At 61.6% G+C, this 57,671-nt stretch carries 49 protein-coding genes, 4 pseudogenes and 1 riboswitch (1 of these 54 running past the window's edge); of the genes and pseudogenes, 14 read left to right on the forward strand and 39 right to left on the reverse strand.

From position 1 onward, the window contains the following. Together CO660_RS33750 and CO660_RS32710 are read right to left on the reverse strand one after the other, a co-directional pair. Nucleotides 1-129, reverse strand: a pseudogene (locus CO660_RS33750) (5-aminolevulinate synthase); the annotation flags it as partial. Further along, nucleotides 126-311 (reverse strand): hypothetical protein, encoded by a 186-nt coding sequence (locus tag CO660_RS32710; RefSeq protein WP_141504809.1) that lies wholly within the window; start codon nt 309-311, stop codon nt 126-128. The pseudogene CO660_RS33750 and the gene CO660_RS32710, both read right to left, overlap by 4 nt. Nucleotides 312-402: 91 nt before the next feature. On the opposite strand from CO660_RS32710, the gene CO660_RS06950 reads away from it, so the two are divergent. The 3 genes from CO660_RS06950 to CO660_RS06960 all read left to right on the forward strand — a co-directional run bounded on the left by CO660_RS06950 (nt 403) and on the right by CO660_RS06960 (nt 9,560). After that, nucleotides 403-660 carry a YMGG-like glycine zipper-containing protein gene (locus CO660_RS06950; protein ID WP_088677611.1) on the forward strand — a complete coding sequence of 86 codons (258 nt, stop codon included), beginning with the start codon at nt 403-405 and terminating at the stop codon, nt 658-660. Nucleotides 661-827: 167 nt separating this feature from the next. After that, nucleotides 828-2,756 carry an autotransporter assembly complex family protein gene (locus tag CO660_RS06955; protein WP_176536243.1) on the forward strand — a complete coding sequence of 643 codons (1,929 nt, stop codon included), beginning with the start codon at nt 828-830 and terminating at the stop codon, nt 2,754-2,756. A 60-nt stretch (nt 2,757-2,816) separates the two neighbouring features. Then, complete coding sequence (locus CO660_RS06960; protein WP_097598138.1) at nt 2,817-9,560, forward strand: translocation/assembly module TamB domain-containing protein; 6,744 nt, start codon at nt 2,817-2,819, stop codon at nt 9,558-9,560. Nucleotides 9,561-9,566: 6 nt separating this feature from the next. Here the strand turns inward: CO660_RS06960 and CO660_RS06965 are convergent, their stop codons facing one another. Beyond that, entirely contained in the window at nt 9,567-10,004 is a 438-nt protein-coding gene (locus tag CO660_RS06965; protein WP_176536244.1) for an Lrp/AsnC family transcriptional regulator, read from the reverse strand. Between the two features lie 122 nt (nt 10,005-10,126). Between CO660_RS06965 and rocF the strand changes: the two genes are divergently transcribed. The 3 genes from rocF to CO660_RS06980 all read left to right on the forward strand — a co-directional run bounded on the left by rocF (nt 10,127) and on the right by CO660_RS06980 (nt 12,955). Continuing rightward, complete coding sequence (gene rocF / locus CO660_RS06970; protein ID WP_064811477.1) at nt 10,127-11,062, forward strand: arginase; 936 nt, start codon at nt 10,127-10,129, stop codon at nt 11,060-11,062. 21 nt (nt 11,063-11,083) lie between these two features. Then, entirely contained in the window at nt 11,084-12,283 is a 1,200-nt protein-coding gene (rocD, locus tag CO660_RS06975) for an ornithine--oxo-acid transaminase (RefSeq protein WP_097598139.1), read from the forward strand. Nucleotides 12,284-12,478: 195 nt separating this feature from the next. Next, on the forward strand, nt 12,479-12,955 hold the full coding sequence (locus CO660_RS06980; protein ID WP_097598140.1) for a chemotaxis protein CheW: 477 nt from the start codon (nt 12,479-12,481) through the stop codon (nt 12,953-12,955). Between the two features lie 249 nt (nt 12,956-13,204). Here the strand turns inward: CO660_RS06980 and CO660_RS06985 are convergent, their stop codons facing one another. The 9 genes from CO660_RS06985 to soxR all read right to left on the reverse strand — a co-directional run bounded on the left by CO660_RS06985 (nt 13,205) and on the right by soxR (nt 22,364). Beyond that, complete coding sequence (locus CO660_RS06985; protein ID WP_085779673.1) at nt 13,205-13,450, reverse strand: formate dehydrogenase subunit delta; 246 nt, start codon at nt 13,448-13,450, stop codon at nt 13,205-13,207. Beyond that, nucleotides 13,440-14,264 carry a formate dehydrogenase accessory sulfurtransferase FdhD gene (gene fdhD / locus CO660_RS06990; protein WP_097598141.1) on the reverse strand — a complete coding sequence of 275 codons (825 nt, stop codon included), beginning with the start codon at nt 14,262-14,264 and terminating at the stop codon, nt 13,440-13,442. The genes CO660_RS06985 and fdhD overlap by 11 nt, the downstream gene beginning before the upstream one ends. A gap of 73 nt (nt 14,265-14,337) precedes the next feature. Then, nucleotides 14,338-17,217, reverse strand: coding sequence for a formate dehydrogenase subunit alpha (fdhF, locus tag CO660_RS06995; protein ID WP_097598142.1), 2,880 nt, complete (start codon nt 17,215-17,217; stop codon nt 14,338-14,340). Nucleotides 17,218-17,415: 198 nt separating this feature from the next. After that, nucleotides 17,416-18,972 (reverse strand): NADH-quinone oxidoreductase subunit NuoF, encoded by a 1,557-nt coding sequence (locus CO660_RS07005; protein WP_097598143.1) that lies wholly within the window; start codon nt 18,970-18,972, stop codon nt 17,416-17,418. Next, nucleotides 18,969-19,448, reverse strand: a complete 480-nt coding sequence (locus CO660_RS07010; protein WP_085779678.1) for a formate dehydrogenase subunit gamma — start codon at nt 19,446-19,448, stop codon at nt 18,969-18,971. The genes CO660_RS07005 and CO660_RS07010 overlap by 4 nt, the downstream gene beginning before the upstream one ends. 134 nt (nt 19,449-19,582) lie before the next feature. Next, complete coding sequence (locus tag CO660_RS07015) at nt 19,583-20,476, reverse strand: LysR family transcriptional regulator (RefSeq protein ID WP_085779679.1); 894 nt, start codon at nt 20,474-20,476, stop codon at nt 19,583-19,585. A 77-nt stretch (nt 20,477-20,553) separates the two neighbouring features. Next, nucleotides 20,554-20,895, reverse strand: coding sequence for a metalloregulator ArsR/SmtB family transcription factor (locus CO660_RS07020; protein WP_085779680.1), 342 nt, complete (start codon nt 20,893-20,895; stop codon nt 20,554-20,556). A 103-nt stretch (nt 20,896-20,998) separates the two neighbouring features. Continuing rightward, the gene (locus tag CO660_RS07025) at nt 20,999-21,769 is read right to left on the reverse strand and encodes an SDR family oxidoreductase (protein WP_097598320.1); all 771 of its coding nucleotides are present in this window, start codon (nt 21,767-21,769) and stop codon (nt 20,999-21,001) included. Between the two features lie 124 nt (nt 21,770-21,893). Next, a complete protein-coding gene (soxR, locus tag CO660_RS07030) occupies nt 21,894-22,364 on the reverse strand; it encodes a redox-sensitive transcriptional activator SoxR (RefSeq protein ID WP_097598144.1) in 471 nt (156 codons plus the stop codon). Between the two features lie 330 nt (nt 22,365-22,694). Further along, nucleotides 22,695-22,808, forward strand: a riboswitch (TPP riboswitch). Between the two features lie 148 nt (nt 22,809-22,956). Here soxR and CO660_RS07035 point away from each other — a divergent pair. The 5 genes and pseudogenes from CO660_RS07035 to CO660_RS07055 all read left to right on the forward strand — a co-directional run bounded on the left by CO660_RS07035 (nt 22,957) and on the right by CO660_RS07055 (nt 27,861). After that, nucleotides 22,957-23,763, forward strand: coding sequence for an ABC transporter permease (locus CO660_RS07035; protein ID WP_097598145.1), 807 nt, complete (start codon nt 22,957-22,959; stop codon nt 23,761-23,763). After that, on the forward strand, nt 23,760-24,572 hold the full coding sequence (locus CO660_RS07040; RefSeq protein ID WP_097598146.1) for an ABC transporter ATP-binding protein: 813 nt from the start codon (nt 23,760-23,762) through the stop codon (nt 24,570-24,572). The genes CO660_RS07035 and CO660_RS07040 overlap by 4 nt, the downstream gene beginning before the upstream one ends. 64 nt (nt 24,573-24,636) lie before the next feature. Continuing rightward, nucleotides 24,637-25,647: an ABC transporter substrate-binding protein gene (locus CO660_RS07045; protein WP_097598147.1), complete on the forward strand. Its 1,011-nt coding sequence runs from the start codon at nt 24,637-24,639 to the stop codon at nt 25,645-25,647. An 89-nt stretch (nt 25,648-25,736) separates the two neighbouring features. Next, nucleotides 25,737-26,956, forward strand: a pseudogene (locus tag CO660_RS07050) (acyltransferase). A gap of 167 nt (nt 26,957-27,123) precedes the next feature. Further along, nucleotides 27,124-27,861 carry a sugar transferase gene (locus CO660_RS07055; RefSeq protein WP_085779685.1) on the forward strand — a complete coding sequence of 246 codons (738 nt, stop codon included), beginning with the start codon at nt 27,124-27,126 and terminating at the stop codon, nt 27,859-27,861. Between the two features lie 403 nt (nt 27,862-28,264). Here CO660_RS07055 and CO660_RS07060 read toward each other — a convergent pair whose 3' ends face one another. The 8 genes from CO660_RS07060 to CO660_RS07095 all read right to left on the reverse strand — a co-directional run bounded on the left by CO660_RS07060 (nt 28,265) and on the right by CO660_RS07095 (nt 36,307). After that, nucleotides 28,265-28,672 carry a F0F1 ATP synthase subunit epsilon gene (locus CO660_RS07060; RefSeq protein WP_085779686.1) on the reverse strand — a complete coding sequence of 136 codons (408 nt, stop codon included), beginning with the start codon at nt 28,670-28,672 and terminating at the stop codon, nt 28,265-28,267. Further along, nucleotides 28,672-28,911 carry a hypothetical protein gene (locus CO660_RS07065; protein WP_097598149.1) on the reverse strand — a complete coding sequence of 80 codons (240 nt, stop codon included), beginning with the start codon at nt 28,909-28,911 and terminating at the stop codon, nt 28,672-28,674. The genes CO660_RS07060 and CO660_RS07065 overlap by 1 nt, the downstream gene beginning before the upstream one ends. Then, the gene (gene atpD / locus CO660_RS07070; protein WP_097598150.1) at nt 28,911-30,338 is read right to left on the reverse strand and encodes a F0F1 ATP synthase subunit beta; all 1,428 of its coding nucleotides are present in this window, start codon (nt 30,336-30,338) and stop codon (nt 28,911-28,913) included. Before atpD ends, CO660_RS07065 begins: the two co-directional genes overlap by 1 nt. Nucleotides 30,339-30,360: 22 nt before the next feature. Next, nucleotides 30,361-31,245, reverse strand: coding sequence for a F0F1 ATP synthase subunit gamma (locus CO660_RS07075; RefSeq protein ID WP_097598151.1), 885 nt, complete (start codon nt 31,243-31,245; stop codon nt 30,361-30,363). 26 nt (nt 31,246-31,271) lie between these two features. Beyond that, entirely contained in the window at nt 31,272-32,801 is a 1,530-nt protein-coding gene (gene atpA, locus CO660_RS07080) for a F0F1 ATP synthase subunit alpha (protein ID WP_008527976.1), read from the reverse strand. Beyond that, nucleotides 32,801-33,367 (reverse strand): F0F1 ATP synthase subunit delta, encoded by a 567-nt coding sequence (locus CO660_RS07085; RefSeq protein WP_097598152.1) that lies wholly within the window; start codon nt 33,365-33,367, stop codon nt 32,801-32,803. Before CO660_RS07085 ends, atpA begins: the two co-directional genes overlap by 1 nt. A gap of 255 nt (nt 33,368-33,622) precedes the next feature. Beyond that, entirely contained in the window at nt 33,623-34,012 is a 390-nt protein-coding gene (locus CO660_RS07090) for a DUF4345 domain-containing protein (RefSeq protein WP_097598153.1), read from the reverse strand. Nucleotides 34,013-34,090: 78 nt separating this feature from the next. Next, nucleotides 34,091-36,307: a primosomal protein N' gene (locus CO660_RS07095; RefSeq protein ID WP_097598154.1), complete on the reverse strand. Its 2,217-nt coding sequence runs from the start codon at nt 36,305-36,307 to the stop codon at nt 34,091-34,093. 186 nt (nt 36,308-36,493) lie between these two features. On the opposite strand from CO660_RS07095, the pseudogene CO660_RS07100 reads away from it, so the two are divergent. Further along, nucleotides 36,494-37,425, forward strand: a pseudogene (locus CO660_RS07100) (dihydrodipicolinate synthase family protein). A gap of 17 nt (nt 37,426-37,442) precedes the next feature. Here the strand turns inward: CO660_RS07100 and CO660_RS07105 are convergent. Next, nucleotides 37,443-37,883 carry a GNAT family N-acetyltransferase gene (locus CO660_RS07105; RefSeq protein WP_097598155.1) on the reverse strand — a complete coding sequence of 147 codons (441 nt, stop codon included), beginning with the start codon at nt 37,881-37,883 and terminating at the stop codon, nt 37,443-37,445. Between the two features lie 4 nt (nt 37,884-37,887). Beyond that, a complete protein-coding gene (locus tag CO660_RS07110; RefSeq protein WP_097598156.1) occupies nt 37,888-38,838 on the reverse strand; it encodes a GNAT family N-acetyltransferase in 951 nt (316 codons plus the stop codon). A 139-nt stretch (nt 38,839-38,977) separates the two neighbouring features. On the opposite strand from CO660_RS07110, the gene CO660_RS07115 reads away from it, so the two are divergent. Next, complete coding sequence (locus tag CO660_RS07115; RefSeq protein WP_097598157.1) at nt 38,978-39,913, forward strand: tyrosine recombinase XerC; 936 nt, start codon at nt 38,978-38,980, stop codon at nt 39,911-39,913. 176 nt (nt 39,914-40,089) lie between these two features. Continuing rightward, complete coding sequence (locus CO660_RS07120) at nt 40,090-41,166, forward strand: TraB/GumN family protein (protein WP_097598321.1); 1,077 nt, start codon at nt 40,090-40,092, stop codon at nt 41,164-41,166. Nucleotides 41,167-41,178: 12 nt separating this feature from the next. Here CO660_RS07120 and CO660_RS07125 read toward each other — a convergent pair whose 3' ends face one another. The 17 genes and pseudogenes from CO660_RS07125 to sdhA all read right to left on the reverse strand — a co-directional run. Further along, nucleotides 41,179-41,679, reverse strand: a complete 501-nt coding sequence (locus CO660_RS07125) for a cytochrome b/b6 domain-containing protein (RefSeq protein WP_097598158.1) — start codon at nt 41,677-41,679, stop codon at nt 41,179-41,181. Nucleotides 41,680-41,780: 101 nt separating this feature from the next. Continuing rightward, nucleotides 41,781-43,187, reverse strand: coding sequence for a dihydrolipoyl dehydrogenase (gene lpdA, locus CO660_RS07130; RefSeq protein WP_097598159.1), 1,407 nt, complete (start codon nt 43,185-43,187; stop codon nt 41,781-41,783). A 24-nt stretch (nt 43,188-43,211) separates the two neighbouring features. Next, nucleotides 43,212-43,442 (reverse strand): annotated as a pseudogene (locus tag CO660_RS07135) (LysE family translocator); the annotation flags it as partial. Nucleotides 43,443-43,459: 17 nt separating this feature from the next. Beyond that, nucleotides 43,460-44,212 carry an SDR family oxidoreductase gene (locus CO660_RS07140; protein ID WP_097598160.1) on the reverse strand — a complete coding sequence of 251 codons (753 nt, stop codon included), beginning with the start codon at nt 44,210-44,212 and terminating at the stop codon, nt 43,460-43,462. After that, entirely contained in the window at nt 44,209-44,739 is a 531-nt protein-coding gene (locus CO660_RS07145; RefSeq protein ID WP_097598161.1) for a hypothetical protein, read from the reverse strand. Before CO660_RS07145 ends, CO660_RS07140 begins: the two co-directional genes overlap by 4 nt. Continuing rightward, a complete protein-coding gene (locus CO660_RS07150; RefSeq protein ID WP_097598162.1) occupies nt 44,736-45,485 on the reverse strand; it encodes a DUF4241 domain-containing protein in 750 nt (249 codons plus the stop codon). Before CO660_RS07150 ends, CO660_RS07145 begins: the two co-directional genes overlap by 4 nt. A gap of 11 nt (nt 45,486-45,496) precedes the next feature. After that, nucleotides 45,497-46,756: a 2-oxoglutarate dehydrogenase complex dihydrolipoyllysine-residue succinyltransferase gene (gene odhB, locus CO660_RS07155; protein WP_097598163.1), complete on the reverse strand. Its 1,260-nt coding sequence runs from the start codon at nt 46,754-46,756 to the stop codon at nt 45,497-45,499. Nucleotides 46,757-46,795: 39 nt separating this feature from the next. Further along, nucleotides 46,796-47,104, reverse strand: a complete 309-nt coding sequence (locus CO660_RS07160; RefSeq protein ID WP_085779703.1) for a YciI family protein — start codon at nt 47,102-47,104, stop codon at nt 46,796-46,798. A gap of 15 nt (nt 47,105-47,119) precedes the next feature. Then, nucleotides 47,120-50,104: a 2-oxoglutarate dehydrogenase E1 component gene (locus tag CO660_RS07165; RefSeq protein ID WP_085780223.1), complete on the reverse strand. Its 2,985-nt coding sequence runs from the start codon at nt 50,102-50,104 to the stop codon at nt 47,120-47,122. A 167-nt stretch (nt 50,105-50,271) separates the two neighbouring features. Next, the gene (sucD, locus tag CO660_RS07170; RefSeq protein WP_008528022.1) at nt 50,272-51,174 is read right to left on the reverse strand and encodes a succinate--CoA ligase subunit alpha; all 903 of its coding nucleotides are present in this window, start codon (nt 51,172-51,174) and stop codon (nt 50,272-50,274) included. 19 nt (nt 51,175-51,193) lie between these two features. Next, nucleotides 51,194-52,387, reverse strand: a complete 1,194-nt coding sequence (gene sucC, locus CO660_RS07175) for an ADP-forming succinate--CoA ligase subunit beta (protein WP_097598164.1) — start codon at nt 52,385-52,387, stop codon at nt 51,194-51,196. Nucleotides 52,388-52,421: 34 nt separating this feature from the next. Further along, a complete protein-coding gene (gene mdh / locus CO660_RS07180; protein WP_004679265.1) occupies nt 52,422-53,384 on the reverse strand; it encodes a malate dehydrogenase in 963 nt (320 codons plus the stop codon). Nucleotides 53,385-53,558: 174 nt separating this feature from the next. Continuing rightward, a complete protein-coding gene (zapE, locus tag CO660_RS07185; protein WP_085779705.1) occupies nt 53,559-54,722 on the reverse strand; it encodes a cell division protein ZapE in 1,164 nt (387 codons plus the stop codon). Between the two features lie 63 nt (nt 54,723-54,785). Continuing rightward, on the reverse strand, nt 54,786-55,301 hold the full coding sequence (locus CO660_RS07190) for a protease inhibitor Inh/omp19 family protein (RefSeq protein WP_088391343.1): 516 nt from the start codon (nt 55,299-55,301) through the stop codon (nt 54,786-54,788). Between the two features lie 135 nt (nt 55,302-55,436). Next, nucleotides 55,437-56,255, reverse strand: a complete 819-nt coding sequence (locus CO660_RS07195) for a nucleotidyltransferase domain-containing protein (protein WP_097598165.1) — start codon at nt 56,253-56,255, stop codon at nt 55,437-55,439. Between the two features lie 5 nt (nt 56,256-56,260). Further along, nucleotides 56,261-57,040: a succinate dehydrogenase iron-sulfur subunit gene (locus tag CO660_RS07200; RefSeq protein WP_011427088.1), complete on the reverse strand. Its 780-nt coding sequence runs from the start codon at nt 57,038-57,040 to the stop codon at nt 56,261-56,263. An 18-nt stretch (nt 57,041-57,058) separates the two neighbouring features. Then, nucleotides 57,059-57,671, reverse strand: the final stretch of a protein-coding gene (gene sdhA / locus CO660_RS07205) for a succinate dehydrogenase flavoprotein subunit (RefSeq protein WP_097598166.1). Its footprint extends 1,229 nt past the window's final position; 613 of the gene's 1,842 nt are visible here — the last part of the coding sequence; the start codon falls outside the window, past its right edge — the gene reads right to left on this strand; its stop codon occupies nt 57,059-57,061.

The raw sequence follows: 57,671 nt of genomic DNA on the forward strand, positions 1-57,671 counted from the left end.
ATCGGCAAAAACGCGGTAGCGGCCCTCGGCATGAAGCCCGTCCAGCTCGTTTTTGAAAAATGCTTCGAAATCCATCATATGCTCCAGTATCGCGCGGCCGTTCTTGCCGACCGGACGTCCGCGCGTCAATGCTTACCCTTTGCTTTAACATCAACTGCGGCAAAAGGCCCAGATTTTTGAATGATTCCAGACAAAAAAATGCGTGCGCCACAATCAGTGGGATCGGTGCGCAAAAGCGCCTGACATAGGCGCAAAATCCGCACGGCCGCAACAACACTCTTCGCGAAAAAAATCAGGCCAAGAGTGGACAACCCTTTCTTCCGACATAGTTTTCCAGCTAGCCTGCCAAAAAAACAAAAGGGACGGCCTTTGCCCACTGGACAACAACCTCGGAGAGAAGAGATGAAAAAAGCTGTCATACTCGCATTGATCGGCCTGTCGATCGCAAGCTGCACGCCGACCCAGCAGGGCGCCGGTATCGGCGCTGCATCGGGCGCCGTCATCGGTGGCGCGGTCACCGGCGATGTCCGTGGCGCGGCGGTCGGCGCCGCCATCGGCGGCGTGTCGGGCGCCCTGATTGGCAGCGTCGCGGAACAGCCCGGCCAGTGCTACTATCGCGACCGCTATGGCCGCCGTTACATCGATGCATGCCCGCGCTGAGAGGCTGACGAAACCGCAAAAAAAGGAAATCCCGGACACACATCCGGGATTTTTTGTGCTGAATTAGTGCGTGGGCAATTTAAAATGGTACACCCTGCGCGATTTTGCCGCTAAGCTGTTCACGGCTGGGCAACGAAGCTTCATGTAGGCGTAACCAAAAGCAGCGGATGCGGATTAGAGGGACAAGTCCGAAAATAGGTTTTGCGTATCGGCGAACAGGCACCATGATGGTGGTCGCAGCGGCAGCTGCTTTCTCACCGGTCCTGATCGGCGATGCTTACGCCTTCAAGCTTTTCGGCATCACCATCTTCGGCAAGGAGGAGGACGAGAGCGAACAGGTGCCCGATCCGGTGCGCTATCAAGTCGACCTCAAGGCCGACACCGCCGATCCCGATCTCAAGGAAGCGCTCGAAAACAGCTCCCGCCTCGTCAGCGACCAGAAACAGCCGGTCTCCGGCGATCTCGGCATCGTCGTCAAGGCGCGTGACGACCGCGAGCGGCTGATCGCCGCCTTGTACGAAAAGGCGCGCTATGGCGGCGTGGTGACGATCACCATCGATGGCAGAAACATCGACGACCTGCCGCCCAATCCGACCTTCGACCGCTCCGGGCCGATCCCCGTCACCGTCAATATAACACCCGGTCCCGTGTTCAGGGTCAGAGAGGTGCAGTTCGGCGGCGACGCCGCAGATCGCAATCCCGCCGATTACGACCTTGCCCCCGGCGCCGAGGCCGGCTCGCTCACCATCATCAAGGCCGGCGACAAGATTGTCGAACAGTTGAAAAGCGAAGGCCGGCCCTTCGCCAAATTGACCGAACGCAAGGTCGTCGCCGATCACAGGAGCGATACGGTCGACATCGTGCTTGCTGCCGAAGGCGGACCTGTCGCCCCGATCGGCGACGTCGGGGTCACCGGCGAAAAGACCGTGCGCCCGGGTTTCATCCAGCGTTATTCCAGGCTGAACAAGGGAGACGCCTATTCGCCGGAAGCGCTGAAGAAGGCCGGCGAGCGGCTGCGCGCCCTCGGCGTCTTCTCCAGCGTCACCATTCATGAGAGCGATGCCTTGGCGCCGGACGGCACCCTGCCGATGACGATCGAGGTTTCCGAAGGCAAGAGGCGTTATTTCGGCGTCGGCGCGCAATATTCCACCACCGACGGCCTCGGCATCCAGGGTTATTGGGGCCACCGCAACCTATTCGGCGAGGCCGAGACGCTGAGGATCGAAGGCTCGGTCTCGCGGCTCGGCGAAACAACCGATGTCGGCAGCCTCGACTACTCCGCCGGCATCCTCTTCACCAAACCCGGGGCCTTCTTCCCGGCCGCCACGCTGAAGGCCGGCATCGTCGCCAAGACCCAGAACCCGGACGCTTATAATGCGACGCTCGTCACCGCCTCGCTTGGCCTTTCCTATGAACTGACCGACAAGGACACGGTGTCGGCGAGCGGCGAAGTCAGCTGGGAGCGTGATGACGACGCCTTCGGCACCAATGACTATCTGACCATCGCCCTGCCGCTTCAATATGATCGTGACGCACGCGACGACAAGTTCAATCCGACCGAAGGCTATCGGGCGACAGCATCGGCAAAGCCCGGCTACGAGATCTTCAACGCCACACCCTACGCGGCATTCGAGGGCTCGATCTCCGGCTATCTGCCCTTCGGCGCCGAGGACCGCCTCGTGCTTGCCGGCAAGATCGCCGCCGGCGTGCTGATCGGCGGCGGCGGGATCGAGGACATTCCTGCCACGCAGCGTTTTTTCGCCGGCGGCGGCGGTTCAGTGCGCGGATATAGCTATCAGGAGATTTCGCCTTACAATGACAATGGCGATGCCACCGGCGGCCGCTCCTATGTGACCGGGTCGTTGGAGGCCCGCTTCAAGATCACCGATACAATCGGCCTCGTGCCCTTCATCGATGTCGGCACCGTATCGGATAGCACCTTCCCGGGTTTTTCCGATATCCGCGCCGGCGCCGGCGCGGGAATACGATATGCCACACCTTTCGGGCCGTTGCGGCTTGATTTTGCCGTGCCGCTGAACAAGTACGAAGATGGCACAGATTATGGAATTTATGCCGGCATCGGCCAATCCTTCTAGGGTTGCGATTCCGGCTTCTTCCGATCGATGGGCCGCATGAAAACGGGGTAGTCCGCGCCGATGCAAACGCTGGCAAAAATCGTCAACTGGATCGTGCGGGTCACCGGCTATGCCGTAGGCGCCATTTTGATTCTCGCTGTCGCGGCACTTGCGATCTTCGGCTTCACCTCCTTTGGCGCCCGCATCGTCACCGAAAGGATCGCCTCCACCCTTTCCAACCGCGACATGACGATCGAGGTGCGCGAACCGGAAGGGCTTTTGACCGGCGGGCTTCGCGCCGCCGAAATCTCCCTAACCGACACCAGGGGCGTTTTTGCGGAAATTCACGGCGTGGCAATCGATTGGAACCCGCTGGCGCTGCTGACGGGAACATTCCACGCCAAGCGTTTCCAGATCGACACGATCAACGTGCTGCGCAAGCCGGTGCGCACCCTGCCCTCGCGGCCCGGCGCCGAAAACTCCGGCGGCTTCGCACTTCCGGTCAAGATCGATGTCGACCATGTGGCCCTGCCCGATATCAAACTGGCCGAAGCTTTTGCCGGGCGCGCCTTCGCGCTCGCCGCCAACGGCAGCCTTTCGGCGGATGGCGACGGCGGCGAAGCGATGGTCAATGTCAGCCGCCACGCGGTTCCGGATGCGCGCCTTACTGCCGATATCGCCTACGCGCCGGCCGAAAACCGGCTGCAGCTGAAGGCTGAGCTTGCCGAGCCGAAGGGTGGGCTGTTGGCAGGCTTCCTCGGCCTGCCTGGCAATCCTGCCGTCAACATCGACCTCGACGGTCAGGGACCGATCTCCGACTGGACGGGCAAAGTGCAGGCTGCGCTCGACGGACAGCAGCGCGCTGCAATCGAGGGCCGGCATACGACTGGCCCAGACGGACTGCACCATCTCGATCTCAAGGGTGGCGGTGACCTGAGTTCGCTTCTTCCCGCGGCATTCCGGCCGCTTTTCGCCGGCCAGACCAATATCGACCTTGCCGCCACCTTCGACGATCATGGCAAGCTCGATATCCAGACCGGCAACATCGCCACCGGCAGCGTCGTCATCGCCGCATCGGGCGCGCTTGATCCGGCCGGCAACAACAGCCTGAACGCCAATCTGCTCGGCACATCCGGCCCCGTCGATTTCCGCTGGCCGCTCGCCGAAGGCGAAGCGCGCTTTCTGATATCAGGCCTCAACCTGGCTCTAACAGGCGAGGCGCAGACCGCCCGACTGAGCCTCAGCGGCTCGCTCGACAGCGCAACCCTGCCGCAGGCCGATATCGGCAACGTCAAGCTGACAGCAAAGAGCGACGCCTTCAATCTTGCCGCCCGTTCCGGCAGCGTTCAGCTACGCCTCGTGGCCGGCGACGCAACCTTTACCGAGCCGAACCTCAACCGCGCCGTTCAAGGCCCTATCACGATCGCCGCGCCGCTCCAGATTTCGCCGGGCGACATCGGCTTCAACGGCACCACCGTCGAAAGCGCCAATATCAACGGCAGCCTCAACGGCTCCTATCGGCTGGCGGACCGCGCGCTGACCGGCAATGTCAAGCTGAGCGTCGAACCGGCGGCCCTGCCGGCTGCGGCGACGAGCAGGTTCGATCAGCCGATCTTGGTCGAAAGCCAGGTGACCGGCACGATCCCGTCGAAACTCGCGCTGTCCAACCTCGTCCTGAAATCCGGCACGCTTGAAGCTGCCGGCAACGTCGCGCTCGACGGCTCGATGTTGAACGCCGATCTTTCAGGCCGGCTGCCCGATATCGGCAAGCTGACGACAGGCGCGAGCGGCGGAGCAGGTTACGCGCTGAGGATCGGAGGCGAACTGCCGGCGATCTCCGTGACAGCCAATATCAAGGCTCCCAGCCTTGAGATAGCTGATCGCGCGCTCGCCGACCTCAATATCGATCTGTCGGGTGTCGCCGATCCCAAGGCGCCGCAGGGGAAGTTTGCGGCCACCGGCACGATCGACGGACAGCCGCTCGGCATCAACGGCGACATCCGTTCTGAAAACGGCAAGACGAACATTCCCGCACTGACCGCCGATGTCGGCGGCAACCGGCTGACCGGCAATCTGGAACTCTCGCCCTCCTTGACACCCTCGGGCGCGTTGACCTTCGATTTTCCCAAGCTCGGCTTGCTGGCCGCGCTCGGCGGACAGAAAGCCGAAGGAGACCTCAAGGGTTCGCTCGGCATCGATAGCCACGACGGCAAGATCGCGCTCAAGCTCGTTGCGTCAGGCGCCTCGATCCGCCGCGATACGCTCGCGATCGCTAAGCCGGATGTCGACCTCACGGTCAGCGATCTCAGCACCCTTGCGGCAAACGGCACGCTCAGGGCCGAGGAGGTAGCTGCCGGAGCGAACAAACTTGGCGGACTTTCTCTCAGTTTTACCAAGCAGCAAGACCGCACCAACTTCGACCTCGATGCTGCCTATGACGGCAATCCCGTGATGGCGGACGGCACCATCGAGATGGCCGCCGGCAATATCGGCCTCAACCTCGATCGGCTCTCGGCAAGCCCCCGCAACATTCCGATCGAACTCGCCGCGCCGACGCGGGTCACGGTCACCGGCGGCGTCGCCAATCTGGACGGACTGACGTTGAAGACCGGCGCCGGCTCGGTATCGGTTACCGGTTCGGCCGGCGAGACGCTGAAGCTCGATGCCATCATCAAAGAGCTGCCAGCATCACTCGTCGACGGTTTCGTGCCGAATCTTTCGGCTGGCGGCACGATCTCGGGAACGATTGCCGTGACGGGAACGCCGGCAGCACCCATCGCCGATTTCAAACTCGACTGGAAGGATGCGACCACAGGACAGCTTAAGGGCGCGGGCCTGGCACCGCTCGGCATCATCGCCAGCGGTAAATTCGTCGACAAGAAGCTCGATTTCGACACGACAATCGCCGGTGCCGACAGCCTGTTGCTCAAGGCAAGCGGCGACGTCGGGCTCGCCGATCCGAGGGCGCCGGTGTTCGATATCGACGCCGATATCCTGAACCTGCCGGCGCAGGTCGCCAATGGTTTTGTTTCCGATCTCGCCGCCGAGGGCGCCATCACGGGAAAGGTGACCGCTTCCGGTTCCCTAAAGGCACCAACCGCCAATTTCGACCTTGCCTGGAAAAGCGCTGCCACGCGCCACACGAAGCGCGCCGGCCTCGCGGCTCTTGATGTGGCCGCGTCCGGCAAATTCGCGGACAACAAGCTCGATTTCGACGCCGCAGCCATCGGCGCTGACAGACTCTCGCTCAAGGCAAACGGCAACGTTGATATCGCCGAGGCGACGATCGGCGACATCAAGGTCGATGCAACACTGAACAATATCCCCGCAGCTATTGCCAACGGCTTCGTTCCCGATCTCGCAGCGGAAGGCGCTTTCTCCGGAACGGTCGCGGCCAGCGGGTCGCTTGCAGCTCCGATCGCCGATTTTGATCTCCATTGGCAAAACGCCGCAACGAGTCACACGAAACGAGCCGGCCTTACCGGTCTTGAAGCTAGGGCGTCCGGAAAGTTCGCCGACAACAAGCTCGATTTCGACGCTGCGGCCAGCGGCGCCAACAACCTCTCGCTCAAGGCAAACGGCAACGTGGACATCACCGGAACGACGGTCGGCAGCGTCAAGGTCAACGCAACACTGGACAATATCCCGGTGGCTATTGCCAACGGCTTCGTTCCCGATCTCGCAGCGGAAGGTGCTCTCTCCGGAACGGTCGCCGCCAGCGGGTCGCTTGCGGCTCCGATCGCTGATTTTGATCTCCATTGGCAAAACGCCGCGACGAGCCACACGAAACGAGCCGGCCTAACCGGTCTTGATGCCACGGCGTCCGGCAAATTTGCCGACAACAAGCTTGATTTCGACGCCGTGGTCGCCGGCGCAGACAGCCTCTCGCTCAAGACGAACGGCAATGTCGCCGTGACCGGCACGACGATCGGCACCGTCGCGGCCGATGCGACGCTGTCAAATATCCCGGCAAGCCTGGCAAACAGCTTCGTCGCCGATCTCGCCGCCGAAGGCACAGTCTCGGGGAGGATCTCGGCTGCGGGCTCGCTTTCCGCCCCGACCGCCAATTTCGACCTCAATTGGAAAGACGCTGCGACGAGCCACACGAAGCGTGCCGGCCTTGCCGCTCTCGCCATGACCGCATCGGGGAAATTCGCCGATAACAAGCTGGATTTCAACGCGGCCGCCGGTGGCGATCAAGGTCTCTCATTGAAGGCCATGGGCAATGTCGCTCTCGCTGGTACGGCGATCGACAGCGTGAAGGTCGATGCCGAAATCGCCAAACTCCCGGCTGCGCTCGCCAATGCCTTCGTCCCCGATTTGGCGGCCGGCGGCACAATATCAGGCACGCTCTCGGCAGCCGGAACACCCGCTGCACCCAAGGCCGATTTCAAGCTCGACTGGACGGACGCCGCGACCAGCCACACCAGAAGCGCGCATCTTTCCGGCCTCGCGCTTGCCGCATCGGGACACCTCGCCGACAACAAGCTCGACTTCAACACCAATCTTGGCGGCCAGGACGGCCTGTCGCTGAATGCCGCTGGCAATGTGGCGATATCGGGCACTTCGATCCGCAACATCGACGTCAAAGCCGATCTTGCCAATCTGCCCGCGGGCCTTGCCAACGGCTTCGTTCCCGGTCTTGCCGCCGAGGGCACCGTGTCGGGAACGGCATCCGCCTCAGGAGCGCTGCCGAAACCCGCCGTCGATTTCAAGCTCGATTGGAAGAACGCCGCCACCGCCCAGACCAGAAGCAGCGGCTTGTCGGGCCTGAGTGCCGCGGTCACCGGCAAGTTCGCCAATGACAGGGTCGATTTCGATGCTAGCCTTGCCGGCAAGGACGCCATGTTGGCCAAGGCGGCGGGTGGCGCGACGATCGCGGGAACCGCGATACGCGACCTTTCGATCAATGCCGATATTCCGGCGCTGCCCGCAAATATCGCCAATGCCTTTGTTCCCGGCCTCGGAGCCGAAGGCACGCTGTCGGCGAGCGCCCAGACATCGGGAACGCCGGCAGACCCGATCGTCGATTTCAAGCTGAATTGGAAAGATGCCGCGACCAGCCACACCAAGGCCGCCGGCCTCTCCCGCCTTGCCTTGGCGGCGACGGGAAAATATGCCGGCGACCGGCTGGATTTTGATGCCGACCTCAGCGGCGGTGGCGGTATTTCGCTGAAAGCCGCTGGTAATCTTTCCATTGCAGGCACAACGATCCGATCGATCGACGTCACCGCAAACGCCGCCAATGTTCCGGCCGCCATCGCCAACGGTTTTGTTCCTGGCATAGGAGCCGAAGGCACGATCTCGGCGACGGCCAAAGTGACTGGCACGCTGAGCTCGCCCGTCGTGGACTTCAAGGTCGACTGGAAGAATGCGGCAACGAGCCAGACGAAGGGCGCCGGTCTTTCGCCATTCACCATCGGCGCATCCGGCAAGCTTGCCGATAACAGGCTGACGGTCGACACCAACCTTGCCGGCGACGCCGGCATGTCGCTGAAAGGCGGCGGCAGCGTCGTGATATCGGGCAACCGCGCCCTCGACATGCGCTTCAACGGCAATGTTCCCTTCGCCGTGCTTGGCGCCCCGCTCGCACAGCAGGGCTTTGTCGCCGACGGCGTCGCCAAGGTCGATCTTAAGATTGGCGGAACGGCCGCAGCCCCCGTCATCAACGGCACGGTCTCGACATCAGGCGCCAAGCTTGTCGACGTCAGGCGCAATCTTGCCGTCAACAATCTCGCAGCCACCGTCACCTTCAATGGCAACCAGGCCGTCATCTCGCGCCTCAGCGGCAATCTGGGCGGCGGCGGCACGATTTCGGCAAGCGGTACCATCGGCATCCAGCCCGCCGGCGGATTTCCCGCCGACATTTCGATCAAGCTCGACAAGGCCGTCTATGTCGACGGAACGCTTGTCGTCTCGACCGTCAACGGAACGGTCGGCCTGCGCGGGCCGATCCTGAGTGCGACGCTGAGCGGCAAGCTTCGGCTGGACAAGACCTCGATAACCGTCCCGGAAAGATTGCCGACCTCACTCCGTGAAATCGACATCCGGCATAAAAACGCACCGCGAGCGGTGCTGGCGCAGCTGCGCGATGACGGTGAACGGAAGCCGGGGGAGAAGTCCTCGATTATCACACTCGACCTCGAAATCGATGCGCCCTCGCAGATCTTCGTGCGCGGCCGCGGCATCGATGCCGAGCTTGGAGGTCTCGTGACGATCCGCGGAACGGCGGCAGCACCGATCGTCACCGGTGGCTTTACAATGCGCCGCGGCCGGCTCACCATTCTCAATCGTCGCCTCAATTTCTCCGACAAGAGCAAAATCACCTTTGCCGGCGACCTGACGCCGGCGCTTGACATGGAAGCGACCTCCACCTCCGGCACGACGACCCTGACGGTCGATGTCTCAGGCCTTGCCACCGATCCGTCAATCACCTTTTCCTCCTCGCCTCAGCTGCCGCAGGACGAGGTGTTGGCGCAGCTGATCTTCGGCCAGTCGATGTCGAAGCTCTCGCCGGTGCAGATCGCCCAGCTCGCCGACGCCGTCAGCCAGCTGGCCGGCAACCGCTCCACCTCGCTTTTCGAGGGTCTGCGCAACCAGCTCGGCGTCGACGATTTCGACATCAGCACCGACGCGAAGGGCCAGACGAGCGTCAGCGTCGGCCGCTATCTTAACGACCGTACCTATTTCGAATTGCAGCAGGGCGGCTCGGCCGGCGCCAAGGCAATCATCAATCTCGATGTCGGCCGTGGCGTCAAATTGCGGGGAGCCGCCGGCGGGAATGGCGCCGGCGAAGCGGGCATCGTCTATGAACGGGAATATTAAAGCAGCTTAGAAACCCGTCTTGCTCGTTTTAAGAAGGATGTTGGTCTCGGTCGAATTGATGCCGTTGATCAGTCTGATTCGGCGCAGCGTCTCGTCAAAGGCGGCAAGATCGCGGTCCTCCAGCTCGGCGACGAAATCCCATTTGCCGTTGGTGCTGTGAAGCGCCCGCACCTGCGGCAAGCCCCTGAGCTGATCGGCCACCCTGTCGGCGAGCTTGCCGAGCACCTCGATCATGACGATCGCGCGCACGCCAGCGGATCGCGTCTCGTGACTGGTGCGGATGGTGAAGCCGACGATGGTGCCGCTGGCGACCAGCCGGTCGATACGGGCGGCGACCGTTGCCCGCGATGCACCGGTCATTGCCGCGAGCGAGGAGACGGACATGCGAGCATTATGGCGAAGCGCACTCAGAAGTTCGGTATCGAGATCGTCCACGTCGAACACTTTGTCAAAATAGCTTTATCAATCTGCGCAATTATAATCCATTTCCGGCACTTTTCCATCTTTTTGCCGCCAGCCCTTTATCCCACTATCGGCCGAAAACAGGCCTCAAACGGAGCCCTCGAATGAATGCGCAATCGCGATCAGTCACCCTCATCGGCGCACCCTTGGAAGAAGGTTCGGGTCGCAGAGGCGCCGCCATGGGCCCCGCGGCGCTGCGGATCGCCGGCGTCGACCAGACCCTGATTGATCTCGGCCACGACGTCGCCGATATCGGCGATCTCTCTATCGTGCCGGCGATGGATCTGCCGAATCATCCGAAAGCCCATAATCTGAGGATCGTCGGTGCCTTCACCCGCGCATTGGAAAGCAGCGTCTATGACGTCGCCGCCGCCGGCCGCTTTCCGCTGATTCTCGGCGGCGATCATAGTCTGTCGATGGGCAGCGTCTCCGGCATGGCGCGTTATGCCGCCAGCAAGGAGCGCCCGCTCTTCGTGCTCTGGCTCGATGCCCATGCCGATTTCAACTCTCCGGCAACGTCACCCTCCGGCAATATTCACGGCATGCCCGTCGCCTTCTTCTGCGGCGAGGCGGAGTTCGCCGAAATCCTCCCGAAGGACCGGCCCTTCGTCGACCCGAAGAATGTCTTCCAGGTCGGTATCCGTTCGGTCGATGCGCGCGAGCGCGAGGAAATCCATGAACACGGCGTCAACGTCTTCGACATGCGGGCAATCGACGAGCAGGGCATCGGCGCCATCATGCGCGAGATTCTCGCTGTTGTCGCAAAGGCCAACGGCCTGCTGCATGTCAGCCTTGATCTCGACTTCCTCGATCCCGACATCGCGCCCGGAGTCGGCACGACGGTGCCTGGCGGTGCGACCTTCCGCGAAGCGCATCTTGTCATGGAAATGCTTTCCGACAGCGGCCTCGTCTCGTCGCTCGATCTCGTCGAGCTCAATCCGTTCCTCGATGATCGCGGCAAGAGCGCCCGTATACTGGTGGAACTGACGGCAAGCCTCTTCGGCCGCCGCATCTTCGATCGTCCGACACGCGCCGCATAGACAAGCTGAGGGAGAAGCGCCATGAACACTTCGGAAAAACTGATCGCAACGGAACAGCGGCTCGGCGCCCACAACTATAAGCCGCTCGACGTGGTGCTGACGCGTGGCGAAGGCGTGTATGTCTGGGATACCGACGGCAATCGTTATCTCGATTGCCTCTCGGCCTATTCTGCCGTCAATCAGGGCCATTGCCACCCGAAGATCCTCGCCGCCATGGTCGAACAGGCGGGGAGGCTGACGCTCACATCCCGCGCCTTCCGCAACGATCAGCTCGCCCATCTCTACGAGGAGCTTGCGGCGCTGACGGGCTCGCACAAGATCCTGCCGATGAATTCCGGCGCTGAAGCGGTGGAGACCGCCATCAAGGCGGTGCGCAAATGGGGTTACGAGGTCAAGGGTGTTCCTGAAGGCAAGGCGGAAATCATTGTCTGCGCCGACAATTTCCATGGCCGCACACTGAGCATCATCAGTTTCTCCACAGATCCCGACGCCCGCACCAGCTTCGGCCCCTATACGCCGGGCTTCCGCATCATTCCCTTCGGCGACGCCGAGGCATTCGAGGCCGCGATCAACGGCAATACCGTGGCAGCCCTGATCGAGCCGATCCAGGGCGAAGCCGGCGTCATCATCCCGCCGGCCGGTTATTTCACCCGCATCCGCGAGCTCTGCACTGATAACAACGTCACTCTGATCCTCGATGAGATCCAGACCGGCCTCGGCCGTACCGGCAAGCTGCTGGCGGAGGAGCACGAAGGCATAGAGGCCGATGTGACGCTGATCGGCAAGGCGCTTTCCGGCGGCTTCTATCCCGTATCCGCCGTCCTTTCCAATTCCGAGGTGCTGGGCGTGCTGAAGCCTGGCCAGCACGGCTCGACCTTCGGCGGCAATCCGCTCGCCTGCGCGGTGGCGCGCACGGCCCTCAAGGTTCTCGTGGAGGAAGACATGATCGAGAACGCCGCCGCGATGGGCGATTATTTCCTCGAAGGCTTGAGGTCGATCCGCTCCAACATTGTCAGAGATGTACGTGGCCGTGGCCTGATGATGGCGATCGAACTGGAGCCCGAAGCCGGCGGCGCGCGGCAATATTGCCATGCGCTGAAGGAGCGCGGCCTTCTCGCCAAGGACACCCATGACCACACGATTCGCCTCGCTCCGCCACTTGTTATAACGAGGGAGCAGGTCGATTGGGCCGTCTCGCAGATCGAAATGACGATCGGCTGAAGTAGAGCGAGGCGGAAAAGCTTTATGCTCCCGTTCCCGATTTAGATTTGGGCAACACTCTTCCGTTAATGTCGTCGCTAACCGTAACGATGCTTTGAGTGCAGAGTCATCGCGTGGTGTGAAGGCAAAGCTCGTCCGCGCCAATGGTGGCGCACCCGCTTCTGCTTTGGCTTACGACAGTTGGGAAGAATTCTAATGGCCACGATCAATTCCACTAGCTTCAGCGGCGATACGCTCGAGATCATTGCCTTCCGCCTCCATGATCAGGAGTTTTGCGTCAAGACCACGACCATCCGCGAAATCCGCGGTTGGGCGCCCTCGACCCCGATCCCGCATTCGCCGGCCGATGTTATCGGTGTCATGAACCTGCGCGGTTCGGTCATCCCGATCATCGATCTCGCCTATAAGCTCGGCATGAAGAGTACGGTTGCCAACGAACGCAGCGCCATCGTGGTCGCCGAAGTTCATAGCATGGTCATCGGCATGCTCGTGGACCGCGTCTCGGATATTCTCACCATCTCATCCAGCCAGGTTCAGCCGGTGCCAGAAGTGACGGCCTCCTTCGACCGCGCTTTCTGTGAAGGCATCATCGCCTCCGAAAACGGCATGATCTGCTTCCTGAACCTCTCCAAGATGTTCAAGGAAAATGAGACGGATGAACTGGCTGCCTGATCTGCCGGAACAATTGGATATCGGAAAACCGCCGCTTTCGGCGGTTTTTTATTGCCGCCGACTTTCTTGCAGCGCCGCGACCTCGGCATCCCTCAGAACCACTTGTCCGGAAGCGGCCTGACCAACGCGTTGGCGATGAGACCGGGCGCCGGCATGACGGCAAGGATATACATGGCGCCGGTATAGAGGGCAGTGGCGCGTGCGCAGGCAGTTTGCTGCTGTCTCCCCTCCGGCAGACACCACTTTGAATTACCGGACCCGGTTTGCCTCCGCCTCCGGCTTGCGGATCAGTGGAGCGGCCTGAAGCACGAGAGCATCCAGGCCATTCTCCTCTTTCTCGAGAATTTCAAACAACTGCCGCCGCATGCGCCGCTCCCAGAATTTGTTGATGTGCGTGGCGACGCCTTGCGCGGCCTCGTCTTGCGGCTGGCTTTTGAAAAAAGTGGCGATCTGGTTTGCCATATAGACAAGCTTGGTTTTGGTATCATGCGACATCGGCGATGCTTCCGGGCGAGATGCGGTGCGGGTGTGTGAAAATCTCGAAATCTTCGCCGCGCACCAGCGCGACGAGCGTCATGCCGGCCGCTTCGGCCGTGCGGATGGCAAGGGCCGTCGGCGCTGAAATGGCAATGAGCGCTGGGCTGCCGAGGATCGCCGCCTTCTGCACCATTTCCACCGACAGCCGGCTGGTGACGACGACTGCGCCGTTTCCGCCGCTTTCGCCGGCGCGGATGACGGCGCCGCAGAGTTTGTCCAGCGCGTTATGGCGGCCGACATCTTCGCGAACCGCGATCAGCCCGCGGCCGGGAAGGTAGAATCCAGCGCCATGGACGGCCCGCGTCTCCCGATGCAGCGGCTGCGCATCGTTCAGAAGCGAAACGGCCTGAACGATATCCGCATGAGACAGCGTCAACGGCGATGCCGAGACATCGGGCACCGGCCGCACCGCCTGTTCGATCGATTCGATGCCGCAGAGCCCACAGCCGACTGGTCCGGCCATGCTGCGGCGGCGCGCCCGCAGCCGATCGGCGACGTCGTCGGTAAGGCTGACCTGCACGTCGATGCCCTGCCCCCCCTCGACGATCTCGACGGCGGATATCTCCGCCGGCTTGGCGATAATCCCTTCCGTCAGGCTGAAGCCGACGGCGAAATCCTCAAGATCCGCCGGTGTCGCCATCATCACCGCATGCGAACTGCCGCCATAGGAAAAGGCGATCGGCACTTCCTCGGGCACGATGCGCGAACCGCTGTGCATGACGCCGTTGCGGCGGGCGGTTTCGGGAGCACGGGCGGTGGTGGCGAAAGTCATCACAGACGCCGCCTCTTCTCCCCGAGGAAACATGGGAGGATCTCGCCGACAACGCCAAATCGCCCCGGCATCGTCACTCCGCCGCTTCAAGCTTGCCGGCGATGCGGCGCGATTGCCGTGCCTGCTCGTCATATTCGAGCTGCCACTCGCTCGGCCCGTTCGACGGCGAGACCTGCACCGCCGTCACCTTATATTCCGGGCAGTTGGTCGCCCAATCGGAAAAGTCGGTGGTGATGACGTTGGCCTGCGTATTGGGATGATGGAAGGTCGTATAGACGACACCGGGCGCGACACGATCGGTGATCAACGCCCGGAGCGTAGTGTCGCCGGAGCGGCTGGCGAGCTTCACCCAGTCGCCATCGCGGACGCCGCGCTGTTCGGCATCGTGCGGATGGATCTCCAGCCGGTCCTCCGCGTGCCAGACGACATTCTCCGTCCGTCGCGTCTGTGCCCCGACATTATACTGGCTGAGGATTCGCCCGGTGGTGAGCAGAAGCGGGAAACGCGGGCCGGTGCGCTCGTCGGTCGCCACATATTCGGTGCGGATGAACTTGCCCTTGCCGCGCACGAAGCCGTTGACATGCATGATCGGCGAGCCGAGCGGGTTCTTCTCGTTGCAGGGCCACTGCACCGAGCCCATCTTGTCGAGATAATCGTAGGAAACCAGCGCGAAACTCGGCGTCGTCGCGGCGATCTCGTCCATAATCTCGGAAGGATGGGCATAGTTCCAGTCGAGCCCCATCGCCTGGGCAAGCTTCTGGGTCACTTCCCAGTCGCCATAACCGTTGCGCGGCGTCATCACCTTGCGCACGCGGTTGATGCGCCGCTCGGCATTGGTGAATGTGCCGTCCTTCTCGAGGAAGGTCGAACCCGGCAGGAAGACATGGGCGTAGTTCGCGGTTTCGTTGAGGAACAGGTCCTGCACGACGACGCATTCCATTGCCGCAAGGCCTGCCGCGACATGTTTCGTATCGGGATCGGATTGGAGAATGTCCTCGCCCTGGACGTAAAGGCCTTTGAAGGAGCCGTCGACCGCCGCATCGAGCATGTTCGGAATGCGCAGGCCCGGTTCGTCGCTGAGCTTCACACCCCAGAGCTTTTCAAAGATATCGCGCGTGGCATCGTCGGAAATATGCCGGTAGCCGGGCAGTTCGTGCGGGAATGAGCCCATGTCGCAGGAGCCCTGCACATTGTTCTGGCCGCGCAGCGGATTCACGCCGACACCGGGACGGCCGATATTGCCGGTCGCCATCGCCAGATTGGCGATCGCAATGACCGTCGTCGAACCCTGGCTGTGTTCGGTGACACCGAGGCCGTAATAGATCGCACCATTGCCGCCCTTGGCATAGAGCCTTGCCGCACCGCGCAGATCCGCCGCCGGCACCCCGGTGAAAACCTCCGTCGCTTCGGGACTATGTTGCGGTTCGGCGACGAAGGCCGCCCAGTCCTCGAATTCCGACCAGTCGCAGCGCTCGCGGATGAATGCCTCGTCGTAGAGCCCTTCGGTGACGATCACATGCGCCAACGCCGTCATGACCGCGACATTGGTGCCCGGCTTCAGCGGCAGGTGGTAGGAAGCCTCGACATGCGGCGACCGGACGATATCGGTACGGCGCGGATCGATGACGATGAGCTTCGCCCCCTGGCGCAGCCGCTTCTTCAGCCGCGAGCCGAACACCGGATGGCCATCCGTCGGGTTGGCGCCGATGATGACGACGACATCCGAATGTTCGATGCTGTCGAAATTCTGTGTGCCGGCCGAGGTTCCGAATGTCTGGCCGAGACCGTAGCCGGTCGGGGAATGGCAGACGCGGGCGCAGGTATCGACATTGTTGTTGCCGAAACCGGCGCGGACCAGCTTCTGCACCAGATAGGTTTCCTCATTGGTGCAGCGCGAGGAGGTAATGCCGCCGATCGCGTCGCGCCCATATTGATACTGAATGCGGCGGAACTCCGACGCCACATGCGCGAAGGCCTCGTCCCAGCTCACCTCCCGCCAGGGATCGCTGACCTTTTCGCGGATCATCGGGTTGAGAATGCGGTCCTTATGTGTGGAATAACCGTAGGCGAAGCGGCCTTTGACGCAGGAATGGCCGCGATTGGCTTGTCCGTCCTTCCACGGCACCATACGCACCAGCTCCTCGCCGCGCATCTCCGCCTTGAAGGAGCAACCGACGCCGCAATAGGCACAGGTTGTGACGGCCGAATGCTCCGGCTGGCCGATCTCGATCACCGATTTCTCCGTCAGCGTCGCCGTCGGACAGGCCTGGACGCAGGCGCCGCAGGAAACACATTCGGAATCCATGAAATTCTCATGCATGCCGGGTGACACGCGGGAGCCAAAACCACGCCTTTCGATAGTCAGCGCGAAGGTGCCCTGAACTTCCTCGCAGGCGCGCACGCAAAGCGAACAGACAATGCATTTGGAGGGATCATAGGTGAAATATGGATTGGACTCGTCCTTCGGCATCCATTTCAGATTGATGTCGCCGTTGCTGCGCGCCTTGACGTGATTGTCGCCCTCATAGCCGTAGCGTACGTCACGGAGGCCGACAGCACCGGCCATATCCTGCAATTGGCAATCGCCATTGGCAGCGCAGGTGAGACAGTCGAGCGGATGATCGGAAATATAAAGCTCCATCACACCGCGGCGGATATCCTTCAATCGTCCCGTCTGCGTGTGCACCACCATGTTTGCCGCCACCGGCGTCGTACAGGAGGCCGGCGTGCCGGCGCGGCCCTCGATCTCGACAAGACAGAGCCGGCAGGAGCCGAAGGCATCGACCATGTCGGTGGCGCAGAGCTTCGGCACCTCGATGCCGGCTTCCATTGAGGCGCGCATGATGGAGGTGCCCTCCGGCACGCTGATCTGCTGCCCGTCGATGGTGAGCGTCACCATGGTTTCGGATTTCGAAGCGGGAGTGCCGTAGTCGATTTCATGGATGAGAGACATGGATTGCACCTCCGCTAGATTTCAGTATCGGGCGCCTTGAGGCATGCCGCTCATCCGCCTGCCGGCACCTTCTCCCCGCAAGCGGGGCGAACGGGTATGCCGCACCACCTTCACTCGATACGCGACCTCGTGGCACGTCTCCTCTCCCCGCAGGCGGGGAGAGGGTTAGGGTGAGGGGCAACTTCGAATAAAAAACCATCACTCAGCCGCCTCCACGACCGGTGCCGGCGAAAAATCTTCCGGGAAATGCGTCATGGCGCTCATCACGGGATAGGGCGTGAAACCGCCAAGCGCACAGAGCGACCCGAATTTCATGGTATTGCAGAGATCGCCAAGCAGTACCCGGTTCTTCTCCGGCTCGATGCCGCCTGCGATCTTGTCGACCGTCTCGACGCCGCGCGTCGAACCGATGCGGCAGGGCGTGCACTTGCCGCAGCTTTCGACGGCACAGAATTCCATGGCGAAACGCGCCTGCTTCAGCATGTCGGCCGTGTCGTCGAAGACGACGATGCCGGCGTGGCCGATCAGCCCGTCCTTGGCGGCGAAGGCTTCGTAATCGAAAGGCGTATCGAACAGCGCCCGCGGGAAATAGGCGCCGAGCGGCCCGCCGACCTGAACCGCCTTGACCGGCCGGCCGGTCCTCGTGCCCCCGCCGATCCTGTCGACGATATCGCCGAGCGAAAGACCGAAGGCGGTCTCGTACAGGCCGCCATATCTGACATTGCCGGCGATCTGCAGCGGAATGGTGCCGCGCGAGCGGCCCATGCCGAAATCGCGGTAGAAGGCGGCGCCCTTCTCCATGATCACAGGCACTGAGGCCAGTGAAATCACATTGTTGATGACGGTCGGACAGTCGAACAGGCCCTTATGCGCCGGCAGCGGCGGCTTGGCGCGCACGATGCCGCGCTTGCCTTCGAGACTGTTCAAGAGAGCCGTTTCTTCACCGCAGACATAGGCGCCGGCGCCGGTGCGCACCTCGATATCGAAGGCGCGGCCCGAGCCAAGCACCGATGGGCCGAGAATGCCGCCCTGTCTGGCAATGCCGATGGCCTCGCTCATCACAGCGATCGCATGCGGATATTCCGAACGGGTGTAGACGAACCCCTTCGTGGCGCCGGTCGCGAGCCCCGCAATCGCCATGCCCTCGATCAAGACGAAGGGATCGCCTTCCATGATCATCCTGTCGGCAAAGGTGCCGCTATCGCCCTCATCGGCGTTGCAGACGGTATATTTGCGTTCGCCGCTGGCATCGAGAACGGTCTTCCACTTGATGCCGGTGGGAAAACCGGCGCCGCCGCGTCCGCGCAGGCCGGAATCCGTGACTTCCTTGACGATTTCGGCAGGCGTCATCGAAACGGCGCGGCGAAGGCCGGCAAGGCCGCCATGCGCCTCATAATCGCCGAGCGAAAGCGGGTCGGTGATGCCACAGCGGGCGAAGGTCAGGCGGGTCTGTTCCTTCAGGAACGGGAGGTCTTCAACCTCCCCGAGACAGAGCGGATGGCCGCTTCCGTTCAGCATTCCGGCGTCGAACAGAGCAGGCACATCCTTTGCCTTCACCGGCCCGTAGCCGATGCGCTTGCCGGCGGCCTCGACCTCGACCAGCGGTTCCAGCCAGAACATTCCGCGCGAGCCGTTGCGCACGATCTCTGCATCGAAGCCGCGGGCGGCGATCTCCTGGGCAATCGCCTTTGCCACCTTTTCGGCCCCGAGCGCCAGCGCAGCGGCATCGCGCGGAACATAAATCTTGACTGTCATCGACGTGCCTCCGCAACGAGTTCCGCCGCCATCTGATCGTCCACGCGGCCATAAACCTCGCCGTCGAGCATCGCTGACGGGGCGCAGGCACAAAGGCCGAGACAGTAGACCGGCTCCAGCGTCACGGCGCCGTCGAGCGTCGTCTGATGAAAATCGATCCCGAGCAGCGCCTTGACGCGATCAGCCAACGCGTCGCCGCCCGTCGACTGGCAGGCCTCGGCGCGACAGAGCTTCAGCACATGGCGGCCGGCGGGATGGTCGCGATAATCGTGGTAGAATGTCATCACCCCGTGCACTTCGGCGCGCGAGAGGTTCAGTTCCTCCGCAATCACAGGCAGGGCTTCCTGCGGCACATAACCGAATTCTCGCTGGACCTCGTGCAGAATGGGAAGCAGCGGTCCTTCAAGGAAGCGAAGGTCGGCGACGATGGTCCGCGTACGCGCTGCGATATCGCCTTGGGCGATATGAATGGTCATCAGGCAGCCCTCCCGGCGGCTCGCTCGTTTCGGGATGGCAGGCCTCCCCAGCCGAGCGCCATCGTGCAGACAACATCTCAGGGAAGCCGACGACGATCAATAAAGCTATCTCGTGGATTGATAGGTTTTTTCTATCAGAGTTCCTCGTCCCGCACGAGCACTCTCGCTTCGTGCAGCAGGGCCGAAACGAGCGGGGTGAAGGGCTCCCGATAGGGTGCGACGAGGCCAACCAGATGGTGGGCTTCCGGTTCGACAATCGGAATCATCCGGATCTCCACCGGAAAACCAAAGGATTTCGCCACGTTGCGCGGCATGATGCTCGCCCAGCGTCCGGTCCTGACATGCGAGAACAGCACGATCATCGAATTGGATTCGAGCGTCGGATGCACAGTGGCGCCGGCTTCCGTCAGATGCCGGTTGATGATGCGGCGGTTCTGCATGTCGGCGGTCAATAGACAAAGCCGAAGATCGCCGACCTCCTTCCAGGTCACATTGTCGCGATCGGATAGCGGGCTGCCTGCAGCCGTGATCAGATGATAGCGCTCGGCATAGAGCGGAACACTGGTGACCCGGCCGAGCGGCTCGTTTTCGAGATAGGTGATGCCGGCGTCGATTTCGAGATTTTCGAGCATGCTCAGCACCTGCAGCGAGTTCCGCGAGACGATCGAGAAGGTCACTCCCGGATGGCGTTCCTGAAAGGGCGTGGTGATGCGCGAAAGCATGGCGAGCGCCGTCGGAATGGCGGCAAGGCGAATGTGGCCGGAAAGTCCGCGGCGGGCCGCGCGCATCTCCTCGCGCATGGTGCGGGCATCGCCCACGATGCGCCGGGCCCATTCCAGCACGCGCTGGCCCTCCGGCGTCAGCCCCTGAAAGCGCGAGCCGCGCTGCACCAGCATGACACCAAGCTGATCCTCGAGCTGCCGGATCGCGGCTGAAAGCGTCGGCTGGGACACCCCGCACTCCTCCGCGGCGCGGCCGAAATGCTTTTCGTTGGCAAGGGCGATGAAAAATTCCAGCTTGTCGATCATCCGGTCTCCCGATCCGGCGCGAAATCATCCGGATCAGCTATCTTCGACGCAGCAACCGTGCTCCGCAAGGGCGGGTACTAATTGTTTTCAGCAGCCGGAAAAAGATCGAACAGCGATTCAAGGAAGGCAAGCACGTTTGTATTGCCGATACGGTAATAGACCAGCCTGCCCTGACGGCGCGTATTGACGAGACCTTCGAGCCTCAAACGCGCGAGCTGCTGCGAGACCATTGCCTGCTGAATGCCGAGGATGTTTTCGATTTCACTCACCGTCCGCTCCTCGGTCGCGAGTATGCAAAGAATCAGAAGTCGGGTCTGGTGCGCCAGCGCCTTCAGCAGATCGCTCGCCTCACGAGCGTTTCCAGCGAGTTTGTGCAGTTCCTGACCGGACATTCCCGGCTCGGGCTTGGGCAATGGCATTCGACATCTCGGAAGGGAAGCAAAAAGGCAGATCAGCACAATAGCATATTCGCACACACGAATTTGCCAAAAGTGATGAAATGTCAAAAAAGGTCTAACTAAATCAGCAGATAAGCTGGCCGCCATTGATCTCGAGGACCTGGCCGGTAATGTATCCGGAGAGCGAGGGCGCCGCCAGAAACAGATAGGCGGGAGCGCAATCCTCCGCTGTGCCCAGCCGCTGCAAGGGAATAGACTTTCTCGTCTGCTCCAGCTTTTCGCGGGAGGAATAGCGCTCGTGGAAATCCGTCTCGATCGTTCCGGGCGAGACACAATTGACGCGGATGCCATCCGGCGCGAGCTCGCGGGCAAGCGCCTTGGAATAGGTTGAAACGAAGGCTTTCGAGGCAGAATAAATCGAAGAACCGGGACTGCCGCCGGTCAGCGCGGAAATTGAAACGGTGTTGACGATGGCAGCGCCTTCCGCCGCCTTCAATGCCGGCAGCAACGCACGCGTCAGCGCCACCACCGACGTCTGGTTCAAACGCACGATCGCCTCATAATCTGCGTCAGTCAGTGTGGCAGCTGGAAAACGGCCGAGCATGGTGCCGGCGTTGTTGACGAGCACATGCACCTTGTCGAAAAAGGTAAGCGCATTTTCGGCAAATTGCGCAGCGCCGCCAGCGGCAGTGAAATCGGCGTGCAGCAACAGCGCCCGTCTTTCGGATTCAGCCGTCAGCAGAAAATCCGGCAGATCGCGCCCCGGTTTGCGTCCGGTATGGACGATCACCTTCGCGCCGCAGTCCAGGAACTGCCGGGCCACTTCGAGACCGATGCCCCGCCCGGCGCCGGTTACGATGACATTGCGATTTTCGAATAGTCTCGGGTGGAACACGAAGCCGTCCTCCTCGCGGACAATGCCGCCTGTTGCGCCATTCGCCCTTAACATATGAGCGCGCCGGCCGAAAGAAAGGCAGGCATCATCTTTCCGCCAGAGGCTGGCGCTCTTCCCTGAAAGTTCATAGTTCGATTTCTGTCTCCAGCAGCCGTGCGCCTGGCCCTTCCTCGCCGAGCTGATCGAAGGGATTGCGCAACGGACAGCTTTCGATCGACAGGCAACCGCAGCCGATGCAGCCGGTCAGACGGTCTCGCAGCAGGCTCAGCCGTCTGATTCGCGTGTCGAGTTCATCCTTCCAGCGCGCCGACAGCGTCTGCCAGTCGGCAATCGTCGGCGTGCGCCCCTGCGGCAGGGAGGCAAATGCCGTCTGGATTTCCGAAAGCGGAATGCCGACACGTTGCGCCACCTTGATGATGCCGAGCCGGCGAAGGACATCGCGTCCGTAGCGCCGCTGGTTGCCGCGCGTGCGGATACTCGAGATCAGCCCCTTGGCCTCATAGAAATGTAGCGCCGAGACGGCAAGACCACTGCGTTGCGCCACTTCGCCGACCGTCAGAAGCCTGCCGAGGGGCGTTGCAGAAATCCTATTCATGGCCTATTGACCTCAATATTAGTTGAGGTTTTATAACCGCTGCTTCCCCGGCCGTAAAGCACGAGGCGCAGGAAGGAGCGTCAGTTAGATCATCCGGTCATACAAGCTGAAATGATGGCGTCGGCGCTTGCCCGGCCCGCACCGATCGCCCCTGCCGATATTGCCGCCTGAAAGACAAGCGCTCGGGTTCCGTTCCCGGCAGGTACGGAACCTCGGAAAACACCCGGACAGGACCTCCGTCCGGGTGTTTTTTTATCTGCGCCCATCCGACCGGGCGGACGGGTTTGCAATTTTGCGGTTGCGGCAAGAAAACCCCGATGATAGTTTTCGCCGAAATAACAGGGGAGCTCCGTGTCGCCGGGGCTGAGATGTGAGGCGCAAGCCTCCGGACCCTTCTAAGCTGATCTGGGTAATGCCAGCGGAGCGAGGTCCAAATGTATTCCGGCGCGCAAGTGTCACTCTACCGGACGTCCGGCAATTCCGTCGGCATCCCTATCGATGCCCTCAAGGCAACCGCCCCAAATCGCATCGAGACCGATGCCCTCGACAGGTTTGCGCGAACGGCCCGGCGAAAGCCTGAAATCGAACGCCGATGACATCGCCACGACCATCGGATTCGCGCCTTGCGACGCTCTATCTCGCCGTGTACCGGGCAATGCCCGCCTTGCTCGCAGGCTTTGCTTTTCTGGCGGCATGGGAACTCTATGTCGATCTTTCCGGTATCAAACCGTCCATTCTGCCGGCACCTTCGCGTATCCTTGTCCAGGGCTGGCTGAACCGAGAGGCGCTGATATCAAACACCTGGCCGACGCTCGGAGCGACACTCGGTGGTTTCGCCCTGTCGCTCGCCTTCGCCTTCGCCTCTTCGATCCTGATGGATTTCATGCCATTCATGCGCCGGGCAATGCTGCCGATCTTCATCGCCAGCCAGACTTTGCCGCTGGTGGCGATCGCGCCTCTCGTCGTCCTCTGGTTCGGTTTCGGCCTTTTGCCGAAGATATTGCTGGTGGCGCTCGTCACCTTCTTTCCGCTGCTTGTTGCCCTGCTTCAGGGCTATGAGGCGACCGATCGCGACATTGCCGAGCTCTTGAATTCGATGAAAGCGAGCCGCTGGCGCATTTTCCGCCTGGCGCGGCTTCCCTCGTCGCTGCCCTATTTCTTCGCCGGCCTTCGAATCTCGATCACCTATGCCGTCGTCGGCGCGATCTTTGCCGAATATGCCGGCGCTGCAAGCGGCCTCGGCATCTATATCCTCAACGCCAAGAACAATTTCCGTCCCGATCTCGTGCTCGCCGCCGTGATCGTCAGCGCTCTGTTGACGCTCTGCCTCTTCGCGCTGACGCTGGTTATCCAGCGTTTCGTCATGCCCTGGCAGCCATCCCAGGAGCGGCGCCGATGACCGGTCAGATGCTTGAGCTGCGCAACATCTCGAAGTCCTTCGACGGCATGAAAGTTCTAGACGACATTTCGCTCGCCGTCGCAGACGGCGAGTTCGTCTCGATCGTCGGCCCATCCGGCTCCGGAAAATCGACCGTGCTGAGACTGCTGACACAGGCGCTGCGACCCGATTCCGGCGCCATGCTTTTCAACGATGCAGCGCTGGAACAGACGCCGCATTCCTTTGCCTTCATGCCACAACGCGATGCGCTGATGCCCTGGCGCCGGATCATCGATAATGCCGCGCTCGGTCTGGAAGTGAAGGGCATGGCTCGCCGGGCTGCACGCGCCGCTGTCGCGCCCCTCTTCGAGCGGTTCGGCCTTGCCGGCTTCGAGCATCACTACCCCGCCTCTCTTTCCGGCGGCATGCGCCAACGTGCTGCGCTGCTGCGCACCGTCATCCAGGAGCAGGACATGCTGCTGCTCGACGAGCCCTTCGGCGCGCTCGATGCGCTGACCCGCACGCAGATCCAGGAGTGGCTGCAAGGCATGTGGACCGAACATCGCTGGACGGCGCTGCTGATCACCCACGATGTTCGCGAGGCCGTTTTTCTCTCCGACCGGATCTACGTGCTGTCTGCCCGTCCGGCGCGTGTCATCCGCGAATTCCGCGTTCCCCTGCCCCGCCCGAGAAGCATTGCCGATCTCGGTTCGCCGGCGGCCCAGGCGATCGAGACCGAAATCCTGCAAACCCTGCTTCATCCGCTAGAACAGGGTGGTTTTAGGCCGGTCGGCCCAAAATCTGAATCCTGTTCCAATTTAAAGAGTTAGAGTCTGATGTCGTTCGAAAACCGTACTTTTCGGCGTCATGCTCTAAAGACCTGAGGAGGTCACCATGCCGCTTCTCACCCGCCGCCAGACGATGCTCGCCGCCATCGCGACAAGCCTCGCCGGCCGCGTCGCCTTCGCTCAATCGGCGCCCGCAAAGGTTCGTATCGCGCTCGACTGGACGCCCAACACCAATCACATCGGCATCTACGTCGCCAAGGCGAAGGGCTTCTACACGGCCGCCGGCCTCGATGTCGAAATTCTACCCTTTACCGACACGAGTGCCGGCACGCTGGTATCAAACGGGGTCGCCGATTTCGGCATCAGTAGCGAGATCGAGGCCCTGACGCAGCGTGCTGGCGGCGGTGACGTGAAGATGGTCTACGGCGTCGTCCAGACGGAAACCGCACGCCTGATCTTCAACGGCGGGCGGGACGACATCAAGAGCCCTAGAGATCTCGATGGCAAGACCTATGGAGGCTTCGGCGGCACTTGGGAAAGCGCGCTGGTCTCGGCGATGATCCGCAATGACGGCGGCAAGGGCGACGTCAAGACCGTCACCCTCGGCACCTCCGCCTATGAGGCGCTGGACAATGGCTCGATTGACTTCACGCTGGAGATCTACACCTGGGAGGGCATCGCCGCTGAGCTGGAAAATCGGCAGATCAGCCGCTTCCACTATTCCGATTACGGCATTCCCGACGAGCAGACGACAGTCATCGTTTCCAGTGACGCCTATCTCTCTGCCAGTCGAGAACACGCGCGCGCCTTCATCCAGGCCACGCGTCAAGGCTATGTCTACTCCATCGATCATCCCGACGAAGCCTGCGACCTGCTGATATCAGGAAGTAACGGTGCGCTGATGAACACGGATCTGGTGAGAGCATCTCAGAAGGCGTTGATCGAAGGCCATTTCCTGAGATCCGAGGCCGGCGTGATCGGCACGCTTGATCCGGCAAAGGCCGATGCCATTGGCGCTTTCCTGGTCGAGAACGGCATTCTCGTCGATGCGAATGGCGTCGTGCTCAAGGAGAAGCCGGACTTTTCCACCTATTACACCAACGAACTCCTCGGCTGAGCTCGCCCCGGGCCTTGCCGAGGCGGTCTTCCCAGGCAATGCTTTGCGCCTGGGCGGTTTGAGCCGAATCGGGCAGGGCGGGGAACGACATGCGAGCACAGGACAGACTGGCCGGAGCCGACTTTCTGCGCGCAATGGCCTGCTTGTTGGTGCTCGCGCATCATCTCGCGCTCCGGCTGGATATGCGCAGAATACCGGATGAATTGGCGGCGACGGCAAACGTCCTCCGCTTCGGCAATTTCGGCGTCGCCATCTTCTTCGTGCTCAGCGGCTTTCTGCTTGCCCGCCCCTTCTGGCACGCTCTCGACGCCGGCGGCGCCATGCCCAGCCTTGGGCACTACGCCATCCGCAGGTTGGCGCGCATCGCTCCGGGCTTCTGGGTCGCCACCAGCGTCAGCTTCGTCCTTAGCCTGACGCTGCTTGCCGTGCCGCTGACGCCAGAACTCGTCGTCCGCTACGTCTCGGGACTGTTGTTCATGAGCCAGTGGCATTGGCGCACGTTTTTTCCCGTCGAAGCCGATGGGCCGCTCTGGTCCATTCCCTTCGAGGTCACCAGCTATGTGCTCCTCCCGGTCGGCTTTCTCCTGCTGTTTCGCCTGCCGCTGCTACGGCAACGTCCGTTCTTCGCCCGCGCCGCCTGGCTCTGCGTCATTGCCGTCGTCCTTCTTGCTCATATGATGATCCTGAGGCTCTTTGCGCTCGACGATATCGGGCGCGGCTGGTCATATGGCCTTCAGGGTGGAGCGAAGGAATGGATGCCCAACTATAATCCGATCGGCTTCTTTGCTGTCTTCGCGCTCGGCGCGCTTGCCGCCGGCATCGAAGTGATGTTGCCCGCAAGACGATCTCCCTGGTTCGACGCCGCGGCACTCCTCGCCGTCGCGGTTGCCGCTTACCGCCTCCTCATATCCCCAGGCGGCTCGGCCGAAGGTTACGGTTGGCTTCACATCCCCTATGGATTTCCGGTCTTCCCACTGGCCGTTGCAACAGCGCTCGTTTCACTCAGCCATTCGCAGCGTCTGGGCAGGCTGCTTGATAACCCCCCCGTCCGCTACATCGCCAAGATCTCCTTCGGCATTTACATCTGGCAGGAGATCATCCTGACATTGATCCAGAGACTGGACCCCGGCTCGTTCGGCGCCTCCTCCGAGAATGTGGTCACCGGTTGGATGCAATCCTGCACACTGACAGCGGCGCTCGTTTTTCTGGTGGCAAGCCTCAGTTATTATCTGTTGGAACGACCAGTAATCGATTTTGGCAATCGTCTGACATCGCGCCGCCTCATCGGGCTACTCCTTTAGAAGTATAATTTCGGACGCCGCTCAACTAGAGGCATTAAGGTTAACGCGAAATACTCCCATTTTTGGCGTCTTTATGCTTACCGATTTCTTATTTATAACGATGACAAACCATACGTAAGCATGTATCTGTCTCCCCGCTGTTCAGTATCGCATCTAAACTTCTGGGCATTGAGTAATGTATGCTTTTACTTCGAAGATAAGTTCACGCTTCGATTCGTCTCAGCGTCAGAACAAAATCCGGACCCTGGTTGTAGCGAACTCCAACATTCGCCAACCGGACAGCTTTTCCGGTGTCGAAGGGAGGGCGGCTCTGCGATTGGCCGTAAAGCGGCTGATTGATATCGTCATCTCGGCCAGCGCTCTGCTCGTACTGGCGCCGCTTTTCCTGGCAATCGCTCTTTTCATCAAACTCGACGATGGAGGCCCCGTATTCTTCCGCCAGATCCGTTGGGGCCTGAACGGGCGGAAGATCACCGTCTTCAAGTTCCGCTCGATGCACATCGAAGCTTGCGATCCCAGCGGCATTCAGCAGACCGTCAAGGGCGACAGCCGGGTGACCGGCTTCGGCGCTATGCTCCGCAGGACCAACATTGACGAGCTGCCGCAGCTTCTGAACGTCCTCAGGGGCGACATGTCCCTGGTCGGGCCGCGCTGCCATGCCATCAACATGCGCGCAGCCGGCCGGCTCTACGAAGAATTGGTGCCGAACTACCACCATCGTCACGTCATGCGCCCCGGCATCACCGGCCTCGCGCAGACACGCGGCTGGCGCGGGCCGACCGCACGGCCGCTGCAAGCCCGGGCCCGGATCGCCTGCGATATCTATTATGTCAGGCATTTCAGTCTGCTGCTCGACCTGAAAATCCTGTTCAAGACGCTGGTCATCGAGCTGCGCGGCGGCACCGGCTTCTAGGGCAATTCCAGGAAAAGTATGGAACGGTTTTCCGTTCGGAATCGCGTAAAACGAAATCTTAGGGCGATTCTGCGCTTCGGTGAAAACCTGAACCGCTCTCGAACCCTCCTGGTTGGTCCATAGCGTCGCGCGCGCAAAAGTGCGACACTGCGAAAAGGACATCAGCCAAACGAAGCGCTAAAGCGCGAGAAGCAAGTCAGCAACGCGAGTATCAAGGGCCGTAGCACCTTTGCGCGCCCTGAAGACGCGCGGCGCTGCAAATGTGGCCCTCTCGGTCATGAGCCGGACAAAAGCGGTTTTGAATGCCCGCTCTTTTTCAAATCTTTGATGAGGCGCTTCAAGTTCCCTCGCAGAAACAAAAAAGCGGCCTCGCGGGCCGCCTTTCATCGAAGCCGTCGATTGGTCAATCCTGCTGGACGATGCCGCTAAGATGCGTCAGTTCCATGATGAAATGCTCGAGCTTCGACTTGTGCTCGTGCAACTCGGCATGTTCGAGTTCCTTGCGGGCTGCCTCGATGCGACGGGTCAGTTCGTCCTTATGGAGTTCCTCGACTGGAACGGCGGACTCTGCCAGCAACGTGCAGCCGGTCGGCAGAATGTCGGCAAAGCCGCCGAACACGACATAGTCCTGCTTCTTCCCAGAAGCTGAACGCACGCTCACGACACCCGGCTTGACCGTCGTCATCGTCGGCGCATGGTGCGCCATCACGGTCATCTCGCCCTCAGTCGCGGGAATGACGACCTCGGTCACCATCTCCGACAGCAGCAGACGCTCCGGCGAAACGAGCTCAAAGTTGAAATTGTCAGCCATCAGTGACTTACCTTCTCGGCTATGGCTTTTGCATCTTGCAATTTGGTCCCGCAGAACGGGCAGTGCAGTATCGCCTGGTCGAGATATCCGAGACCTTCTTCGGTCTGAACCAGTCCCACGACCATCATGATCACGCCGTTATCGGCACGGTAGATGGTCGGTGCGGCTGGCTCTGGGAGTTCCGCTACGACCCCTTTTAGCGAGTCGCAGCAGAATATCTCGTCCTTAGCGTCGCTCATCAAGCAGCAGCGAGCTTCTTGGCCTTTTCGATGGCTTCATCGATCGAACCGACCATGTAGAAGGCAGCTTCCGGCAGGTTGTCGTATTCACCGTTGACGAGGCCCTTGAAGCCCTTGATCGTGTCTTCCAGAGCAACCAGCTTGCCCGGCGAGCCGGTGAAGACTTCGGCAACGAAGAAGGGCTGCGAAAGGAAGCGCTCGATCTTGCGGGCGCGGGCGACGGCCAGCTTGTCTTCTTCAGACAGTTCGTCCATGCCGAGGATGGCGATGATGTCCTGCAGGGCCTTGTAGCGCTGCAGCGTAGACTGAACTTTACGAGCGACCTCGTAGTGCTCTTCGCCGACGACCATCGGGTCGAGCATGCGCGAGGTGGAGTCGAGCGGGTCGACGGCCGGGTAGATACCCTTTTCAGCGATCGAGCGCGACAGAACGGTCGTTGCGTCCAAGTGGGCGAACGAGGTTGCCGGTGCCGGGTCGGTCAAGTCGTCGGCCGGAACGTAAATGGCCTGAACCGAGGTGATCGAGCCGGTCGTCGTCGTGGTGATGCGTTCCTGCATCGAGCCCATGTCGGTTGCGAGAGTCGGCTGATAACCCACGGCCGAAGGAATACGGCCGAGCAGAGCCGACACTTCCGAGCCTGCCTGCGTGAAGCGGAAGATGTTGTCGACGAAGAACAGAACGTCCTGGCCCTGGTCGCGGAAGTGTTCTGCAACCGTCAAACCCGTCAGAGCGACGCGAGCGCGGGCGCCCGGCGGTTCGTTCATCTGACCGTAAACGAGCGCAGCCTTGGAGCCTTCGCCACCACCATGCTTGTTGACGCCCGATTCGATCATTTCATGGTAGAGGTCGTTGCCTTCGCGGGTACGCTCACCCACGCCTGCGAAGACCGAGTAACCACCGTGCGCCTTGGCGACGTTGTTGATCAGCTCCATGATGAGAACGGTCTTGCCGACGCCGGCGCCGCCGAACAGGCCGATCTTGCCGCCCTTTGCGTAAGGAGCGAGAAGGTCGACGACCTTGATGCCGGTGACGAGGATCTGCGCTTCCGTGGACTGCTCGACGTAAGCCGGAGCGTCCTGGTGGATAGCGCGCCTGTGAGCGGTGGTCAGCGGGCCTGCTTCATCGACCGGCTCGCCGATGACGTTCATGATACGGCCGAGCGTTTCGTCGCCGACGGGAACCGAGATCGGAGCGCCGGTATCGACGACCTGCTGGCCGCGAACGAGGCCTTCGCTCGAGTCCATCGCGATGGTGCGGACTTCGTTTTCGCCCAGATGCTGAGCGACTTCGAGAACCAGGCGGACGCCGTTGTTGTCGGTTTCAAGCGCGTTCAAAATCGCCGGCAGTTCGCCTTCGAAAGCAACGTCGACGACGGCGCCGATAACCTGGGTGACTTTGCCGACAGAGCGGGTAGCTGCCTCAGCCATATTCTTACCCTCTTTCCCTAACTCAGAGCGCTTCCGCGCCCGAAATGATTTCAATCAATTCCTTGGTGATCTGAGCCTGACGCTGACGGTTGTAGCTCAGCGTCAGCTTGTTGATCATCTCACCGGCATTGCGCGTAGCATTGTCCATCGCGCTCATCTTGGCGCCCATCTCGCCCGCGACGTTCTCAAGGAGAGCACGGAAGATCTGGACGGAGATATTGCGCGGGATCAGGTCGTCGAGGATCGACGCCGGATCCGGCTCGTATTCATAGACGGCGCCTGCATGTTCTGCATCCTGGGCGACGGCTTCCGGAGCCTTGGCCGGGATGAGTTGCTGGGCGGTCGGAACCTGTGAGATGACCGACTTGAACTCGGAGTAGAACAGCGTGCAGATGTCGAACTCGCCGGCCTCGTACATCTCGATGACGCGCTTTCCGATCTGGTCGGCATTCTCGAAACCGATTTTCTTGACTTCGCGCAGTTCCTTGCGCTCGATGATCAGCGATGCATATTCACGCCGCAGGATATCGTAGCCCTTCTTGCCGACGGTGAAGATCTTCACCGTCTTGCCCTCGGCAAGCAGCCTGCGGACATGGTCGCGCGCAAAGCGGGCAATCTGCGAGTTGAAACCGCCGCAAAGACCGCGTTCGGCCGTGCAAACCACCAGCAGATGGACCTGGTCCTTGCCGGTGCCGGTCATCAGCGCCGGCGCGCCATCCGCCTCGGTGACGGCCTTGGCAATGTTCGCCAGAACCGCACCCATGCGCTGCGAATAGGGCCGGGCGGCCTCGGCCGCCTCCTGCGCACGCCGAAGCTTCGCCGCGGCGACCATTTTCATCGCCTTGGTGATCTTCTGCGTCGCCTTGACGGAGGCGATCCGGTTTTTCAGATCCTTAAGTGAAGGCATCCGTTATCCGTCCTAACTGGGCCCGATTACTGGAAAGACTTGGCGAAGCTATCGAGAGCAGCGGTGAGCTTGCCCCGAGTATCGTCGCTGATTGCCTTTTCCGTGCGGATCGCATCGAGGATGGCCGAGCCTTCCGAGCGCAGATAGGACAGCAGGCCCTGTTCGAACTTGCCGACCTGAGCGACCGGCAGCTTGTCGAGGTAGCCATTGACACCTGCGAAAATCACGGCGACCTGCTCTTCCGTCTTCAGCGGCGAGAACTGCGGCTGCTTCAGGAGTTCGGTCAGGCGTGCACCGCGGTTCAAGAGGCGCTGCGTCGCAGCGTCGAGGTCCGAACCGAACTGGGCGAAGGCGGCCATCTCGCGATACTGGGCGAGTTCGCCCTTGATCGAACCGGCAACCTGCTTCATCGCCTTGATCTGGGCTGAGGAACCGACGCGCGAAACCGACAGGCCGACGTTAACGGCCGGGCGGATACCCTGGTAGAACAGGTCGGTTTCAAGGAAGATCTGACCGTCGGTGATCGAGATCACGTTGGTTGGAATGAAGGCCGAAACGTCGTTGCCCTGCGTTTCGATGACAGGCAGAGCGGTCAGCGAACCGGCGCCCTTGTCGTCGTTCATCTTTGCGGCGCGCTCGAGCAGGCGCGAATGCAGGTAGAAAACGTCGCCCGGATAGGCTTCGCGGCCCGGCGGACGGCGCAGCAGCAGCGACATCTGACGGTAAGCGACAGCCTGCTTGGACAGGTCGTCATAGCCGATCAGCGCGTGCTGAGCGTTGTCGCGGAAGTATTCGCCCATTGCGCAACCTGCGAACGGAGCGAGGAACTGCATCGGAGCCGGATCGGAAGCGGTCGCAGCGACGATGATCGAGTACTTCAGGGCGCCGCGCTCTTCGAGAACCTTGACGAACTGGGCAACCGTGGAGCGCTTCTGGCCGACGGCGACGTAGACGCAGTAGAGCTTGTCGTTGTCGGGGCCGTTGTCGTGGATTGGCTTCTGGTTCAGGAAGGTGTCGAGCAGGATGGCGGTCTTGCCGGTCTGGCGGTCGCCGATGACGAGCTCGCGCTGGCCGCGGCCGACGGGGATCAGAGCGTCGATGGCCTTGAGGCCGGTCGACATCGGCTCGTGAACCGACTTGCGCGGAATGATGCCTGGAGCCTTGACGTCAACGCGCGCACGGCGGGTCGCGTTTATCGGGCCCTTGCCGTCGATCGGGTTGCCGAGAGCGTCGACGACGCGGCCGAGCAGCTCCGGACCGACCGGCACGTCGACGATGGCGCCGGTGCGCTTGACGGTGTCGCCTTCCTTGATGTCGCGGTCGGAGCCGAAAATAACGACACCAACGTTGTCGGATTCAAGGTTCAGGGCCATGCCGCGGATGCCGCCGGGAAACTCGACCATTTCACCAGCCTGAACATTGTCCAGACCGTAAACGCGAGCGATACCGTCACCGACGGAGAGAACCTGGCCGACTTCCGAGACTTCTGCCTCTTTGCCGAAATTTTTGATCTGGTCTTTGAGAATTGCGGAAATTTCCGCGGCGCGGATATCCATCAGCCGACCTCTTTCAATGCAAGCTTAAGGGTAGAGAGTTTGGTACGAAGAGACGTATCAATCTGACGGGACCCGACCTTGACGATCAGACCACCAAGAATTGACGGATCAACCGTGACAGCAATTGCCACGTCTTTGCCGGTGACGCCCTTCAGCGCCGCCTTCAATTCATTTTCCTGCTCTGCTGAGAGAGCATGGGCCGAGGTGACCTCGGCAGAAATTTCGCCGCGATGATTGGCGGCGATCAGCCGGAAGGCCTTGATCATGCCGGGCAGAGCGAAGAGGCGGCGGTTGCGCGCCACGACCTTCAGGAAGTTGGCGAAGAAGCCCGAGATGCCGGCCTTTTCACTGATGGCGACGATGGCCTTCAGCTGGTCCTCGGCAGAGAAAACCGGGCTCAGTATGAAGCGCTTCAAATCATCGCTCTCACCCAGCATCGCCTGGAAACGGTCAAGGTCTGCAGTTACGGTAGCGACGGCACCCTCTTCGAGCGCCAGCTCGAAAAGCGACGAGGCATAGCGCTCTGCAACACCAGAAGTAAGCTGGGACGTGTCTGCCACTGGCACAAATTTCCCTGATTTCAATCCAAAATCCGGCTCTCGGCGGGCGCCGAACCTATGATCTTGAATTCGTTTTGATTTCCCCCAGAAATCACAAGAGAAGCCTCTTGCTTCTTCCGAAATTCGGGGTCCGTCTAACATAGGATGTTCGGACTCGCAACACGCGTAACGTCCGAATACGCCTTTCGCATGAATTTCTGTTCGCAAAATTGCGCAAAGGCTTCCGGACAGGCCGCGAAGGCGGCCCGCCAGCGGTGAAATTCACGTTTGAATGAAGCCGAAAACATAAAGCAGCGGTAACGCAGCAAGCACGACTTGCACAACCAGAAGTAAATAGTTGACCAGATTGCTCCCCTTATCGGACAGGATCGATATGATCCGCGCAAAGGCAGCCATGCTGAAGGAGGCGCCGAGCGCCATGTAGATCCAATCCTGCGCAAGCAGGATCGCTGAGAGCCCGAAGCCGAGATAGAAGCCGCCCATCGAGCGTCCCTCGCCATATCCTTCCGACCGCCCCTCCTGCACCTGCAAGCCGAGAAGACGGAAAGCATGGCCCGGCGCAAACATCATGATGAAACCGGCCAGCGCCGTGAAAGCGGCAGAGCAGAAGGCGAGTTGCTCGCCGAGTTCGGTCGGAAAATAGAATTCCATGCATCGGCCCCTAATCGCCCGGATGATTCGCTGTTTTATGGCATGCGCTCGAAAAGGAGGAAATGGCGGCGTACTATTTTAAAGAAAGCTCTGGGGATCAATGTCGAGCTGCACCTGCACCGACCCGCGCTCCTTCGGAGATTGCGACAGCATCGCCCGCAGAAATCCCTGCATGTCGGAGTTGCGCCGTCCGTGGACCAAAAGGCGGAAGCGGTGGCGGCCGCGCACCAGGGCAAGCGGCGCTTCCGCCGGGCCGAGCACTGAGATGCCGGAGACCTGGGGTGCTGCGTTGCGCATGCCGCGCGCATGATTTTCCGCGTCTTGGCGCATTTCGGCCGAAACGATGATCGAGGCGAGCCGGCCGAACGGCGGCAATGCTGCACGTTCGCGCTCGGTGATTTCGCGCTCGTAAAAGGCATCGGAGTCGCCGGAAACGATTGCCTGCATGACCGGGTGCTGCGGCTGGTAGGTTTGCAGCAGCCCATGGCTCTTCAGGCCTGTCCGCCCGGCGCGGCCCGTCACCTGCGACAGAAGCTGGAAAGTGCGTTCGGCCGCGCGCGGATCGCCATTGGCAAGACCGAGGTCGGCATCGACGATGCCGACCAGCGTCATCAGCGGAAAATTATGCCCCTTGGCGACGAGCTGGGTGCCGATGACGATATCGGCCTCACCCTTCGCGATCGCATCCAGCTCCAGCCGCAGCCGCTTCACGCCGCCCATCATGTCCGAGGAGAGGACGATCGTCCGCGCCTCAGGGAAATGTCGTTCCACCTCTTCGGCGATGCGCTCGACGCCTGGCCCGCAGGCGACCAGATGGTCGAGCGTCCCGCATTCCGGGCATGCCTCGGGCGTGCGCTCGGCATGACCACATTGATGGCACTGCAACTGCTTGCGGAAGCGATGCTCGACTAGCCAGCTCGAACATTGCGGGCATTGGAAGCGGTGACCGCAGACCCGGCAGAGCGTCAGCGGCGCATAGCCGCGCCGATTGAGAAAAAGCAGCGCCTGCTCCCGCCTCTCCACCGTCTTGCCGATCGCCCGGATCAGCACCGGCGACAGGAAGCCACCCCGCTCCGGCGCGTGTCTGCGCATATCGATGAGATGCAGGTCCGGCAGCGCCGCGTCGCCGAAACGCGTGGGCAGGTGGACAGTGCTGTAGCGGCCGTTCTGCCCATTGACCTGGCTTTCGACCGATGGTGTCGCAGAGACCAGGATGACGGGAAAATCGCCGATGCGGCCGCGCACGACGGCCATGTCACGGGCATTGTAGAAGACCCGATCTTCCTGCTTGTAAGCGGGATCATGCTCCTCGTCGACGATGATGAGGCCGAGATTCTCGAAAGGCAGGAAGAGCGCCGAGCGGGCGCCGGCCACGACGCGCACTTCGCCGGTCACCGCCTGGCGCCAGACTTTTTCGCGCATGCGCGGGGCGAGATCGGAATGCCATTCGGCCGGCTTTGCTCCGAAGCGATCCTGAAAACGCTCGAGGAAACTGGCCGTCAGCGCGATCTCCGGCAGCAGGATCAGCACCTGCTTGCCACGTTTCAGGGTCTCGGCGATCGCCTCGAAATAGACTTCCGTCTTGCCGGAACCCGTGACGCCATCGATCAGCGACACCGAAAATTCGCCCCTGCGGACGTCGGAAACGATTTCCGCCGCCGCCTCTTTCTGCGGCCCTTCGAGGCGCGCGGCGGCAAAGTCGGGATCCGGCATCGCCACGACGGGCGGCGGCGGCAGGAACACCGTTTCGAAAATGCCGAGCGTGACCAGTCCATCGACCACGCTCGTCGAAACACCGGCCGCATGCGCCAGACCGCTGCGCGTCCAGGAGAGACCGTCGGAGGCGGCCGCGAGCACGCGCGCACGCGCCGGTGTCATCCGCTCAGGTTCGCCGCCGACGAATTTCAGCCCCTCCACCATAGGCTCCGGCTCGAAGGCGTTCGGCGCCCTGAGCGCCATGCGCGCGACGAGACCGGGCGGGGAGAGCGTATAGCTCGCCACCCAATCGATGAAATCCCGCATTTCCTTGGAAAGCGGCGGGCAATCGAAGACATGGCTGATCGGCCGAAGCTTCTTCGGATCGACGCCATCTTCGCCGCCGTCCCAGACGACACCGATCACCTGCCGCGGCCCGAGCGGCACCTGCACGACCGAGCCGGGCTCGACCGCCATGCCCTCAGGCACCGAGTAGGAATAGGGTTTCGGCGCCGGCATCGGCACCAGCACCGGAACCGTTCGGTTCGCGGGCGGTGCTTCGAAAAGCGCGCCAAAGAGATCGGACGAATCTATGCTCATCGCGCGAGACCATGCCCGCAAATCGCTGGAATTGGAACCGCAAAGACGCGATGGCTCGTCGGGGGAGAATGTGGATAACGAAGACGCGCCAAGACGGACCGCGTCTTGACGAAAAGGTTGCGGGGCAAGCAATCGGCCGCCTAGATTTCCGGTAGATTTGTTCGACAGCTGAATCGGAGAGCATGAATGGCCAGACTGACCGAGAATGCCAAAGGCGTCTACGTTATCGCCGTAACTCCCTTTGCCGACGACGGCGCGCTCGATCTCGAAAGCGTCGACTGCATGGTCGATTTCTACGAAGCGCCGGCGTCACCGGCCTGACAGTGCTCGGCCAGCTCGGCGAGGCCCCGAAGCTGACTGCGGACGAATCGCGGATCGTGGTCGAGCGTGTACTGAAGCGCCTCGACGGGCGCCTGCCGGTGGTCGTCGGCGTGTCGGCGCCCGGACTTGCCCCGATGAGGGAACTCGCCAAGGCCGTGATGGGCGAAGGTGCCGCCGGCGTCATGGTTGCGCCGCCGTGGACCATCAGGACCGACGATCAGGCCTTCGCCTTCTACCAGTCGGTTGGTGAAACCCTGGGCGATACGCCTTTCGTGCTGCAGGACTATCCGCTCACGACCAATGTGACGATCGCATCCGCGGTCATCGAGCGCATCGTCAGGGAGGTGCCGAATTGCGTCATGCTCAAACACGAGGATTGGCCTGGCCTGTCGAAAATCACCGCACTCCGCGCAGCCAGCGACACGCGCGGCATGCGGCGCATCTCCATTCTCTGCGGCAATGGAGGACTTTTCCTGCCCGAAGAAATGGGCCGGGGCGCCGACGGCGCCATGACCGGCTTCTGCTATCCCGAAATGATGGTCGGTGTCGTCGAAGCCTATAGCGCCGGCAATGCTGATCGCGCCTACGAAATCTTCGATGCCTACCTGCCGCTCGCCCGCTATGAACAGCAGCAGGGCATCGGTCTTGCCTGCCGCAAATACGTGCTTGCCAAGCGCGGCGTCATCAAGTCCGCCACTGTGCGCGAGCCGGGGCCTAGACTTTCAGCGCTCGACATTGCCGATGTCGAGCGGCTTTTGGCCCGCCAGGAGGTCCGCCTCAAGGAGATCGGCGCATGATGGTGTGCGGTCTCGCCTCAACCGCGCAGGTCGAGAACATGGGTGTAGCCATCCTGCTCGCTGGGACGAAACTCAAGCGACTCCCAAAATTTCGCCGCACCGTCGTTTCCCGCATGCACGGTGACACAACGGCAGAAGCGCCGCGCGTGATCCAGAAGGGCGAGCGCAAGCATCCGCCCGACGCCGCGACCGCGCATCGCGGGGCGGACGTAGAAACGCCGCATCCGCAACGCTTCCGGCATGGCGGGTTCGATGGTCATGCCACCAACGCCAACGAGTGTTTCGCCGGCAAAGGCGCCGAGCAGCCTTTCGCCGTCACCCACCAAGCGGATGTCGCCAACTGCCCACTCATCGATAAGCCGGCCGATATGGAGATGGCCTTCCTGCCGGGCGTCGTGCGCAAGTCCCGCCATCGCCTCCGGCAAACGATCACGGAAGATGCGAATATCGATCGTCACGGTTCTAGACGGCCAGAACCGACATCTCGCGCGGCATCGCCGCAGCCGGCCCGGCGACCGGCACGAAGGTCGCGTCCCCATCGCGGGCCATGTCGTGGACAGTATGTTTCTCCAGCGCCTTCGTCACCTCGTTGACATCGCCATCGAGATGTTCGGCGGGAATGAGATTGCCGATCACGAAATCGAAACGGTCGCCGCGCTTGTTCAAGAGTTCGTGGAAAACCGTCATGTCGCGAAGCTCCGTCGACCACTTCGCCAGCCAGTAGAACAGGCCGGAATTGCGCGCCGTCATGTGGACGGGAAGGATCGGCAGATTGTATTTGCGCGCCAGCCCGACGGCCGACGTTTTCCATGGGCGCTCGTTGAGCTGGCCGTTCGCCCAATAGGCAATGCGGCCGGACGGAAAGAGCACGGTGGCCTTGCCTTCCCGCACAGCGTGGTTCGTCAATTGTAGCGTCTCGCGCGCCTTAAGCTTGCTCTTGTGCTCCTCTCGCCATTCGACGGGGATGACCATCTCGGCAAAACGCGGGTTGACGCGGATGGCGTCGCGATTGGCAAAGAACATCATATCGGGCCGGCGCGTTTTCAGCAGATCGAATACGGCGACCCCGTCGGCAATGCCGGTGGGGTGATTGCTGACGAGGATGAAGCCGCCGCTGTCGGGAATGCGTTCGCCGTTGGCGACGCCGATGTCGAGCTTCAGCACGTCGCTCAAATATTCGAACGACTGGAACCCCGGCATCTTGGCAACCGCATTGGCGAATTCGATCGCCTTGTTATAGCGCAGAAGCGTGTAGAGGAACGGTCGCATGACCGGCCAGAGCGGATGTTTCACGATCCTCTGGCCGCGTTCGGCAATCAGCGTATCGACGATGTGACCGGGCTTTCCCTGTGAAACGAGAGCGATCGCTTCCGCGAGTTGTCCGAAAGCCGTCATGGAATCGCGCCGTGCCATGAAAGATCCTGTCTATGGGCTGTAAGCTATCGCAGTACAATATGATCGAAGGATGACAATGGCTTGGCCGGCATTAGCAATTCGATAACCGTTCCTGCTTCAAATTGGCGGACTTGAAGGCAAATTCAAGGCCAGCAACGTGAATGAACTGCTTGTAATCGCCGACCCGCGCCTGATGGCGGAACGCGCTGCGTGGCTCGAAAACCTCGCTCGTGAACGCCGTCTTTCCGAGCATACGCTCGATGCCTATGAGCGCGACACCCGCCAGTTTCTGACCTTCCTGACCGGCCATCTCGCCGGCCCGGCGACCCTCGCGGATATCAGGGAATTGCGCCCCGCCGATTTCCGCGCCTTCCTTGCCGCTCGGCGCAGGCAAGGCTCCGGCGCCCGTTCGCTCGGCCGCAATCTCGCCGGCCTTCGCTCGCTGTTGCGTCACCTCGAAAAGAAGGGCCTGGTCAATGCCGCCGGCGCCGGCGCGATCCGTTCGCCGAAGCAGCCGAAGTCGCTGCCCAAACCGCTGTCGGACACGCAGGCGATCACCATCGTCAGCGATGAAGCCCAATTGCATGACGAACCCTGGATTGCCGCGCGCGATGCGGCTGTCATGACGCTGCTCTACGGCTGCGGCCTACGCATCTCCGAGGCACTGAATCTCGTTCCCGCCGACCTGCAAAAGGGCGCGACGACGCTGCGCATCACCGGCAAAGGCAACAAGACACGGCTGGTGCCGCTTCTGCCCGTGGTTTTCGACGCGGTCGAAAAATATCGCGCACTCTGCCCATATGATCTCGACAGCGGTGGGCCGCTGTTTCGCGGCGCCCGCGGCGGCAAGCTGCAGGCGGCGATCATCCAGCGGGCCATGCAGAAGCTACGGGGCGCCTTCGGCCTGCCGGAGACGGCGACGCCGCATGCGCTCCGCCACTCCTTCGCCACCCATCTGCTTGCCGGCGGCGGCGATCTGCGCACCATCCAGGAACTGCTCGGCCATGCCAGCCTTTCGACAACACAGGTCTATACCGGCGTCGATGCATCGCGGCTGCTTGAGGCGTATGATCGAGCGCATCCGCGCGCTTGATGGATGTCGTCCAAAATGCGTAGCGCTTGTGACGACGGCACCCCACATTCGACACGCTCAGCGCCCATGAATTCGGCTCGATGCCTGCGCTAAGTTTTCGTTAACGCATTCTCTTAAAGGATTATGCGTAAGCCGAGCGTAGAGCAGAAGCGATTGGGCATGTGGGGAATACCATGATGACGACTTCGATCAGCCGCCGGGCTTTTTTCCTCGCAGCACCCGGCAATCTGCTGCTCTGGCTGATTGCGGCCTTCCACATGCTGCTTGTAGCAGCCCTGTTTGTCGCCCTCCTGGCCGCAAGGCCGGCGGCGGCCGAAGACGCTGCCTGCACCGGCCGCAATCTGATGGTCGACTTGCAGCAGAGCGACCCCGCCCGATATGCCGAGGCAGTCAAGGAAGCCGAGGCAACGCCGAACGGCAAGGGCATCTTCTGGAAGATCGAAAAGCCTGGACTTGCCCCCTCATGGCTGCTCGGCAGCATGCATGTGACCGATCCCCGTGTGCTTGCTCTGCCACCGCGCGCCCAGGCCGCCCACGACGCAGCCAATACGATCATCATCGAATCCGACGAGATCCTCGATGAACGCAAGGCAACCGCCGCCCTGCTCGCGCGGCCGGAACTGACGATGTTCACCGACGGCACGACGATCGACAAGCTGCTCTCTGCCGAGGATTACAAGCGCCTGGAAGCCGGCCTCAAGCAGCGCGGCATCCCCCTCACCGCCGTCTCCCGCATGCGGCCATGGATGATCGCCAGCGCCGTCGCCCTTCCGGCCTGCGAACTCGCACGCAAGGCCAGAGGCGTGCAGTTTCTCGACCAGAAAATTGCCAGCGACGCCGTTGCTGAAGGCAAGCAGGTCAAGGGGCTGGAAACCCTTGCCGAGCAGATCCAGGCTATGGCCGATCTGCCGGTCGAATTCCATATGAAGTCGCTGATCGAGACGCTGGAACTCGGAGCCAAAATGAATGATGTCGTCGAAACGATGACCGATCTCTACCTCTCCGGCGATATCGGCATGACCATGCCGATCCTGAAGACAGTGACGCCGGAGAACGAAGGAGATAGCAGCGACTATGCTGCCTTCGAACAGCGGGTCATCCTCGATCGAAACAAGGTCATGGCAGAGCGCGCCGCACCCATTCTCGACGGTGGCAACGTCTTCATGGCCGTCGGCGCCCTGCATCTGCCCGGCGAGGGCGGCGTCATCGAATTGCTGCGCAAGCAGGGCTTCACCGTTACCGCCGTGAACTGAACTCGTTTTCGGTCAGCCGAGCGTCATGCGGCGCAGCACATTGCTCTTCCAATAGAACTGATGGACGAGCGCGCCGGCGACGTGGGCGGCGATCAGCCCCCAAAGAATGACCTTCAAGACATCCGCGTGCACGAAGCCGGCGGGATTGATGCCGAAATAGTAAGCGGCGATGCCGGAAAGCGGCAGCGCGAAGAGCAGGATATAAAGCCCCGCATGGACGAGTTTTGCCCCTAGACGAAAGATCGCCGGCTCCTGCGAAACCTCAGGCGGCACACCCTGCATAAAACGCAGACAGAGCCTGAGGACGGCAAGCAGCAGAATGGCGATGCCGACGTAGGCGTGAATATTCGCCGAGGCAATCTGCTCGGGCGTCGGAACCTCGCCCCTGCGAACGAGCCGGTTCCACATATTCATCCCGTCGGGAAACAGCAGATTGAAGAAGATCAGCAGCGCCACGGCCCAGTGGAGGAAACGTTGGCTGAGACTATAACTCAGGATGGACGGCTGCTGCATTCCTGATCTCCCCCGATGCTCGAACTTTGCGATATGAGACAACTAAAACAGCCGCTTGCCTCTCGGCAAGCGGCTGCGCGCTTCATTACGAAGATGTAAGATTACATATGGATCGGCTTGAAGAAGGTCGCGAGTGCAGCCTCCTTGACCGCTTCGGACATCGTCGGATGTGCGTGGCAGGTCCGACCGAGATCTTCCGACGAGCCGCCGAATTCCATTAGCACGGCGATCTCGTGGATCATCTCGCCGGCGCCGAAGCCGACGATATGGCCGCCGAGCACGCGATCGGTCTCCTTGTCCGCGAGGATCTTGACGAAGCCGTCAGTCGCCAGCATCGCGCGGGCGCGACCGTTTGCGGTGAACGGGAACTTGCCGACCTTGTAGGCAATGCCCGCCGCCTTCAGCTCTTCCTCGGTCTTCCCGACCGAAGCGATTTCCGGCTGGGTGTAGACGACGCTCGGAATGACCTCATAATTGACGTGGCCATGCTGACCGGCGAGGATTTCGGCGAGCGCCACACCCTCGTCTTCCGCCTTGTGCGCCAGCATCGGACCCTTCACCACGTCGCCGATCGCATAGATGCCGGCGACATTGGTCTTGAAGTGACCGTCGATCTCGACGCGGCCGCGATTATCGAGCACGACACCTGCCTCTTCCAGGCCGAGGCCTGCGGTATAGGGCTTACGGCCGGTGGCGATCAGCACGACTTCGGCGTCGAGCGTCACCGCGTCACCGCCCTTGACCGGCTCGAATGTGACCTTGGCGCCCTTGCCGCCCTTCTCGACGCCGGTGACCTTGGCACTGAGGTTGAAATCGATGCCCTGCTTGGCAAGCATGCGCTGGAACTGCTTGGAGACTTCGCCGTCCATGCCGCCGAGGATGGTGTCGAGATATTCGACGACGGTGACCTTGGCGCCGAGACGCGACCAGACCGAGCCGAGTTCGAGGCCGATGACGCCGCCGCCGACGACGATCAACGTTTCCGGCACCTTTTCCAGTGCGATGCCGCCGGTGGAGGAAATGATGGTCTTTTCATCGATCTCGACCTGCACGCCGGGAATTCCGGCGACGTCGGAGCCGGTGGCGATGACGATGTTCTTGCCCTCGATCTCCTGCGCCGTTCCATCCTCGGCGGTGACGGAAACCTTGCCGGCCGAAACGATCTTGCCGGTACCCTGGAAAGCGTCGATCTTGTTCTTTTTGAAGAGGAAGGCGACGCCGTCGACATTCGACTTCACCGTCGCATCCTTGTGCGCCATCATGTTGCCGAGGTTGAGCGTCGGCGCCGGCACGTCGATGCCAAGCGCGCTTAATCCGTGGCCGGCCTGATGGAACATTTCGGAAGCATGTAGCAGCGCCTTCGACGGAATGCAGCCGACGTTCAGGCAGGTGCCGCCATAAGTCGCGCGCTTTTCGACGACGGCGACCTTGAGGCCGAGCTGGGCTGCCTTGACGGCGCAGACATAGCCGCCCGGGCCGGTTCCGATAATGATCACATCATAAGACATTGCTTTTCCCTTTGAATTTATCGTTTAGTCGACTGCGCGCGACAGCGCCAGGCGGAAGCCGAAGGCGACGAGTGCCGCTCCGGTGATGCGGTTGAACCATTTGCCGCTGGCGATGAAGCGGTCACGGATCGCCTGACCGTGAAGAAATAGAAGACGCCGGCAAACAAGGCGACCAGCGCCGTCGCCATGCCGATGCCGTAGGAAAAACTGGATAAGGACAGGCGTATCGTGATGCACGAGCGTATACTGCATGCTGTTTTTTACCCGTCTTTCTAGCGGCCGCCGCTCACGTTGAGGATCGAGCCCGTGACATAGGAGGCGGATGGAGAAAGAAGGTAGAGGACGGCGTCCGCCACCTCCTCGGCAGTGCCCGGACGCTGCATCGGGACCGAGGGCGCCATTTCGCGTGCCCGGTCCGGCAGTCCGCCCGAAGCATGCAGATCGGTTTCGATGATACCGGGCCTGACGGCATTCACACGAATGCCCTCGGCTGCGACCTCGCGCGCGAGCCCCACCGTAAACGTGTCGATAGCGGCCTTCGAGGCGGCATAATCGACATACTGCGCCGCCGAGCCGAGGATCGCGGCCATCGACGAGATGTTGACGATCGCGCCGCCCTGCCCGCCGTGACGGCTCGACATCCGGCGAACGGCCTCTCCCGCGCACAGGATGGAGCCGGTCACATTGACGCGCAGCATCCTTTCGACCCGCTCCATCGACATCTCATCGACCCGCTGCGGATAATCGACAATGCCGGCATTGTTGACCAGCCCGTCGAGCCGGCCGAAATGGCGATCGACCGCCGCAAACATCGCGGCGATATCGGCAGCCTTGCCGACATCGCCCTGGATGGCCACGGCCTCGCTGCCGTCAGCGGCAACCGCCGCAACGACAGCCTCCGCCGCCTGACGGCTGGAGGCGTAATTCACCGCGACGCGCCAGCCCTGGCGCGCGGCGAGCCGGCAGACCGCGGCGCCAATGCCCCGGCTGCCGCCGGTCACGAGAACAACCGGTGCATCACTCATGTCGCACACTCCTTGAAAGTCAGCACATCCCAGGGCGCCACCGAAGCCTTGCCCTCGCCCCAGGCGCTCGATTCACGAATGGCGGGACCAAGGCCGGGAAGCACGAGCTTTTCGGCCGCCGCCGCGCCCTCCGGCTGCAGATTGTCCATCTCGCCCTGGGCATTCATACCGTAGACGGCGCCCTGCCAGACGGTGCATGCATCGAGGTCGGCGCCCGTCGCGTCTCCCTCCGGGCAGTTGAACATCAGGATGCCGATCGCCCGCACCGGATCTTCCGATGGCATCACGTAGCCTTCCATGACGACGGATGCCTCGAGCGCATTGACCTTGAACTGGTTGCTGGCGGCAGCCGAGGGAGAATTCAGCGGTGTAAAACGCAGTTCGTAGGCGCCGTCACGGTCGACGTAAACGGCGTGCTCCTGTTTGCAGTCGGCGGCGAACGCGGCAACCGGAGTGGTGAAAACCGCGGCAGCTGCAATTGCAGCCACGCCTTTCCGCCCTGCCATGATCCCGATCGCCCCGCTCATTGCACCTTCGCCTCTCGCCGTCCATCGGCATTCTCGATAACACCAAAATCCGTCAACAGCACCAATGGACGACCGTCCTTGTCGAGGCCCCAGAAGACAGGATAGACACCGTCGCCCCAGCCGCTCCAGAACACAGCGACGTTGCCCTTCTTGCCGGCAATCGGCCGGTGCAGCGCATAGTGGTTCTTGTTGGCATCGAGGTCCGAAGCCAGCACGTCATCATAATAGTTGATGTCGACGCCCGGCTTCTGCGCCTGGACCTGCGCTTCACGCTCATCGATCAGCGCCAGCGTATCGGCATCCATGTAGCAGCCGATGCCGGCATCGACGGGATAGCCGAAGATCTCGTCATCCTTCAGCATCGCCGGGTCCTGCCCGGGAAGGACAGCTAGCTCCCAATGATCGGGCTTGCCCTCGGCAAACCGCATGCTGGCCGCCGCGATGCGACCGAAGGCCCGGTAGAGCGTCACCGGATAGTCACCCGGCGCAACCGTTCTTGCCAGCGCCGGACGATCCGGCTGAGCAAGCGGATCGGCAGCGACAATGCGCCCCGACGTCAGCTCGACATCGCCCATATGGACCACGTCGATCGACCGGCTGGAGAGTTCGGCATCATCAAACGCCACCAACTCGAAATTGCTGCTGGCCTTGCCGACATCCCAGCCGGCAGCCGATGCGGAGACCGGCGCATGCGCGGCGGCAGCGCAAAGAAGAAGGCGCGCCGCTCGCATGACCCGGTTCCGCATCGAAATGCTCCTTAGAGATCGAGAACCAGACGTTCCGGATCTTCGAGGCTCTCCTTGACACGCACGAGGAAGGTGACCGCTTCCTTGCCGTCGACGATACGGTGATCGTAGGACAGCGCCAGATACATCATCGGACGGATGACCACCTGGCCGCCGATCGCAACCGGCCGCTCCTGGATCTTGTGCATGCCGAGAATGCCGGACTGCGGCGCATTGAGGATCGGCGAAGACATCAGAGAACCGTAGACGCCGCCATTGGTGATGGTGAAGGTGCCGCCCTGCATGTCGGCCATAGCAAGCGAGCCGTCACGGGCCGCCTTGGCAAGGCGGCCGAGTTCCTTCTCGATTTCGGCGATCGACATCTGGTCGGCGTCGCGGATAACAGGAACGACGAGGCCCTTGTCGGTGCCGACGGCCATGCCGACATGGCAGTAGTTCTTGTAGATGATGTCGGTGCCGTCGATCTCGGCATTGACTGCCGGCAGTTCCTTCAGGGCATGCGTCACCGCCTTGGTGAAGAAGCCCATGAAGCCGAGCTTGACGCCGTGCTTCTTCTCGAAAATGTCCTTGTACTTGTTGCGCAGGTCCATGACTGCCTTCATGTCCACCTCGTTATAGGTGGTCAGCATGGCGGCGGTGTTCTGCGCGTCCTTGAGGCGCTTGGCGATCGTCTGGCGCAGGCGCGTCATCTTCACGCGCTCTTCGCGTGAGGCATCCTCGACCGTCGACGGGCCACGCGCTGCAACCGGCGCCGCTGCCGGTACGGCCGCCGGAGCGGAAATGCCCTTGGCGACGGCGGCGATGACATCGCCCTTCAGCACCTGGCCACGTTTGCCACTGCCGTCGACCTGATCGGCGGAAAGATTGCTTTCAGCCAGCATCTTCGCAGCCGCCGGTGCCGGCGGCATGGTGGAGACGGAAGCACTCGACGACGATGCAGCGGCAGCAGCAGCTGGCTGGGCCGCGGCAGCCGGGGCTGGCTGGGCGGGAGCGGCGGCCGGTGCGGCAGCAGCCGGCGCGGCGGCGGCGCCGGCACCTGCGGAGATCTGGCCGAGCAACGCACCGAGGCCGACGGTCTCGCCGGCGGCAGCGACGATTTCCGAAAGCGTGCCGGAGACGGGCGCGGGAACTTCGATGGTCACCTTGTCGGTTTCAAGCTCCAGAATCGGCTCGTCAGCCTTGATGGCGTCGCCGACCTTCTTGAACCAGGTGCCGACGGTTGCCTCGCTGACGGATTCACCGAGAGTTGGAACGCGGATTTCTGTGGCCATTGTTCAAATCCTGATTTCGTGTGTTTTCGTTTATGCGTTTCAGACGGCGGGCGGCCGCAAAATGATCGAGGGCATCGGCAGGATATCGAAACGGAAACCGAGACCGGAAGCGATGATGGGATCGCCGTCGGCAAGCGCTTGTGCCGCCGCCTGATCCTCGACTTCGACGACTGCCATGCCGAAGGCGCCTTGACCCTCGAACACGGGACCGACGACAATTGCCGATCCCGCAAGGGCCTGCCGATGCCAATATTCGACGTGGCGTTTCATCGCCGCCATTTCCTCCCCCGTCCCGTCGTGCGGAAAAGTGGGGCGCGGCGGCAGCAGTCTCAGAAAGAAGTAAGCCATTGCGCCCCCCTTGATTTAGCCGCCCAATGCATCCTCGAGGAATGCGGCGAGCTGAGACAGATGCTTCGACATCAGGCCCGTCGCCGGCGAGGCGGCGGCCGGACGGCCGGTATAGCGGACGCGCTGGTATTTCGCATCGATATGGGCGAGCACCCATTCGAGGAATGGGTCGATGAACGACCATGCGCCCATGTTCTTCGGCTCTTCCTGGCACCAGACCATCTCGGCATTGCGGAAGCGCGACAGCTCGTTGATCAGCGCCTTTGCCGGGAACGGATAGAGCTGCTCGACGCGCAGGAGATAGATGTCGTCGATGCCGCGTTTTTCACGCTCTTCGAGAAGATCGTAATAGACCTTGCCGGAGCACATGACGACGCGGCGGATCTTGTTGTCCTTCTGCAGCTTGATCGGGCCGTCCTTGATCACCTCGGCATCATCCCACAGCAGGCGGTGGAAGGCGGATTCACCGGCCAGTTCGGCAAGTGTCGAGACCGCTCGCTTGTGGCGCAGCAGCGACTTCGGCGTCATCAGGATCAGCGGCTTGCGGAAGTCGCGCTTCAGCTGCCGGCGCAGGATGTGGAAATAGTTCGCCGGCGTCGTGACATTGGCGACCTGCATGTTGTCTTCCGCGCAGAGCTGCAGGAAGCGTTCCAGGCGAGCCGAGGAGTGCTCCGGACCCTGACCTTCATAGCCGTGCGGCAACAGGCACACGAGGCCGGACATGCGCAGCCACTTGCGTTCGCCCGAGGAGATGAACTGGTCGAAGACCACCTGCGCGCCGTTGGCGAAATCGCCGAACTGCGCTTCCCAGAGCGTCAGCGCATTCGGGCGGGCGAGCGAGTAGCCGTATTCGAAGCCGAGCACGGCCTCTTCCGAAAGCATCGAATTGATGACTTCGTAGCGGGCCTGCGTCGGCGAAAGATTGGCGAGCGGAATGTAGCGTTCCTCGGTCTCCTGATCGTAGAGAACCGAGTGACGCTGCGAGAAGGTGCCGCGTTCGCAATCCTGACCGGACAGACGGATCTTGTGGCCTTCCAGGCAGAGCGCGCCAAAGGCGAGCGCTTCGGCCATCGCCCAGTCGAGGCCCTCGCCGGTGGCGATCATGTTGGCCCGGTTTTCCATGAAACGCTGGATCGTGCGGTGCGCATTGAAGCCTGCCGGGATTTCCGAGAGCTTGCGGCCGATCTCCTTCAGCGTCTTCATCGGCACCGCGGTCTTGCCGCGGCGCTGTTCGTCGGCATTGTCGGCCGTGCGCAGGCCCGACCACTCGCCATCCAGCCAGTCGGCCTTATTCGGCTTGTAGTGCTGGCCGGCGTCGAACTCCTGCTCGAGATGCGCGCGCCAGTCGGCCTTCATCTTCTCGACTTCGCCTTCGGTGACCAGGCCCTCGGCGACGAGGCGGGCCGCATAGAGCTGCAGCACGGTCTTGTGGCCGCGGATCACCTTGTACATCTTCGGCTGCGTGAAGGACGGCTCGTCGCCTTCATTGTGGCCGTAGCGGCGATAGCAGAACATGTCGAGCACCACAGGCTTGTGGAACTTCATGCGGAATTCGGTCGCGATCTTGGCTGCGTAGACGACCGCTTCTGGATCGTCGCCGTTGACGTGCAGGATCGGTGCTTCGATCATCTTGGCGACGTCGGACGGATAGGGCGACGAGCGCGAGAAGGCCGGATTGGTGGTGAAGCCGATCTGGTTGTTGATGATGACGTGCATGGTGCCGGCAACACGATGGCCGCGCAGACCGGAAAGACCGAGGATTTCGGCAATGACGCCCTGGCCGGCGAAGGCCGCATCGCCATGGATCAGCAGCGGCAGAACCTTGGCGCGTTCGGAAAGCGGAATGATGTCGCCTTCCCACACCGTAGCGCTCATGTCCTGCTTGGCGCGAGCCTTGCCCATCACGACAGGATCGACGATTTCGAGATGCGACGGGTTCGCCGTCAGCGACACGTGTACCTTGTTGCCGTCGAATTCGCGGTCGGAGGATGCACCGAGATGGTACTTGACGTCGCCCGAGCCTTCGACTTCATCGGGTGCGTAGGAACCGCCCTTGAATTCGTGGAAGATGGCGCGGTGCGGCTTGCCCATGACCTGCGAGAGCACGTTGAGGCGGCCGCGATGGGCCATGCCAAACACGGCTTCCTTCAGGCCGAGATGACCACCGCGCTTCAGGATCTGCTCCAGAGCCGGGATCAGCGATTCGCCGCCATCCAGGCCGAAGCGCTTGGTGCCCTTGAACTTGACGTCGAGGAACTGTTCGTAGCCTTCGGCTTCGACGAGTTTCGAAAGGATCGCCTTCTTGCCCTCAGGCGTGAAGGCCACGCCCTTGTCCGGGCCTTCGATGCGCTCCTGGATCCACGCCTTCTCTTCCGGGTTGGAGATATGCATGAATTCGACGCCGAGTGTCGAGCAGTAGGTGCGCTCGAGGATCTCGATCATTTCGCGGATTGTCGCGTATTCCAGGCCGAGCACGTTGTCGATGAAGATCTTGCGGTCGTAATCGGCTGATGTGAAGCCATAATTTTCCGGCGACAGTTCGCGATAATCATCGACGGTGGCGGCGATTCCGAGCGGGTCAAGCTTGGCGTGCAGGTGGCCGCGCATGCGGTAGGCGCGGATCATCATGATGGCGCGGACGGAATCGCGCGTCGCCTGCAGCACGTCGGTGCTGTCGGCAGGCTTGCCCTCGGCTGCGGCCTTGGCCTTCACCTTCGTCTCGATCACCTTCTCGACGATGCCCCAGTCGCCGTCGAGAGCCGACACCAGATCGCCGCCGGCTGCCAGAGGCCAGTTCTTTCTACGCCAGGAAGCTCCCTTTGCCGCCTTTTTCACATCGGCAGGATCGTCTTCCAGCGCCTTGAAGAAGGCGCGCCATTGATCGTCGACCGACGCCGGATCCTCTTCGTAGCGCGCATAGAGTTGCTCGATATAGGCCGCGTTGGCGCCATCCAGAAACGAGGTGATCTGAAACTGCTCGTTGGCTTCTTGCCGTGCCATGGTGATATGCGAACGCTTCCGTCCGCCTCCTGACTGTGATGAATCTGCCGGATCGATCGCCGGCTGCCGCATTCCGATCGCCGCCTGTCCGCGGCGCATCTGCTGCTCTCGTATGCAAGCCGGGCGAAGGCGCAGATGCCGTTCCTCCGCCCGGTCTATAGGCGGCTTCAGCCCTTCAGGACTTCCACCAGCGTCTTGCCGAGGCGGGCCGGAGACGGAGACACCTTGATGCCAGCCGATTCCATCGCCGCGATCTTCGATTCAGCGTCGCCCTTGCCGCCGGATACCACGGCGCCGGCATGGCCCATGGTGCGGCCCTTCGGTGCCGTACGGCCTGCGATGAAGCCGGCCATCGGCTTCTTGCGGCCCTTCTTGGCCTCGTCCTTCAGGAACTGGGCTGCGTCTTCTTCGGCGGAGCCGCCGATTTCGCCGATCATGATGATCGAAGTCGTGGCTTCGTCGGCGAGGAACATCTCGAGCACATCGATGAACTCGGTGCCCTTGACCGGGTCGCCGCCGATGCCGACGGCCGTCGTCTGGCCGAGACCTTCGTTGGAGGTCTGGAAGACGGCTTCATAGGTCAGCGTGCCCGAGCGGGACACGATCCCGACCGAACCCTTGCGGAAGATCGAGCCCGGCATGATGCCGATCTTGCATTCTTCCGGCGTCAGGATGCCCGGGCAGTTCGGCCCAAGCAGGCGCGACTTGGAGCGGTCGAGGCGAGCCTTCACGCGCACCATGTCCATGACCGGAATGCCTTCGGTGATGCAGGTGATGAACGGTATCTCGGCGTCGATCGCTTCTATGATCGCATCGGCAGCGCCCGCCGGCGGAACATAGATGACGGTCGCATCGGCGCCGGTCTTTTCCTTGCCCTCGGCAACGGTCGCGAAGATCGGCAGGCTTTCGCCCTTTGCGCCGGTCCAGGTTTCACCACCCTTCTTCGGGTGGATGCCGCCGACCATCTGGGTGCCGTAATAAGCGAGCGCCTGTTCGGTGTGGAACGTGCCGGTCTTGCCGGTCAGACCCTGAACGAGGACCTTGGTGTCTTTATTGACGAGAATAGACATTCTTTCCGATCCCTCAAAATTAGCCGTTGATCGCCGCGACGATCTTCTTGGCCGCATCGTCCAAGTCGTCAGCCGCCGTGATCGCGAGACCCGACTCGTTCAGGATCTTCTTGCCGAGCTCGACATTGGTGCCTTCAAGGCGCACGACGAGGGGAACCTTGAGACCGACTTCCTTGACCGCGGCAATGACGCCTTCAGCGATGACGTCGCACTTCATGATACCGCCGAAGATGTTGACGAGAATGCCCTCGACCTTCGGGTCTGCGGTGATGATCTTGAAGGCCGCAGCGACTTTCTCCTTGCCGGCGCCGCCACCGACGTCGCAGAAGTTGGCCGGCTCCTTGCCGTACAGCTTGATGATATCCATCGTTGCCATGGCGAGGCCCGCGCCGTTGACCATGCAGCCGATATTGCCGTCGAGCGCGACGTAAGCGAGGTCCCACTTGGAAGCCTCGATTTCCTTGGCGTCTTCTTCGGTCTCGTCGCGCAGCGCCCGGACGTCGTCGTGACGGAAGAGCGCATTGCCGTCGAAGGACATCTTGGCGTCAAGAACGCGCAGATGGCCATTCTTCATGACGATCAGCGGATTGATTTCGAGAAGCGACATGTCCTTCTCGTTGAAGGCCTTGTAGAGCAGCGGGAAGAGCGACTTGGCGTCTTCTGCGGCAGCACCTTCGAGCTTGAGAGCGGCGGATATCTTGGCGACGTCGGCGGCCGTTACGCCGGCTTCCGGGTCGATGGCGATCGTCTGGATCTTCTCAGGCGTGTCGTGGGCGACGGCCTCGATGTCCATGCCGCCTTCGGTGGAGACAACGAAGGCGACCTTGCCGACCGAGCGGTCGACCAGCAGCGAGCAATAGAGTTCGCGTTCGATGTCGGCGCCGTCTTCGATGTAGAGACGGTTGACCTGTTTGCCGGCTTCGCCGGTCTGCGCAGTCACCAACGTGTTGCCGAGCATCTCCTTGACGTTGGCAACGACGTCTTCGATCGACTTGGCGAGACGTACGCCGCCCTTGGCTTCCGGCGACAGTTCCTTGAACTTGCCCTTGCCGCGGCCGCCTGCATGGATCTGGCTCTTGACCACGTAAAGCGGGCCGGGAAGCGACTTGGCGGCCGCCTCGGCTTCTTCAACCTTGAGAATTGCCACACCCTCGGCAACCGGCGCGCCATAGCCCTTCAGCAGAGCCTTGGCCTGATATTCATGAATGTTCATGGGTCTATCCCTGTTTCGATTACTTCAGCGCCGATTACTTCAGGGCAGGCGCGATGTTGATGCAGGCTTCGCACAGACCGGCGACAGCGGCCACCGACTTGTCGAAGGCTTCCTTCTCAGTCTTGTTGAGGTCAATCTCGATGACGCGCTCGACGCCGCCGGCGCCGATGACGGTGGGAACGCCGACATACATGTCCTTGACGCCGTACTGCCCGGTCAGATGGGCCGCGCAAGGCAGAACGCGCTTCTTGTCCTTGAGGTAGGATTCGGCCATTTCGATCGCCGAGGCAGCCGGCGCATAATAGGCCGAACCGGTCTTCAGCAGGCCAACGATCTCGGCGCCGCCGTCACGGGTGCGCTGGATGATCTCTTCGAGGCGCTCCTTGGTGACCCAGCCCATGGTGACGAGGTCGGTGAGCGGAATGCCGCCGACCGTCGAGTAGCGGGCGAGCGGCACCATCGTGTCGCCGTGGCCGCCGAGAACGAAGGCCGTCACGTCCTGAACGGAGACGTTGAATTCCTTGGCGAGGAAGAGGCGGAAGCGCGAGGAATCGAGAACGCCTGCCATGCCCACGACCTTGTTTGCCGGAAGGCCGGAAAACTTCTGCAGCGCCCAGACCATGGCATCGAGCGGGTTGGTGATGCAGATCACGAAGGCGTTCGGGGCATACTTCTTGATGCCGGCGCCGACCTGCTCCATGACCTTGAGGTTGATGCCGAGAAGGTCGTCGCGGCTCATGCCCGGCTTGCGCGGGACGCCAGCGGTGACGATGCAGACGTCGGCGCCTTCGATCGCCGAGTAGTCGCTGGCGCCGGTCAGATTGGCGTCGAAGCCTTCGACCGGCGAGGACTGTGCGATGTCGAGGCCCTTGCCCTGGGGGATGCCGTCGGCGATGTCGAAGAGGACGATGTCGCCCAGTTCCTTCAGGCCGGCGAGATGCGCCAGTGTACCACCAATCATGCCAGAACCAATGAGTGCGATCTTGTTACGCGCCATTTCGCTGTTTCCTTTGCGATCAAATCCGTCGAACGACGCTGCAAGGCCGCTCAATGACGCAATCGCATAGACCCAAAGGCTAAAAATGGCAATCCATTAATTTTGATGCAGCGTTTTCAATCGTTTAGATGCCAAAATTCTTACGTAAACGTAAGATATTTTGTCGCAATGCTGTTATTCAGCGGCGCGTTTCTCATGGTGCAGTGCAAGGTATTCCGCACTCCGCATCTCGAACAGGCGCGATGCCGTGCGATCGAATTCAAAGCTCTCGGTGCCCCGACGGTTGATGAGTAAGTCCTCCGGCAACGCCGCCGCGGATATGTATAGCCGCACGGCATGATCGTAAAGCGTATCGACCAGAATGATGAAACGCTTGATCTGGTTCCGCTTCTCCGGCCCGAGCAGGGGAACGTGATCGAGGAACACGGTGTCGAAGCGTTCGGCAATGGCCAGGAAGTCGGCGGCCCCGAGCGGCTTGTCGCAGAGATCGGCGAAAGAGAAGCGCGCCATCCGGTCGGCGGCAAGCGGCACGTGGATGGAGCGCCCCTTCATCGGAATATCGAGCGGCTGCGCCTTGCGCCCATGCAGCGCCTGTGTCCAGGATGCCTCCATCGCCATGTCATTATGTTCGTTGATCGGCACGAGATAGACCGGTTGGCTGTTCAGCTTCTCCATCCGGTAGTCGGTCGGCGAATCCAGTGTGACGACATCGACATGCTGCTTGAGCAGAGCGAGGAAGGGCAGGAACAGGCCGCGATTGAGCCCATCCTTGTAGAGATTGTCCGGTTCGACATTCGAGGTCGCCACCAGCACGCATCCCCGCGCGAAGAGTTCGGAAAACAACCGCGACAGGATCATCGCGTCGGCAATGTCGGTGACGGTGAATTCATCGAAGCAGAGCAGTTCCGCTTCATCGTAGAGGGCTGCGGCGACCGGCGGCATCGGATCGGCCTGCTTCGTCTCGCCGTTCTTGAGCTTCAGCCGGTGTGCCGCGATACGGTTGTGCACATCCGCCATGAATTCATGGAAATGCGCCCGGCGCTTCTTCCTGCACGGCGCCATGGCAAAGAACATGTCCATCAGCATGGTCTTGCCGCGTCCGACGCTGCCGTGAATATAGAGCCCCTTAATGCCGTCGGCGGCTTTTTTCTTCTTGGCAAACAGCCAACCGAGCGCGCTCGCTTTGGCCGCCGGCCGCAACTGCTTCAGCCCGGCAAGCACCCGATCCAGGCTTTTGGCCACCTCCATTTGGGCGGAATCGACCTGCAACGTACCGGCAAGCGTCAGCGATTTAAGCTGTTCGCAAACGCTGAGCGTATAATCTGGCATTGGCTGCATGAGGGCACGTCCGCCTGTCGGTCATCAGCGGCGCACCGCCGGATCGTTTACCGCGCGGTTGGTTTACCGGCTGAGGCTGATCTGCTGACCTGTATTCGTCTGGCCCTGGAAGCGATTGTCGGCCGTCTTGTAGACGCTGCCGATCTGGTTGCCCGAACGATCCTTGAGCAGCACCTGCTTGCCGGCGACCTCCCAGGAGCCCATCGCCGTCAGCTCGCCGACGCAGCCGCGCGTGCCGCCACGCGACCCGCTGCCGAGATTGGTGAGCGTCAGGAACATGTCGCAGCTGCCGTTGACGCGCCAGCTTCCGACCATCGATTCCTTGGTGACGTCGAGCGCATTCGCTGCCATGGCGCCTGACTGCGCCCCAGGCATCGGTGCCGTCGCCGTCGGCGCGGCCGGAAACTGCGAGCTGCCGGTCGGCGGCGGAAGCTGGCCGCCCTGCACAGAGGGCACAGGCTGCGCCGTCAACGGCGCCGGTCCGGCGTTCGAGTTGGAGCTATAATCATATGCCGTACGCTGACAACCGGCTAGCGCGAGAGCCACCACCAGACCTGTCATCGCATATCGCAACTGCATCATCATACTCCTGAATTCGGCTATCGCCGCAAAGAACGGGCGTGAGACAAGTCCGATTATCGTAATTCGCTTTGGTTAATCAAGTCGGGTTGCAGAAATTGCCCGTGACAACACCTAACCGAAAAACGATACAGTTCAACTGCCCTCCTGCAAAACTTCCTGCACATAGAATTTGTCAGCAAGGTGTTGCGCACCCTCATCTCTGGCAGGATTTCTGCCAAACTCCCGCAATGTCTCGGAATGGTGCTCGAATGAGCTCCGCAGGAATAACCGCACCGGCTCCGGCGGCAGACCTTCCCCCATCTCACGGGTCTGCTTCTTAACATGCACGAGATCGAGAATCGCCGCCCGGACTTCCGGCGCAATGGAGATCGCCCCGAGGCATTCCAGCATATTCATCGGTGGCAGCGCGCGGAACGAACTCTGCCGCATCCATTCGAGCGCGATGGCCGGACGCACGGCGTAAAGCAGCTTCTTCAGTCTGATCGTCTCTTCGCCGTGGCCTTGAAAATGTTGCCGCATGAGCCCGACATAATGTGCGGCAACCTTCTCCGGCGCCATGATCAGATCGAGCAGCGCGCCGAGGCGCAAGCGAAAGCCCGCTTCCTCCTCATAGACGATCGGCGATTTCAACCATTCGACCACCACTGCGTTCCCCTTCAAAGCGAGCCGGAGCGCCTTGCGCAGATCCCAGCCGCCCGTATCGATATCGCCGACGATCGGAAACTCGATGACGTCGCGTGCCGAAACAAGCGCGAGATGATGTTCGACAGGACGGATATAGATAAAGCGGCAATCATAATCGCTGTCGGGAGACGGAAAGCCCCAAGCGCGGCTGCCGCTTTCGACCGCCAGACCGATGCGAATGCCCTGCTCGCGCACGGAGGCGAGCCGCGACCTGATCTCCGTGACGGCTCCGGGATCGAAGCCGTCCAATCCGCCAGTGGCATGCATACCGATCAGACCCGGCGCTCGACCATCATCTTCTTGATTTCGGCGATTGCCTTGGCTGGGTTGAGGCCCTTCGGGCAGGTCTGCGCACAGTTCATGATCGTGTGGCAGCGGTAAAGACGGAACGGATCCTCGAGGTTATCGAGACGCTCGCCGGTCGCCTCGTCTCTGGAGTCGATCAGCCAGCGATAGGCCTGCAGCAGAACGGCCGGACCTAGATAACGGTCGCCATTCCACCAGTAGCTCGGACAGGAGGTCGAGCAACAGGCGCAGAGGATGCATTCATAGAGACCGTCGAGCTTCTGCCGGTCCTCATGGCTCTGCTTCCATTCCTTGGCCGGCGTCGGCGACACCGTCTTCAGCCACGGCTCGATCGAGCGATGCTGGGCGTAGAAGTTGCTGAGATCGGGCACCAGATCCTTGACGACGGGCAGATGCGGCAGCGGATAGATCTTCACCGCGCCCGTAATATCGTCGAGGCCCTTAGTGCAGGCAAGCGTGTTGGTACCGTCGATGTTCATCGCGCAGGAGCCGCAGATGCCCTCGCGACAGGAACGGCGCAGCGTCAGCGTCGGATCGATCTTGTTCTTGATGTAGAGCAGGCCGTCGAGAACCATCGGGCCGCAATCGTCGACATCGATGTAGAAAGTGTCGATCGACGGGTTCTGACCATCATCCGGGCTCCAGCGATAGACGCGGAATTCGCGCGTGTTTGTCGCACCGGCCGGCTTCGGCCAGACCTTGCCTTCGCGCATCTGGGAGTTCTTGGGGAGAGCGAGTTCAACCATGCGAGGTTCCTCTTGAGATCAGTAGACGCGCGCCTTCGGCTCGATCTTGTGCGGATCGATGCCTTCGGCGATCAGCTCGGTGTGAACAGGCCTATAGTCGAGTTTCACCTCGCCTGCCTCGTTCACCCAGGCGAGCGTATGCTTGCGCCAGTTGACGTCGTCGCGGCCGGCGAATGCGCCCTCGGTGTAATCCTCACGTGCGTGCGAACCGCGGCTCTCCTTGCGGGCCTCGGCGCCGTAGATCGTCGTGATGGCGTTTGCCATCAGGTTCTGCAGCTCGAGTGTTTCCACGAGATCGGAGTTCCAGACCATCGACCGGTCGGTGACCTTGATGTCCTTCATTTCGCCCCAGATCGCCGAAATACGCCGGCAACCGGATTCCAGCGATTCCTGGGTGCGGAACACCGCCGCGTCTTCCTGCATGGCGCGCTGCATCTTCTCGCGCAGCACAGCCGTCGGCGTGCCGCCGCTAGCGTGGCGCAGGCCGTCGAAGCGGTCCATGATCTTGTCGCAGGCGGCTACGGTGAGATGCGGGATCGGCGCCGCCCGGTCGATGACCTCGCCGGCGCGGATTGCGGCGGCGCGGCCGAAGACCACGAGGTCGATCAGCGAGTTGGAACCGAGGCGATTG

Origin of the sequence: Rhizobium sp. L9 (genome assembly GCF_002531885.1) — a bacterium.
Taxonomy (GTDB): domain Bacteria; phylum Pseudomonadota; class Alphaproteobacteria; order Rhizobiales; family Rhizobiaceae; genus Rhizobium.

Coding starts and splice junctions, on each gene's coding strand:
- CO660_RS06985 (WP_085779673.1), bottom strand. CDS start 13,450: ATGTCGCATGATACCAAAACCAAGCTTGTCTATATGGCAAACCAGATC.
- CO660_RS07110 (WP_097598156.1), bottom strand. CDS start 38,838: ATGGCACGGCGCGATTCCATGACGGCTTTCGGACAACTCGCGGAAGCG.
- CO660_RS06955 (WP_176536243.1), top strand. CDS start 828: ATGCGGATTAGAGGGACAAGTCCGAAAATAGGTTTTGCGTATCGGCGA.
- atpA (WP_008527976.1), bottom strand. CDS start 32,801: ATGGATATCCGCGCCGCGGAAATTTCCGCAATTCTCAAAGACCAGATC.
- CO660_RS07020 (WP_085779680.1), bottom strand. CDS start 20,895: ATGCCATTGCCCAAGCCCGAGCCGGGAATGTCCGGTCAGGAACTGCAC.
- CO660_RS07045 (WP_097598147.1), top strand. CDS start 24,637: ATGCCGCTTCTCACCCGCCGCCAGACGATGCTCGCCGCCATCGCGACA.
- sucD (WP_008528022.1), bottom strand. CDS start 51,174: ATGTCTATTCTCGTCAATAAAGACACCAAGGTCCTCGTTCAGGGTCTG.
- CO660_RS07125 (WP_097598158.1), bottom strand. CDS start 41,679: ATGCAGCAGCCGTCCATCCTGAGTTATAGTCTCAGCCAACGTTTCCTC.
- CO660_RS07140 (WP_097598160.1), bottom strand. CDS start 44,212: ATGAGTGATGCACCGGTTGTTCTCGTGACCGGCGGCAGCCGGGGCATT.
- fdhF (WP_097598142.1), bottom strand. CDS start 17,217: ATGTCTCTCATCCATGAAATCGACTACGGCACTCCCGCTTCGAAATCC.
- soxR (WP_097598144.1), bottom strand. CDS start 22,364: ATGAATAGGATTTCTGCAACGCCCCTCGGCAGGCTTCTGACGGTCGGC.
- atpD (WP_097598150.1), bottom strand. CDS start 30,338: ATGGCTGAGGCAGCTACCCGCTCTGTCGGCAAAGTCACCCAGGTTATC.
- CO660_RS07165 (WP_085780223.1), bottom strand. CDS start 50,104: ATGGCACGGCAAGAAGCCAACGAGCAGTTTCAGATCACCTCGTTTCTG.
- CO660_RS07005 (WP_097598143.1), bottom strand. CDS start 18,972: ATGACAGTCAAGATTTATGTTCCGCGCGATGCCGCTGCGCTGGCGCTC.
- CO660_RS07190 (WP_088391343.1), bottom strand. CDS start 55,301: ATGCAGTTGCGATATGCGATGACAGGTCTGGTGGTGGCTCTCGCGCTA.
- CO660_RS07095 (WP_097598154.1), bottom strand. CDS start 36,307: ATGAGCATAGATTCGTCCGATCTCTTTGGCGCGCTTTTCGAAGCACCG.
- CO660_RS06950 (WP_088677611.1), top strand. CDS start 403: ATGAAAAAAGCTGTCATACTCGCATTGATCGGCCTGTCGATCGCAAGC.
- CO660_RS06960 (WP_097598138.1), top strand. CDS start 2,817: ATGCAAACGCTGGCAAAAATCGTCAACTGGATCGTGCGGGTCACCGGC.
- CO660_RS07055 (WP_085779685.1), top strand. CDS start 27,124: ATGTATGCTTTTACTTCGAAGATAAGTTCACGCTTCGATTCGTCTCAG.
- lpdA (WP_097598159.1), bottom strand. CDS start 43,187: ATGTCTTATGATGTGATCATTATCGGAACCGGCCCGGGCGGCTATGTC.
- CO660_RS07015 (WP_085779679.1), bottom strand. CDS start 20,476: ATGATCGACAAGCTGGAATTTTTCATCGCCCTTGCCAACGAAAAGCAT.
- CO660_RS07145 (WP_097598161.1), bottom strand. CDS start 44,739: ATGAGCGGGGCGATCGGGATCATGGCAGGGCGGAAAGGCGTGGCTGCA.
- CO660_RS07150 (WP_097598162.1), bottom strand. CDS start 45,485: ATGCGGAACCGGGTCATGCGAGCGGCGCGCCTTCTTCTTTGCGCTGCC.
- CO660_RS06980 (WP_097598140.1), top strand. CDS start 12,479: ATGGCCACGATCAATTCCACTAGCTTCAGCGGCGATACGCTCGAGATC.
- CO660_RS07060 (WP_085779686.1), bottom strand. CDS start 28,672: ATGGCTGACAATTTCAACTTTGAGCTCGTTTCGCCGGAGCGTCTGCTG.
- CO660_RS07120 (WP_097598321.1), top strand. CDS start 40,090: ATGACGACTTCGATCAGCCGCCGGGCTTTTTTCCTCGCAGCACCCGGC.
- CO660_RS07195 (WP_097598165.1), bottom strand. CDS start 56,255: ATGCATGCCACTGGCGGATTGGACGGCTTCGATCCCGGAGCCGTCACG.
- mdh (WP_004679265.1), bottom strand. CDS start 53,384: ATGGCGCGTAACAAGATCGCACTCATTGGTTCTGGCATGATTGGTGGT.
- CO660_RS07010 (WP_085779678.1), bottom strand. CDS start 19,448: ATGACCATTCATATCGCCCAAGGCGATATCGCAGCGCGTACGCGGACC.
- CO660_RS07065 (WP_097598149.1), bottom strand. CDS start 28,911: ATGAGCGACGCTAAGGACGAGATATTCTGCTGCGACTCGCTAAAAGGG.
- CO660_RS07075 (WP_097598151.1), bottom strand. CDS start 31,245: ATGCCTTCACTTAAGGATCTGAAAAACCGGATCGCCTCCGTCAAGGCG.
- CO660_RS07200 (WP_011427088.1), bottom strand. CDS start 57,040: ATGGTTGAACTCGCTCTCCCCAAGAACTCCCAGATGCGCGAAGGCAAG.
- CO660_RS07160 (WP_085779703.1), bottom strand. CDS start 47,104: ATGGCTTACTTCTTTCTGAGACTGCTGCCGCCGCGCCCCACTTTTCCG.
- fdhD (WP_097598141.1), bottom strand. CDS start 14,264: ATGACTTTCGCCACCACCGCCCGTGCTCCCGAAACCGCCCGCCGCAAC.
- rocF (WP_064811477.1), top strand. CDS start 10,127: ATGAATGCGCAATCGCGATCAGTCACCCTCATCGGCGCACCCTTGGAA.
- odhB (WP_097598163.1), bottom strand. CDS start 46,756: ATGGCCACAGAAATCCGCGTTCCAACTCTCGGTGAATCCGTCAGCGAG.
- CO660_RS07090 (WP_097598153.1), bottom strand. CDS start 34,012: ATGGAATTCTATTTTCCGACCGAACTCGGCGAGCAACTCGCCTTCTGC.
- zapE (WP_085779705.1), bottom strand. CDS start 54,722: ATGCAGCCAATGCCAGATTATACGCTCAGCGTTTGCGAACAGCTTAAA.
- sucC (WP_097598164.1), bottom strand. CDS start 52,387: ATGAACATTCATGAATATCAGGCCAAGGCTCTGCTGAAGGGCTATGGC.
- CO660_RS07040 (WP_097598146.1), top strand. CDS start 23,760: ATGACCGGTCAGATGCTTGAGCTGCGCAACATCTCGAAGTCCTTCGAC.
- CO660_RS07035 (WP_097598145.1), top strand. CDS start 22,957: ATGACATCGCCACGACCATCGGATTCGCGCCTTGCGACGCTCTATCTC.
- rocD (WP_097598139.1), top strand. CDS start 11,084: ATGAACACTTCGGAAAAACTGATCGCAACGGAACAGCGGCTCGGCGCC.